The 57,671-nt window shown below is 45.0% G+C and carries 36 protein-coding genes and 2 tRNA genes (1 of these 38 running past the window's edge); 10 read left to right on the top strand and 28 right to left on the bottom strand.

The window, feature by feature from the left end:
• Positions 1-359, top strand: partial view of a dipeptidase gene (locus D464_RS0105090; RefSeq protein WP_018910439.1) — the final stretch only. Its footprint begins 1,279 nt before the window's first position; only the last 359 of its 1,638 coding nucleotides appear in the window; the start codon falls outside the window, past its left edge; it ends in the stop codon at positions 357-359.
• A gap of 788 nt (positions 360-1,147) precedes the next feature.
• On the opposite strand, the gene D464_RS0105085 is transcribed toward D464_RS0105090, so the two are convergent.
• The 4 genes from D464_RS0105085 to D464_RS0105065 all read right to left on the bottom strand — a co-directional run bounded on the left by D464_RS0105085 (position 1,148) and on the right by D464_RS0105065 (position 9,664).
• Positions 1,148-3,520, bottom strand: a complete 2,373-nt coding sequence (locus D464_RS0105085) for a bifunctional dihydroorotate dehydrogenase B NAD binding subunit/NADPH-dependent glutamate synthase (RefSeq protein ID WP_018910438.1) — start codon at positions 3,518-3,520, stop codon at positions 1,148-1,150.
• Positions 3,521-3,652: 132 nt separating this feature from the next.
• On the bottom strand, positions 3,653-4,942 hold the full coding sequence (gene serS / locus D464_RS0105080; protein ID WP_004384262.1) for a serine--tRNA ligase: 1,290 nt from the start codon (positions 4,940-4,942) through the stop codon (positions 3,653-3,655).
• A 708-nt stretch (positions 4,943-5,650) separates the two neighbouring features.
• Complete coding sequence (locus tag D464_RS0105070) at positions 5,651-7,786, bottom strand: DUF3857 domain-containing protein (protein WP_024985886.1); 2,136 nt, start codon at positions 7,784-7,786, stop codon at positions 5,651-5,653.
• A 51-nt stretch (positions 7,787-7,837) separates the two neighbouring features.
• A complete protein-coding gene (locus D464_RS0105065) occupies positions 7,838-9,664 on the bottom strand; it encodes a transglutaminase domain-containing protein (protein WP_026284642.1) in 1,827 nt (608 codons plus the stop codon).
• Between the two features lie 1,051 nt (positions 9,665-10,715).
• Here D464_RS0105065 and D464_RS0105060 point away from each other — a divergent pair.
• The 7 genes from D464_RS0105060 (at position 10,716) to D464_RS0105030 (ending at position 14,317) form a co-directional block, all read left to right on the top strand.
• On the top strand, positions 10,716-11,210 hold the full coding sequence (locus D464_RS0105060; protein WP_018910435.1) for an outer membrane beta-barrel protein: 495 nt from the start codon (positions 10,716-10,718) through the stop codon (positions 11,208-11,210).
• 28 nt (positions 11,211-11,238) lie between these two features.
• Positions 11,239-11,847, top strand: coding sequence for a recombination mediator RecR (gene recR, locus D464_RS0105055; protein WP_018910434.1), 609 nt, complete (start codon positions 11,239-11,241; stop codon positions 11,845-11,847).
• Between the two features lie 32 nt (positions 11,848-11,879).
• Complete coding sequence (locus D464_RS0105050) at positions 11,880-12,332, top strand: hypothetical protein (protein ID WP_018910433.1); 453 nt, start codon at positions 11,880-11,882, stop codon at positions 12,330-12,332.
• Positions 12,333-13,532, top strand: a complete 1,200-nt coding sequence (locus D464_RS0105045; protein ID WP_018910432.1) for a glycosyltransferase family 2 protein — start codon at positions 12,333-12,335, stop codon at positions 13,530-13,532. It begins immediately after the preceding gene.
• A gap of 4 nt (positions 13,533-13,536) precedes the next feature.
• Positions 13,537-14,064: a GNAT family N-acetyltransferase gene (locus tag D464_RS0105040; RefSeq protein ID WP_024985888.1), complete on the top strand. Its 528-nt coding sequence runs from the start codon at positions 13,537-13,539 to the stop codon at positions 14,062-14,064.
• Positions 14,065-14,143: 79 nt separating this feature from the next.
• A tRNA-Asp gene (locus D464_RS0105035) sits at positions 14,144-14,217 on the top strand.
• Positions 14,218-14,243: 26 nt separating this feature from the next.
• Positions 14,244-14,317 (top strand) — tRNA-Asp (locus D464_RS0105030).
• 592 nt (positions 14,318-14,909) lie between these two features.
• Here D464_RS0105030 and D464_RS0105025 read toward each other — a convergent pair.
• From D464_RS0105025 to D464_RS0104980, 10 genes are read right to left on the bottom strand one after another with little or no spacing between them, the layout of a single operon-like run.
• A complete protein-coding gene (locus D464_RS0105025) occupies positions 14,910-16,286 on the bottom strand; it encodes a leucine-rich repeat domain-containing protein (RefSeq protein WP_018910430.1) in 1,377 nt (458 codons plus the stop codon).
• 31 nt (positions 16,287-16,317) lie between these two features.
• The gene (locus D464_RS0105020; RefSeq protein WP_018910429.1) at positions 16,318-17,232 is read right to left on the bottom strand and encodes a hypothetical protein; all 915 of its coding nucleotides are present in this window, start codon (positions 17,230-17,232) and stop codon (positions 16,318-16,320) included.
• A gap of 6 nt (positions 17,233-17,238) precedes the next feature.
• A complete protein-coding gene (locus D464_RS0105015) occupies positions 17,239-18,399 on the bottom strand; it encodes a fibronectin type III domain-containing protein (RefSeq protein ID WP_018910428.1) in 1,161 nt (386 codons plus the stop codon).
• Between the two features lie 11 nt (positions 18,400-18,410).
• Positions 18,411-19,610 carry a DUF4856 domain-containing protein gene (locus D464_RS0105010; protein ID WP_018910427.1) on the bottom strand — a complete coding sequence of 400 codons (1,200 nt, stop codon included), beginning with the start codon at positions 19,608-19,610 and terminating at the stop codon, positions 18,411-18,413.
• Between the two features lie 8 nt (positions 19,611-19,618).
• Entirely contained in the window at positions 19,619-20,245 is a 627-nt protein-coding gene (locus D464_RS0105005) for a hypothetical protein (protein WP_018910426.1), read from the bottom strand.
• A 46-nt stretch (positions 20,246-20,291) separates the two neighbouring features.
• Positions 20,292-21,323: a DUF4302 domain-containing protein gene (locus D464_RS0105000; protein ID WP_018910425.1), complete on the bottom strand. Its 1,032-nt coding sequence runs from the start codon at positions 21,321-21,323 to the stop codon at positions 20,292-20,294.
• Entirely contained in the window at positions 21,320-22,303 is a 984-nt protein-coding gene (locus D464_RS0104995) for a putative zinc-binding metallopeptidase (RefSeq protein ID WP_018910424.1), read from the bottom strand. The genes D464_RS0105000 and D464_RS0104995 overlap by 4 nt, the downstream gene beginning before the upstream one ends.
• Positions 22,304-22,320: 17 nt before the next feature.
• A complete protein-coding gene (locus D464_RS0104990; RefSeq protein WP_026284641.1) occupies positions 22,321-23,847 on the bottom strand; it encodes a RagB/SusD family nutrient uptake outer membrane protein in 1,527 nt (508 codons plus the stop codon).
• Between the two features lie 10 nt (positions 23,848-23,857).
• Entirely contained in the window at positions 23,858-27,244 is a 3,387-nt protein-coding gene (locus D464_RS0104985) for a SusC/RagA family TonB-linked outer membrane protein (protein WP_026284640.1), read from the bottom strand.
• A gap of 42 nt (positions 27,245-27,286) precedes the next feature.
• Positions 27,287-29,524 carry a TonB-dependent receptor family protein gene (locus D464_RS0104980; RefSeq protein WP_018910421.1) on the bottom strand — a complete coding sequence of 746 codons (2,238 nt, stop codon included), beginning with the start codon at positions 29,522-29,524 and terminating at the stop codon, positions 27,287-27,289.
• A 1,017-nt stretch (positions 29,525-30,541) separates the two neighbouring features.
• On the opposite strand from D464_RS0104980, the gene D464_RS0104975 reads away from it, so the two are divergent.
• Positions 30,542-31,249 (top strand): glycoside hydrolase family 25 protein, encoded by a 708-nt coding sequence (locus D464_RS0104975; protein WP_018910420.1) that lies wholly within the window; start codon positions 30,542-30,544, stop codon positions 31,247-31,249.
• Between the two features lie 62 nt (positions 31,250-31,311).
• Positions 31,312-32,655 carry a zinc ribbon domain-containing protein gene (locus tag D464_RS0104970; protein WP_018910419.1) on the top strand — a complete coding sequence of 448 codons (1,344 nt, stop codon included), beginning with the start codon at positions 31,312-31,314 and terminating at the stop codon, positions 32,653-32,655.
• A gap of 872 nt (positions 32,656-33,527) precedes the next feature.
• Here D464_RS0104970 and D464_RS0104965 read toward each other — a convergent pair.
• The 14 genes from D464_RS0104965 to D464_RS0104900 all read right to left on the bottom strand — a co-directional run.
• A complete protein-coding gene (locus D464_RS0104965; RefSeq protein WP_018910418.1) occupies positions 33,528-34,910 on the bottom strand; it encodes a hypothetical protein in 1,383 nt (460 codons plus the stop codon).
• A gap of 163 nt (positions 34,911-35,073) precedes the next feature.
• Complete coding sequence (locus D464_RS0104960; RefSeq protein ID WP_018910417.1) at positions 35,074-36,198, bottom strand: BACON domain-containing protein; 1,125 nt, start codon at positions 36,196-36,198, stop codon at positions 35,074-35,076.
• 101 nt (positions 36,199-36,299) lie between these two features.
• On the bottom strand, positions 36,300-37,820 hold the full coding sequence (locus D464_RS0104955) for a DUF4302 domain-containing protein (protein ID WP_018910416.1): 1,521 nt from the start codon (positions 37,818-37,820) through the stop codon (positions 36,300-36,302).
• A gap of 14 nt (positions 37,821-37,834) precedes the next feature.
• A complete protein-coding gene (locus D464_RS0104950) occupies positions 37,835-38,740 on the bottom strand; it encodes a zinc-binding metallopeptidase (protein ID WP_004381616.1) in 906 nt (301 codons plus the stop codon).
• Between the two features lie 30 nt (positions 38,741-38,770).
• Positions 38,771-40,459, bottom strand: a complete 1,689-nt coding sequence (locus D464_RS0104945; RefSeq protein ID WP_018910414.1) for a RagB/SusD family nutrient uptake outer membrane protein — start codon at positions 40,457-40,459, stop codon at positions 38,771-38,773.
• Positions 40,460-40,507: 48 nt separating this feature from the next.
• Entirely contained in the window at positions 40,508-43,816 is a 3,309-nt protein-coding gene (locus D464_RS0104940) for a SusC/RagA family TonB-linked outer membrane protein (protein WP_018910413.1), read from the bottom strand.
• A 1,187-nt stretch (positions 43,817-45,003) separates the two neighbouring features.
• Positions 45,004-46,095, bottom strand: coding sequence for a DUF4249 domain-containing protein (locus tag D464_RS0104935; RefSeq protein ID WP_018910412.1), 1,092 nt, complete (start codon positions 46,093-46,095; stop codon positions 45,004-45,006).
• Between the two features lie 11 nt (positions 46,096-46,106).
• Positions 46,107-48,614: a TonB-dependent receptor gene (locus D464_RS0104930; RefSeq protein ID WP_018910411.1), complete on the bottom strand. Its 2,508-nt coding sequence runs from the start codon at positions 48,612-48,614 to the stop codon at positions 46,107-46,109.
• Between the two features lie 92 nt (positions 48,615-48,706).
• Positions 48,707-49,270, bottom strand: a complete 564-nt coding sequence (locus D464_RS0104925) for a TFIIB-type zinc ribbon-containing protein (RefSeq protein WP_018910410.1) — start codon at positions 49,268-49,270, stop codon at positions 48,707-48,709.
• Positions 49,271-49,776: 506 nt separating this feature from the next.
• Entirely contained in the window at positions 49,777-50,922 is a 1,146-nt protein-coding gene (locus D464_RS0104920) for a DUF1735 and LamG domain-containing protein (RefSeq protein ID WP_018910409.1), read from the bottom strand.
• 47 nt (positions 50,923-50,969) lie between these two features.
• Positions 50,970-52,100 (bottom strand): glycoside hydrolase family 18, encoded by a 1,131-nt coding sequence (locus tag D464_RS0104915; protein ID WP_024985984.1) that lies wholly within the window; start codon positions 52,098-52,100, stop codon positions 50,970-50,972.
• A gap of 17 nt (positions 52,101-52,117) precedes the next feature.
• Positions 52,118-53,743: a RagB/SusD family nutrient uptake outer membrane protein gene (locus D464_RS0104910; RefSeq protein WP_018910407.1), complete on the bottom strand. Its 1,626-nt coding sequence runs from the start codon at positions 53,741-53,743 to the stop codon at positions 52,118-52,120.
• Positions 53,744-53,783: 40 nt separating this feature from the next.
• Positions 53,784-56,885: a SusC/RagA family TonB-linked outer membrane protein gene (locus D464_RS0104905; RefSeq protein ID WP_018910406.1), complete on the bottom strand. Its 3,102-nt coding sequence runs from the start codon at positions 56,883-56,885 to the stop codon at positions 53,784-53,786.
• Between the two features lie 528 nt (positions 56,886-57,413).
• Positions 57,414-57,671, bottom strand: a 258-nt coding sequence (locus D464_RS0104900) for a transposase (protein ID WP_018910405.1), incomplete at its 5' end; no start/stop codon positions are given.

Raw genomic sequence — 57,671 nt, 5'->3', positions numbered from 1 at the left:
AGCTCTTCCCATCGCTGAAAGCGGTGCGCGATTCGCTTGAGAACGCTTATTTCGCAGCCCAACCAGAGGTGGAAGCAAAGGCTCTTAGCCTGTACAAGACGGATAAGTCGGCTGCAGTGAAGTATCTTAACGACTACTCCATACAGAAGAGTAACGAAATGCTTGCCCGTTGGAAGCAGCTCGCCATCTACCTGATTGTGAAGTACAACGATATGGCTGTGAAGCCAGAAAAGGATGGTAAGTTCCTCAAAACACCAACTGGTCTTGGTGAGCGTGTGGCTCGTCCAGGTTATAGTGACTATATGAAGCATGAGATCGTCAAGCAGACTGGCGATAAATATGCTGTACCAACAAAGTAAGGAAAGGCCTCTCCCCCAGCCCCTCTCCGAATGGAGAGGGGAGTGGATAGTACCATCTGCCAACAAAGAGGGCGTTTCTTCGATGTGAAGAGACGCCCTTTTCATGGCAAGGAGACGCCCTCTTCAAAGCGAAGAGGGCGTTCCTTTAATTAATGATAATGCCAACCTGTAGGGACAGACGCCCTCGTCTGGAAACCCCTCCCAGCCTCCCCCAAGGGGAGGAGCGCCTAATGATAACCTATTTGAATAGTTCTTTCCATCCAAAGGGATGCCACAAAGTAGGGATAGACGCCCTCGTCTGTCCGCATAAGGGAGGCTTCTTGTAATGTAACGTGGAATGTTGGAGCGGACAGACGAAGGCGTCTGTCCCTACTTTGTGGTACTCTATTCCACAGAACAAATAACTTGTTTACTTGTCAACCAGTCCACTCGTCCACTCTACCTAATCATAATTTTGAATTTTGAACTTTGAATTTTGAATTGTACGTGGGCATCCGCTTCTGTGGATTCCCATGTTCCTTTAGGAACTCTGTGTCGCCTTGCGGCTTCGTGCCATCCGTGTATTCTGTGTTAAAAATGCTCCGGCAAAGAATCGTTTAACCATTTCTTCCTTGTGAAGAATTTAATCACAGATGTCACAGATATAGTAGATACGTGCTGTACACAGAGTACCTAAAGGTACAAGAGAATATACAAACCATCTTTGCTAACAACTTGTTAACTCGTCAACTATCAACTCGTCAACTCGAACTAATCATAATTTTGAATTGTGAATTATGAATTTTGAATTACAACGAGAGGCTCTTATCCATGCTTGCAGCAGCCCTTCTGCCATCGCCCATAGCGAGGATAACGGTCGCACCACCACGTACAATGTCACCACCGGCATATATCTCTGGGCGCGAACTCTGCATCTGGTCGCTGACAACTATCGTGTTCTTACGACCTAACTCAAGCCCTTCGATAGACTTCGGAACCAATGGATTCGGTGAAACTCCTACTGCCACAATCACTTGATCGCACTCCACTGTCACCGTCTCGCCCGTTACCTCTGGACGTCGACGCCCACTGGCATCAGGCTCACCAAGCCTCATCACATCCAATACCGCAGCACAGACGCGACCCTTCTCATCGGCTTTGTACGATTGAGGATTATGTAACGTGAGGAAATGGACACCCTCTTCTTTGGCGTGTTTCACCTCCTCCAGTCGTGCAGGCATCTCTGCTTCTGAACGTCTGTATACCAATGTCACATCTGCCCCAAGACGCTTAGCTGTACGGCAGGAGTCCATCGCTGTGTTGCCTCCTCCTATAACGAGAACCTTCTTACCTATTATGATCGGCGTGTCCGTTTCGGGGTTAGCTGCATCCATGAGGTTTACTCTCGTGAGGTATTCGTTACTGGAGAGTATGTTGATAGAGTTCTCTCCTTCAATGCCCATAAAGTTCGGTAAGCCAGCTCCGGAACCGACAAAGATGCCTTTAAAACCATGTTCTTTCAACTCGTCAATACTGATGGTCTTGCCCACAATCGTGTCTGTTTGGAAGTGGACACCCATACGTCGGAGGTTCTCAATCTCTACATCTACTATCCTGTTAGGGAGGCGGAACTCGGGGATACCATACTTGAGTACGCCACCGATCTCATGCAATGCTTCGAACACATAAACCTCATATCCACGCTTTACCATATCGCCTGCAAAGCTCAAACCAGATGGTCCTGAACCCACAACAGCTACCTTGATACCATTCAAGGGGGCTACTTTTGGCAAGGTCATCTGCCCACTCTCACGCTCATAGTCGGCTGCGAAACGCTCGAGATAACCAATAGCTACAGCGGGCGAATTCATCTTTAGATGGATACAACGGCTCTCGCACTGCTTTTCCTGTGGGCATACACGACCGCAAACAGCGGGCAATGCCGATGTTTCCTTTAGTATACTGGCTGCCTGAAGGAAGTCTCCATGCTCTATATGTTTGATGAAGTCGGGGATATGAATACCCACTGGGCACCCTTCCACACACGTTGGTTTCGGGCAATCGAGGCATCGCTTCGCCTCTTGTATAGCCATTTCGGGTGTCAAACCGATATTCACTTCCTCCAAACGGGTCGTTGCACGATAGGCAGGATCAAGTTCCGGCATCTGCACACGAGGGATGGCTGTACGCTCCTTAGGCTTCAACTCCTTGCGAAGAGCCTTGCGCCAAACCTCTTCGGGTTCGTTTGCTTCATCGGTGGAAACGTTGTTTTTGTCGATAGAAGATGATTTTGCACTATCCGCAGAAGCCTCATCTCCTACATTATTAATAGACGAGCTAGAATGGTCGGAACCCTTCTTATCAGCTGGATTAGGCACTGCCATGTCCTTAGCCTCAATCTCCTTGAAGGTGCCCATACGCTTAAACATCTCGTCCCAATCGACTAAGTCGCCGTCAAACTCTGGTCCGTCAATACAGACAAACTTGGTCTTTCCACCAATAGTCAATCGACAAGCACCACACATACCAGTGCCATCTACCATGATAGTATTCAGTGATACATCGTTCGGAATGCCGTATTTCTTTGCCAAGAGTGAGGTGAATTTCATCATAATAGGAGGTCCAATCGCCAACACCTTATCGACATGCTCACGTTGAATCACCTGCTCGACTCCCACCGTGACAACGCCCTTCTCACCATAAGAACCATCATCCGTCATGATGATCACCTCGTCTGAGTACTGTCGAACATCGTCCACCATGATAACAAGTTCCTTGCTTCTTCCAGCCAAAACAGATATTACCTTGTTGCCAGCTTGCTTAAGAGCTGTGAGGATGGGGAGTATCGCTGCAATGCCAATACCACCTCCCGCACATACGACTGTACCATATTTCTCAATGCGAGAAGGGGTGCCCAAAGGACCGACAATATCGACTATCTCATCTCCAACCTTTAGTTGGCAAAGCTTCGTCGAAGAGCGTCCCACCTCTTGAATAACCATTGTCAACGTGCCCTTCTGGGTGTCAGCTTTGGCTATGGTGTATGGTACTCTCTCACTGTGATGATCAACACGTACGATGATAAAGTTGCCCGGTCGACAACTACGAGCTATGAGTGGTGCCTCTACTTCAATACAAAACACCTTCTCAGAAAACTGCTTCTTACTTATAATCTTGTTCATAGTCTAAAGGGCTCATCCACGTCCCCTCTCCGCTTGGAGAGGGGGGATTAGGATCCACGAGGGATGAGTTTTGTTAAAAGGTTGATTGTTAGGTTATGTCTTGTTCGTTGTTCCGTATTAGTGGGCTAAGGCTTAGTCCATCTTATCGTCGAGCATTTCAAAGCCGCAATAAGGTACGAGCACCTTCGGAACACGTATCCCCTCTGGGGTTTGATTGTTCTCTATGATTGCCGCAACAATGCGTGGCAAGGCAAGTGCCGAACCATTCAGTGTGTGGCACAACTCTATCTTCTTATCCTCTGCATGACGGTAACGACAATGCAAACGGTTCGCTTGGTAACTCTCGAAGTTAGATACACTTGACACCTCCAACCAGCGTTCTTGCGCTGCACTCCATACCTCGAAATCATAGCAGATAGCCGATGTGAAGCTCATATCGCCACCGCAGAGACGAAGGATGTGATAGGGTAATTCGAGCTTTTTCAATAGACCTTCTACATGGTTCAACATCTCATCCAATGACTCATAAGAGTGTTCTGGCTTATCGATGCGCACGATCTCCACCTTATCAAACTGGTGTAGACGATTCAGTCCACGCACGTCTTTTCCATAGCTACCAGCCTCTCGACGGAAGCAAGCAGAGTAAGCGCAACGCTTAATTGGGAGCTCTTTCTCGTCAAGAATCTCATCACGGAATATGTTGGTAACAGGCACCTCTGCCGTTGGAATCAAGTATAAATCATCGAGGTTAGCATGGTACATCTGACCCTCTTTATCAGGCAACTGACCAGTGCCAAGACCGGAGTCTTGATTAACAACCAATGGTGGTTGCACCTCAAGATAGCCGCTTTTTCGTGCTTCATCAAGGAAGAATGCCTCAAGAGCACGTTGGAATCTTGCCATCTTACCGATGTACAATGGGAAGCCAGCACCCGTTATCTTCACACCTAAGTCGAAGTCAACTAAATTGAACTTCTTCAATAGATCCCAGTGGCATTGGGCGTCAGCTGGGAGGTTAGGCTTCGTTCCGCCCTCCTTAACAACAACGTTGTCGTTAGCGTCCTTACCCTCTGGAACATCGTCGTTAGGGATGTTTGGAATGGTTAAGAGCACCTCGGTCATCTCCTTCTGGGCATTCTCCATGATCTCCTGGAGTGCTTTGTCGGCCGATTTAAGCTCTGCCACCTCTTCTTTTATATTGTTAGCTTCATCCTTCTTACCGTCCTTCATCAGTTGACCAATCTGCTTTGAGAGTTGGTTCTGATGCTGTTTATTGGTGTCAAGTTTCTGCTGAGTCTCACGACGCAAGCGGTCATATTCCAATACTTTCTCTACTGCCTCACGTGCACCAGAGAAGTGTTTCTTCTCCAATCCTTTGATGACACGCTCTGTCTCTTCGCTTATAAGCTTTAATGTAAGCATATATCTATATCCTTTTTGATTGTTATTTATCTGAGAGCAAAGTTACAAAAATCTTCTATAAGTCAATCATGTTTACCATACTTATTTGTTGTTTAAACCTCTCCTAACATCCCCCATAACCCCTCCCAGCCTCCCCAAAGGGGAGAGAAGGAGCCTCACCCCCAACCCCTCTCCGAATGGAGAGGGGAGTAAATACTACTATTAGCAAACAAAGAGGGCGTTTCTTCGATGTGAAGAGACGCTCTTTTCATTGCAAGGGAACGCCCTCTTCAAATGGAGAAGGGCGCTCCTTTAATTAATGATAATACCAACCTGTAGGGACAGACGCCCTCGTCTGTCCGCCAAATCACAGCAAATAAAAAGCCTCCCTAAGCCTCTCCAAGGAGGGGATGTTGCCTAACGGGATGCCATATAAGGGTAAATGAGCGGACAGACGAGGGCGTCTGTCCCTACTTTGTGGCATTCATTTGGATAGAGAGAACCATACAAATTAGCTTCCGTGAGGCACTCCTCTCCTTGGGGGAGGCTGGGAGGGGTTTCCAGACGAGGGCGTCTGTCCCTACTTTATAGCATTCATTTGGATAGAGAGAACCATACAAATTAGCCTCCGTGAGGCACTCCTCCCCTTGGGGGAGGCTGGGTGGGGTTTCCATCCGAAGGTGTCTGTCCCTACTGTGTGGCACGTTCTTCTTTTTAGTCTTGCTGCTTCTACCCTTTCTTCAGCACCACTTGCACACTATTGAAGTCGTAGGCTTTATCAAGAACGGATAGTATGCTCGACCACTGGGAAGCAGATACTCGATACTGCTTATACACCTTTTCGAAAGTGATTAATAGTTTACCATCCTCGACAGAAGCCTTGGAAGTAAAGGAAATAGCACTATTATCTACATGAGAATTGAGCTTTTGCAAACTCTCGGGAGACACGCTGTAACCATTAGGGATGGCTAAGCGCACCGTAACAGAGTAGGTTCTGGGGTAAGAATAGATGATATCTACATTGCGCTGACGCTCTGCTCCCTCTATATGAACTTGTTGCCCGACAAGCTGACCGACGGAGATTACAAGGTTGCGACCGGCTTTCTTCACCAGACCGTCCATCTGGTAATCAATAAGGTAAGTAAAGGGTTGATCCTTCTCACCGCATGACAGCACCTTAGTTTCATTCACTTTCACTGCTGCGTGGTCGTGATATGCCTTGATCTCTTCGCTGAAGTTCTCCGCAATCGACTTCTTATCTTGCTCTGCGCGTTCGCTTGCTCGCTGGTCAGCAACGTTTAGTCCCTTGTCAAAAAGCTGTGCGAACTTTGTCACACCATAGTCGGCTCCCCATGACTGAGCCATCTGCTCGGCTGAAGTATAGTCCATGATGTTCCCCTCCTTATCGCATCCCGTGGTGGCATCTTGGCGTTTGATGTTGAGCAGGATACCATCGACTGTGGCATCAATATCCACCTTTTCCGTGTTATCCTTCGCTTGGCTGCCTGGCACAGTCACGTTTCTAAAGGGTCCATTTTGGAACTTCTTCTTCGCATTAGTAGCCACTGCGTCCCGGTTCTGATAGATAGAAGGGATGGTGTTAGCCGTTGTGCCGTATCGAGTACTTACTGGGAAGTAACACTGACCATTATCTAACATGATTCCATACGTTGCGTTCCAGATGTTCGCTAATTGCCCAATAGGCTCGGTCATGCGGTCAGTTACCAACACACGAGAGTATGGAACTTTGAGCTTATCGAGTATGTATGAGAACGCAGAAGCAAAGTTGTTATAATTGAAATAAGGCCTACCATGTACCAAGGTTCTCAACATGATGTAGTTGTAAACATAGTTAGCTCTTTCCGTCGGATCGCTTATCTTCTTCGCATCATCAATCACTTTGTTGAACGCCTTATAGAAGCTCCACTTGCTGGTAGACGCATTCCAGAGTGTCCAAGCATCCTCTTGAATAGCCTTCGCATCGGGGTTTGCCTGCAAGCCTTTGGTCTTCATGCTCTTTGGAATGTACTCCAACGCCACGTTCGCATTGATGAATAGCATTGTATAAGGGGTCTGCGCCAATGGATTATAGGCGTAGTCTGGCATCGTCTTATCGATGTTCTTCACACGAGCATCGAGGATAATAGCATCCTTGTCAGTGCTTTGCTTGAAATCAGGAGCACCATTCATCGTGCGGTACTGAGTACACAGGTCCTTATCAATAGAGCAATGAATTTGATAGTCAAGGATGGGATATTGACTGCCAAAGAAGAATGCCATCGGGTCGATGTTCTCCTCTCTTAGCTTGTCAAAGTCATAGTAGAAGTAGTCGAGCATATCGCCTACTTGGAGGTTCGGAACGGCAAGTTTGGCATGTTTCTCTTCTCCTTTCCTTCCCTCGTTATCGTCTTGGTAGTCCTTTTCCTCTACCTCCTTAATGGTTCCGTTAGGCTTGATAACACGCACACCGAGCACTGTTCGGCGGTCATTACGCCATAGTCCGTTGTTGAGGGAGTAGTCGTATGTGCGGAACTCAAACGTGGAGAACTTATCCAGAGCAGCCTTATCATTGATCTTAACAAGGCTTCGGACGAGGTGAGTACCCGTGCATTGCTTCACCTTACCAAGGCTGAGAGGGTTGAAGTGGTTGGTGTAATCGACTCCAACCTCCTCATATCTTGCCAAGACAACAGCCGACTCTTTATTATACTTTGTCGGTACTGTGCGGTTGTTGAATTGTGGTAGATCCTTGTTCCAGACCTCCTTCTTTACTTCACGTGCAAACTGTTTGTAATCCTCCTCATCGAATGCCATCATCGGAAGAGTTATGATGGTGAGGAAAAGCAATGCGATGATTTTCTTCATAAGATATATTTTGAATATTGTTAATAGCTATTAGGTGGAATGGTCAAGGGACTATTTTCGCTTCAAGACAACTTGCTCGTTGCAGGCATCCGTCCACTTCCTTAGGGCGTCATTCCATTGTGGTATGTTCTTTAAAGGTATTCTTCTGTGGTTAATTTGCATCTTCTGATGGAAGGTAACGACGTTCCCTTTCTGTGTAAAACGGCAAGTAAGCGTACCCTCGGGAGTGTTGAAAGTGGCTGAAGCGGGCAGGTAATCAACACGATAACCAGCCGGAATTGTCAATACCGACTGCCTAACAACGTTGCAGCGAACAGGCAGATAATAGTCGTGTGTGCGTTGGGTGGTATCAATGCGGGCATCGAAAAGATTGTTATGAGGGTTCATCTCAATGTAAACCTCACCATCCGCTTGCTGTACAGCAGGCTTGTTAACGACCTTACCCGTAAACTTCCCCCACTCGTGGCGGGCGTCATCATCGATCCACTTAACGTCCGATACGGTCATATTATGCGCATCCGAGTTAAGGTTGTTAGCAAGGAGATCATCGGTGCGCTTGCTTCCTACACCATCAGAAACCGACATGAACCACTCCTTCATATCGCCTCGTGTCATATAGGTAGCCGTTCCCACGAGCGCATCCCCTTGTAGTTGATAATTGTAAGAGAGGCTATCAATCGATTCATCAGGCTTCCTGACAGGCACAATCTCAAGTCTTGGACGGTCGCCGTTGGCTATCATAGCCTGCGAACCTTGTATTCCTTGCGGTGTATAAGTGTATGGGATATGCTTGCAAGTGGCGTCAATAAAGTAAGTCTTACCCTTATATAAGAGCGTACAAATCACGTGATCGGCACTCGCGAGAGTAGGTACATCACTCATCTTAAACGGTATCTCCTCCGTACCAATGTCCGTCCAACGTGCATCGAAGCCCTGTGCTTTGAGCAAGGTAGTGAGCAGTAACGCCATTCCCTTACAATCGCCATAACGCTTGCGGAGCACCTCGGCAGGTGTATCGGGGCGATGCCCGGCTATCCCGGCTTCGTAGGCTATGTATCTAATATTGTCCTGTACCCATCGATAAGTGTTGCTGATACGGTCTTCGGGAGTCTTACTTGTCTTGTTAATCTCGGCTAAGAGCGACTGAAGATTCGGTATATTGCAATCAACATCAGCCATTTTCATCGACCAGCTGTACAATGCGTTGACATCAGCAAAGGGTCCGAGAATCAACAAATAAGGATAGACACTCGACGAAGGGGGCATTTGCGCATCCTCTTTCATGCGATTGCAATTCGTCAAAGTATAGCGATAAACGTCATTCGTGGCGGTCGACTCGTGCGCAACCTGTATGTTATACCCCTCAAAATTCATCTCTTTAAGCCTATAACCAGCCAACTTCTTCGGAATAGTGATGGTCAGTGTCTTGTGCTGAATGAAGTATTCTTCGAGCAAGTAAACGCGTGTGAAGTACTTAATATCCTTGAAGGTGCGCTCGAAGGAGGCACTGCTTGTTTTGCCTTTCTTACTTATCTCACCTTGAAGGGTGCATGCCTTCGTATCATCATAGAACACATTTTCAGGCGTAACATTCGTATATTGCTTCTGACCATGCCCCGAGATGTTATCCAAAGAGATAAATTCTCCATAAAAGACGGTGGTTTGCGGCAGTACTTTCGCTACCGAATTAGACAGATAAGTAATCTTTTCTGTGTTCTTAACAATGGGCTTGTCGCCATCAAAAGTCAATGTGTATTGTTCGTCACATTGCGAGATAAGAATCTTATCATCCCATTGTTGCGCCTGAACCTGCACCGTACAGAATATTAATAAAAGGGCTGTAACCAGCGAGCGAAGTGTTTTTAAGTAGCTTATCATCTGTTGTTTTTATAGATAAATATCGTTATATTCTCCTTTGGGTAATGGTTTTATAATATGGTAAGAATACCATTTGCAAAGATAGATAAATATTTCGAATGACAGACAAAAGCCTTATGTTTTTTTAATAACTTTGTTAAATGATGTAGTGATTACCACTTCCTTTTACCCCTTGTGCCCCGTCTTAAAACCTAATCAATGATTCTTTACGATGATAGACATCACACCTTATATAATAGATGATGCTTTCTTAGACAGAGGGAAGATAATGTACAGATATTGAATGTACGCATCTTTATCGCAGAATACATAATAAATAGATATTGAGTCTGTGCATCTTTATCACAGAAAACATAATGAACAGATATTGAGTCTACGCATCTTTATCACAGAAGATATAATGAACAGGGTTGAAATATACATATTTCTTTCGTTTAAACACACCACACAAGTAGGGACAGACGCCCCCGTCTGGAAACCCCTCCCAGCCTCCCCAAAGGGGAGAGAAGAAGCCTCACCCCCAGCCCCTCTCCGAATGGAGAGGGGAGTAGATAGTATTATTTGCATACGAAAGGGAGGTTGCTCGGGGTGTAACGAGACACTGCCTCGTTAGTTGAGGCAGCAGGACTAAAAACAAAGAAACGCCTTCTTCAATTTGAAGAGGGCGTTCCTTCGCATTGAAGGGGGCGTCTCTTCACATCGAAGAGAGGCTTTCTTTGTATTAAAGAAACGCCCTCTTCATTTGCTCCCCCGCTATTCCAGTTAACGAGGTACTGCCTCGTTATACCCGACCGATGCCCCCTTTAACCAGCTTCCGTTAGGCACTCCTCCCCTTGGGGGAGGCTGGGAGGGGTTATTCCATTCGGAGAGGGGACGGGGGTGAGGCTGGTTGTGGGACGTGTGCAAGGCTCCTCCTTTATGCAAATAAAGCACAAAGATACAGCAAAGATTTCTTTAATCCAAATATTATCCTTACCTTTGTCTTGATTTGCAAACGTATAGGTTACGTGCAATCAATCAATCATTAATATTCATTTTAACTTGTATCAATATGATAAGAAAGTGTTTGCTGCTTGCTGCGGCAATGATTGTTAGCCTCTGCGCATCGGCTCAATTCCAAGAAGGAAAGGGCTATGTGGGTACGTCACTGACTGGTCTTGACTTGCACTATAATGGTAGTGACGGTTTAAACATGGGTGTTCAAGCTAAGGCGGGATACTTCCCTTGGGACAACGTGATGGTTTTGGCTTCCGTTGACGCTGTACATAATGGCTCTAAGACAGTGGCTGATCACATCAGTGTGGGTGCTGGTGGACGCTATTACATCACGCAGAATGGACTGTACCTCGGTGCTGGTGTGAAGTTTCTACACGCCAATCACCGATATAACGACATAATGCCGGGCATGGAAGTGGGGTATGCCTTCTTCCTCAATCGATCGGTAACCATCGAGCCAGCTGTCTATTACGATCAGTCGTTCAAAAGCTCTGATTACTCTACAGTAGGGCTTAAGGTGGGCATTGGTGTCTATCTCTTCGATGATTAAGGCACAACGATAACAACACAAAACACGCATGCAACAATATTCATCACAGCTCTTGGAACGTGCTGTTGAGGGTTTTTCGCAATTACCGGGAGTAGGACGTAAGACTGCCTTACGCCTTGTTTTGCACTTACTTCGCCAACCCGTGGAAGAGGTGGAAGGCTTTACTGATGCCGTGACACACGTTTGCCACGACATAAAATACTGTAAGGTCTGCCACAATATATCGGATACTGACATCTGTTCTATCTGTTCTGACCCCCGAAGAGACGGCTCCGTCGTATGCGTAGTGGAGAATATTCAAGACGTAATGGCCATTGAGAACACACAACAATATCATGGTCTTTACCACGTTCTAGGCGGTATCATCTCTCCAATGGATGGTATCGGACCTCACGATCTGTCGATTGATTCATTGGTGGAACGCGTAGATACGGGTGAAGTAAAGGAGGTGATCCTTGCCTTGGCAAGCACGATGGAGGGCGACACAACCAACTTCTATATCTCACGGAAGCTCAAGGACAAGGATGTGAAGCTGTCGATTATAGCCCGCGGAATATCTGTTGGCGATGAGCTGGAGTACACCGATGAGGTCACTCTGGGGCGAAGTATTCTCAACCGAACGCCCTTTGATTCTTAACAGCAGGCTTTGTTGAGCCTTACTAATTAGCAATGACTGAAACAAGAAAAACTCTTTTGACGGAGTTAATAGCATCATGTGCGTTGGCATTCACCATTATCATTGTCTATGAATGCCAATGGCTCTTACCCGGGATGTGGGTAGGTGCAGAGAACCACGTACTTGTTATGCTGCAATTCATTATGCAGTTAACTACCTTAGCAGCCATCCCCTTGGCTCTATTCTTATTCAAGATTGGATCGATAAGGGACGCTTTAAGCACAGACGAAAGCCATGTGAACAGGGCTTTACTGATGTGGGGAACGGTGCGCATGATGCTCCTCTGTGTGCCAATGGTAGCCAACGTTTTCTTGTATTATGCTACTGGTGAGGTTGTTAGTTACTTCTATCTCGCTGTGATCTTAGCCCTTAGTCTCTTCTTCATCTATCCCAGTAAGAAGCGATGCGAGCATGAATGTCACTTGGATAACCCAACGGATGAATAGATGAAGATTAGTGTTATCATCGTAAACTACAATGTTAAGTACTATCTCGAACAATGTCTTCTGAGCGTACAAAGGGCTTTGGAGGGTATTGAAGGCGAAGTGCTCGTTGTGGATAATCACTCTTCTGATGGCTCGATAGACTATCTCAAGCCTCGATTCCCAGCCGTTCACTTTATTACAAGTGGGCATAATCAAGGTTTCGCAAAGGCGAATAACATTGCTATCAAGCAATGCAAGGGCGAGTATGTACTATTGCTTAACCCCGACACGATCGTGGGGGAAGAGGCGATCCGATCGTCACTTGCCTTCATGGAAGGGCATGAGAAGGCGGGAGGATTGGGCGTGATGATGCTGACAGACACAGGAGTTAGGGCGTTGGAGAGCCGTCGTGGACTGCCAACTCCACGTGTCGCCTTCTATAAAATGGTGGGTCTTTGCAAGCACTTCCCCACTCACAAGAGCTTTGCACACTATTATATGGGTGACTTGTCATGGGATGTTCCGGGACAGATAGAGGTGATTAGTGGGGCATACTGCTTCCTTCGGCACTCGGCGTTGCGCCAGATTGGATTGCTGGATGAGGACTTCTTCATGTATGGAGAGGATGTTGACCTTAGTTACCGACTCTTACAAGCAGGCTACGAGAACTGGTATTTGCCCGTACAGATACTCCATTACAAGGGAGAAAGCACTCAGAAGTCGAGCTTCCGATATGTACATGTGTTCTACAATGCCATGTTGATCTTCTTTCAGAAGCATTACGATGGGGCAAGTCGATTGCTGACTATACCCATCAAAATGGCTATTTATGCCCGAGCACTGCTTTCGCTTGTGGGGACAACACACCATGCTATTGGTAAGATGTTGGGCTTCCGAAGTCGAAAAAAGTACCGTTCGCCACATTATATATTTGTTGGTGGAGAGGAGATGACGGCTCGTTGCCAACAAATAGCAGCCGACAACGGACTGACGGCAGAGTCGCATGTGGTGGAGAAAGCCCGCCTCTCGAATATTCATAACGCTTTATTAGCCGATTGGGAGGGGCAGAAAGAAACGCTCTACATCGTGTATGACTGTTCACTCTTTGCTTTCCATGATATCTTAGAAGCCTTTGAAGCACGCCCAGTGACGCTCATTCACATGGGATTCTATCATCATTCTATTGACAAAATCATCACTTCTAAAGAAATAATTGGTTGATAAGATGGTAACAAACTCAGCACCCGTTGTCACCTTGCGAGCCATGGAACCAGAGGATCTGGACGACCTTTATCGCATTGAGAACGACCGCCGATTGTGGAACATTGGCTCTACGAATGTTCCTTACAGCCGTTACGCGCTGCATAACTACATAGCGGATGCGAAGAACGACATCTATATTGATGGGCAGATTCGCATGATGATTGAGAACGAGGAAGGCACAGTGGTGGGGGTTATCGACCTCGTTAACTTCGATGCAAAACACCAACGTGCAGAACTCGGAATCATCATCATGGAGCAACACAGGCGTCGGGGCTATGCGAAATCGGCTATTCGTGCATTGGAGGAGTACGCTCGTAACACCTTACATCTCAAACAGATATACGCAGTTGTGGGTGTTGACAACCGCATCTCACGCCATTGTCTGATGGCATTAGGCTTTAGCTCGGGTGTAATACTTCAACAATGGCTCTGTTGCAAAGGCTCTTATCAAGATGCAGCAGTAATGCAACTTTTTATCGAAAAAGCGTAAGTAAAATTTGTAGGATTAGTTTTTTATTGCTATCTTTGCACTCGCAAAACGGAAATGGGGCACTCTTTAGCAATGCTATGGTGCGTTAGTTCAGTTGGTTAGAATGCCTGCCTGTCACGCAGGAGGTCACGAGTTCGAGTCTCGTACGCACCGCTGAAGCTTCATTTCACGTATTGCATGGTGCGTTAGTTCAGTTGGTTAGAATGCCTGCCTGTCACGCAGGAGGTCACGAGTTCGAGTCTCGTACGCACCGCTGAAAGCCTTAGCTTCATCGCTAAGGCTTTTTTGTTGTAGACTGAAAAACACATTCTTCGCACAGAGTAAACCCGTTTTTGAGACAGAGTAACATAGGAACAAGGGCAGAAAGCACCTCACGAAAGCCAGTTAAGAGGGGCTTTTCTTTAATTCAAAATTCAAAGTTCATAATTCAAAATTATGATTAGTTCGAGTTGACGAGTGGATAGTTGACAAGTAAACAAGTTATTTGTTCTGTGGAATAGAGCATCAGAATGTAGGGACAGACGCCCTCGTTTGTCCGCTCCAACATTCCACGTTACATTACAAGAAGCCTCCCTTATGCGGACAGACGAGGGCGTCTGTCCCTACTGTGTGACATTATTTTTAATTAACGGAACGCCCCTTTCAAAACGAAGAGGGCGTTCCGTTGGTACAAGAAGGGCGTTTCCTTGCAATGAAAAGGGCGTCTCTTCGATGTGAAGAAACGCCCTCTTTGTTTGTAAATAATACTATCTACTCCCCTCTCCATTCGGAGAGGGGCTGGGGGTGAGGCTGTAGATGGTTGGAAGTGAGGCTCGTTGTTGTGGGTTATGAGACTTTGTTTCCTCCTACTTCTCCACCCTCTTAATGACTTTACCATTCGATAGCTTGAGGATGTTAATACCCTTTGCTGGTGCAGAGAGGTGGTTGCCATTCAGGTCATAACGTGCTGATTCAGAGACGTTGTAGAGCTGATTTGTAGTTTTGATATCCGATGTCGTAATATCAAGGACTTCGTATCGACTGCCCAAGACAACGCTGTTCTTCACCAGAGTTTCCTTGAATTTCGTTATCACCTCAGCAGGTACATAGATGGAGAGTTGCGTGCGGATAGGTGTAAAAACCGACTTCCCGAATAAAGGAATACCTGTACCTGCGAAATGAACCACGGCTAACTTCTTTGCACCATAGAATGCTTTCTCATCGATCCCAGAGACAGCTCCCTTGAAGTTGACGCTTACTAAGTCTATACAACCTGTAAAGGCTTGCTTCTCAATAGATAACCCTGAGGCAAGAGATGTTATATGAGTTAGACCAGAGTAAGCAAATGCGCTCTCTCTAATGTTGGTAAGTCCTTCAGGCAAGACAATGCTCTTTAGGTTCTTAGCATAGGCGAAGGCGTTTGCTTCTATATCGGCTATCTCTGCAGGAAACTGTACTGTTGTTGAGGTGCTACCAGTAGGGTAAGCTATGAGAGAAGTCAGTTCTTTATTATAAAGCACACCATCAACAGCAGCATAATCTTCGCTTTCCTCTGATACAGAGAATGCAGTCACAGCTGTCTTATAAAAGGCATTCTCTCCTATATCTGTCAATGTCTGGGGAAACTCGGAAAGCGTAGTAAGGGCAGAACAGCCCTCAAAAACATGCGCACCAATCTCTCCCAAAGCAGACGGGAAGGTCATAGCTGTGAGCTTTTCACACTGTGCGAAAGCATAATCCCCAATGCTTGTTACCTTCTCAGGGATGGCACATTCCACCAGAGCAGTACAACCCGTCAGAGCGAATTTGTCTATTTTCTTTATCGAAGCAGGGAGTTGGATCTTAGTGAGTTGATTGAGCCTATAGAACATATAAGGGGGTATGGCATCTTTTTCGGTAGGCTTATAAAACTTGGTTGACAGCCCTTGCTTTATCGCACAATAGTTCTCACCTTCTTCAACAATACGCACATCCGAGAGGTCAAGAGAGGTGAGTTTCCCCTCCGTCCGGTCGTCCTCCTTGAGTCCTTTACCAGCCATTTGGCGGAGGAGCAGAATGTCGGTTCCGTTGATTTCTCCCGTCACCTTCAATTCTGTTATCTTATACTTCTTAGCCTCTGGGATGTGTGTTGCGAGTTTCCCAGCCTCTGTTTTCACTGTTAATGACTCCTGAGCATGAGCCGTGAAACACGCACATGCCAGTGCAATTACGGTTAATACTTTCTTTGATGTAAAGACTTTCATTTGTTACTGATTGTTTTTTTATTAATAAATATCATCTTTTTTCATAAGGGATAACGAACTTGTAGCCACGTCCTCGTAGTACAACATCCTTCTCCCGAACCTCTTCCACATATAATTGTTGTGCTCCCTCTTTTAGTCCACTGCTACTGAATTCATCGGGATAAAGCATAGAGAGCGAGACGGGAATACGTGTTCCGACAACTGGGTTGACGATGGCTGGCGTAATCTTAACGACCTTCTTCGACGAATAAGGGCGTGCCCCATTGCAGAGCCAAACGCCTACTCCCGGTCGGCGAATCGCCATTACCGTGTTCATCTGCGCATAAAGGCTGTGCGAAGTAGTGCCATAAACGCCCACACGAGAGGCAGTACCCTCACAACGTACCGTCACTTTCAATGTTTTCTCTTGCTTGTCTTGCGAGATAACACGTATCTTTGCCTCCCCTTCATAGTGTGCTTGAATCTCCAAGATATTGGTTTTTGCATTCCATTTAACGCTCATCACCTTGTCAGGATCATCCACTTTCAAGTCGACAATATCACCTCCTCCGTTCAAACTAACGAACTTGCTTTCGTCACGAGGGAAGAGTCTGATCTCCGACTGACTAATACTGATTTCCGGAGCAACCACATGGATGTCAATGCGCTGACGCTTATCTCCAGAGATGATAGTCGCATAGGTCGTACCTTCCCAGATACCATTTACACGCAAAGTGTCCTTACTGATGTTCACACCGGCTACCTTTGAATCGGCAACATAAGCGATATATTTCCCTGTGCCACCCGTTAGGAGGAACATACGTGTGGATAGTTTCGTGAGCGCAACCTCGTTCGGTGTCTCCCCATTAAGCTGTATGTCCTTTGCTTCAGGACTATTGTCTTTGTCGCAAGCAACAAGGAGAATGCTGCAAGCAAAGAGTAAGATAAGATATAACTTTTGTCTCATAATGTCTTAATCTACCATCAGTTTATATTCAATTTCCCACTTTCTTTCAGGCGTCTCCACTATCTCTATCTGCAGAAGATGCTGCCCTTTTGAGGGGAAAACAATCTTTCCTTCGACTGGTGTAACCGGTGTGCCGTCCACTTGATAAGTGATAGCTGCATTCGGATTAGCCAAGTCATGATAATAAAGAGGTAGGCTTCGAGGACAGGTTCCAGCCTCACTCACCTTATATAAATAAGGTATGCGTCCTTCCTCTTCAACGCCCATGTTCATGCGTTGCGTTTGTTCGGTGATAGGGTCTGTGGGCTTCGATTGCTCCGAACCTTTGACAGTCTTCACGCTAAACTGATAAGAGCTGCCCGGCTCGAGAGCCTCAACAACAAAAGAGGTTGACGTTGTCGTGGCAATTACCTGTCCATTCTTCAACACCTGATAACGCACATCAGCATCAGCAACAGGCTTCCATGAAAGTTCAACCTCACGTTGTTGCGGGCGGACAACGAGGTTAGAAGGAGCCTCCAAGGTAGGTGTCACCGTTCCTTTCTTCGTCATTTTAAAGGATACATCATCGATGAGAACGAATCCACCAGACTCTGCCGACTCATAGTCATTCTCGATATACAAGCCCACACCAGCACGATTTACACCTGCCGGCGCTTTGACTGTTATGGTCATCATCTGCCATTGATTCGTAAACTTCCGAACCTTTTCTTTCTCGCGCGTATCCTTTTTTATTGATGTTAAGTCACGATACCAGTCCACCGTAACGGTGATGTTTGGACGTTTCAAAGAGCCTTTGTACCAATAAGTAAGTTGATATTCAGCACCCGGTTCTACCACAATGTGATAAGGATTAAACTCCTTGTCGCGTGAGAAAAAAGAGCCTCCATTGGGATAGAGTTTTATGGCATAGGTGCCGTTATGGGCATCCTTTGTCCTTGAGTAAGCCAATGAGGAATTGAAGTACCAATAGCGTGGTTTGAGGTAAGGATCATAATAGTTAGGGTCTTGTTCCTCGCCTTCTTCCTCATCATCACTTGGTTGCTTCGTCTCAGGAGGATAGTCTTCAAATCCTCCATTGAGTATCAGTTCTTGTCCCACTTGTCCCTTTGCTGTATAAGAGAAGGACAATAGGCAGAACAGAAAGAGATAGATTTTATTTGTCATAGAATGCGTATTTATTGATTAAATTGATTGATGTCTGCCAGCGTCAAGCCATAGTGTTTGCCTATTGCCGAAGCAATATTGCGCAGCGAGCCCTCGGTGCTTTCGGGTGCTAAGAGGCGTTGCGTGTCCCATAGTCCGCCATCGGCTGTGAGCTGATTGATATATTGTTTCACCTCGTTATAACTAAGGTGGGGCTTGCCAGAAGACTGCACCGTGAACTGCAAACCATATATTGCTCCACAGCCACGAGACAAGAAAACGAGGGCATTCTGGGCATCTTCATCAAGATTGACACGTGTTATCTCGCCCACAAGGAAGGTCATGGCTTGTACGGCGGCGACCTTTGATAACTCACTCCTAATCAGTTGTAACTGTTCGTGTACATCGTCATAACGATATTCTGTGAGTGCCAATCGACCTCGTGCAAAGGCGTTGTAAATCTTAATGCGACTCTCCCGTAGCACGGGCAAACTGCTTGTTTGGATCACAGGTAACCAATATTGATAATAGCCATAAGCCAAGTCCCAATGGTGTTCAAGCTCTGTGTAATTACGACCGGGCAGTAGTTTTGTTTGCTCATGGTCGTGTCGTAGACGGCTGTCTGTATATAAACTGTCATTGAGGTGTACGTTCAGTACCTTGTCAAGATACACTCCTCCCCATACGATACCATTAAACAGCTCTGCCACAACAAGCCCTTTCTCATTGACAAAAGCGATGTTGACATCACCGATATTCGTACCCACATAGCCTGCTTCTCCTCGTGCTGCACGATGATTACGAGCCGTTCCCGGACTCGGTTGTGACAGTCCGCTTAACTTACCCGTAGTGGTGAAGATGTCGTTAATATCAGCCAGTATGCGTTTGCGGTCAGCCTTGTGTAAGGACGAAGCAGCCACTTCCTCCATTGGTTTTAAGCCAAATTCGCCATTCTGAAAATAGTCTTGTACCTTCGCCATGTTGGCTGGATACATGATAGCCGCTATCTTTAAATAGCTGTTATAGATATAGTCCATGGGGTCACGCAACAAACTACACTCCAAGTAATCAACGCTACTTGCACCATTGCGTTTAAACTGATAGACAGGGTCGGGGATAGTTGGTTCACGATAAGCCGACTCTACCGTCTCTCCTTCCCATTGGTTACAAGCGAGGCAGCAGAGCGGTAATAAGAATAGTAAGATATAATTGATTGGATTCTTCTTCATCATTTTCTCTATTATGGAAGGATAATATAACCACAGAAAGGAGACTTTATCTTGTCGATTCCCTCTTCGTTTTGATGCTGGTTGACAGTGAGTGACTTCACGATAGTAAGTCCATCTTCTGATACAGCAGAGATGGTTGCCTTGATGGAAGAACCACGTGGACCGACACCATTCACACAGATATACATAGGATAACCAGAGTGTGCAGTGAAGGTGAGCTTATACTCCTTTCCATTGGTCAGGAAGGTTGTTGCAGTTTCATCTCGACGATTGCTTGCTATGACATGCAGTTGTTTATCGGGCGAAATGTACCTTATGGTGTATCGAGAAGAGATGTCGTTATCTTCCACGAGTTGTCCCAAAAGGTTCACCTCAGTATAGGAACACGTGAGCGTAACAGTGTAGTCTCTTACGTTATCGGTGATGTCTACACCGGGATACACATAATCAGTAACAGGTGCATCGGGGTTCCCGAGCTGTATAACCTGATCTTCGTAAGAGAGCTTCGGCTTATCTATTCCTTTGAAAGGAAATAGTTTCTCGTAGTCCTCCTCGGCATATTCTTCACTACTCCTTGTGCAACCCGTAGTAAGGAGCAGCACACCTATTAATATATAATGAATCAGTTTCTTCACCATAGTTGATTGTCTTATTGAATGTATTTACCTATCTTCTATTGTTGAATTATTCGGTGGGTGCATCCCAGATTTCGGCTTCCAAGCCTGTAAACTCACCTTCGGGATGGAGGTGCTTACTGACCAGTCGGGTGGTACGCAATAGTGGATCGTACACCGAAACAAGCTCTGCAACAAAGCGATCACCCTGTCGCTGGAAGTCGAAAAACATCGTTTTACTGTCATAACGAAGCCCAGCTCGGAAGGTAATACCCTGTTCCGTGCCTGCATAACCAGAGCCTAATCCAGTCATCTCTTTGGCTGGATAACCCGGAATAGGGTTCTTCTTCTGCGTGAAAAGGAAGAGATAATAACGCTTCGCAACAATCTCCTTCAATAGAGCTTGATTAGTCTCTACATTGCGTTTGATGTATATGTCACTTTGAAAGAACGTGCGCCCACCACGATGGATACGCAGTTGTGGGTTCGTCATACGCTCAAAGAACGCCCGATTCTCATACGCTTTTTGCACGAAGGAGGTTGTTTCCTCTGGTGCTTTCAACTTTGAGAAGACGATGTACTCACGTGCAGGTTGAAGGTAGGATGCCGTGCGGAAAGCTAAATCTCCATCCTCATTTCGCCCCATGAAAAGGAAGTCTGACGACCCTTCAAAGCGGTCGTTCACTAATTGGTGGATATAGTTATAAGTGGAGAAAGTTAGTTGGGTGAAACTGTTCCTACCAATGATATACTCGCTTATCATTGGTTGTGTAGCTGTCTGCTCGGTGTAGTCAGCACGCATTACGACCGTGTTGTCGTCCTTAAACAGCATTGTGAAACAGTCGCCTCCATAGCCATATCGCCCTCTGAAAGCCTGTTGTGAAATCAGTTCTGAAGGGTTGGAAAAGAGCAAGGAGTCGGTCTTTGGAAAATAAAGGACACGCCATCCGTAGGGTGCCTCGACGAGTTCTCGTTTCAAGTTAGCAATACTCTCACTATTGCGTTGCGCTGGACTCTTATCGAAAATATCATCATTACTGGTGCAGGCAACCAAGAGGAGCACCATTGCTAATAGATAGTATTTCATCTTATTGTTATTCATCTCTGGTGTTGTTTGACGTAAGCATTGATTCTTCTGATGCTTATTACTTGCATTTGCTTTAGGTTTATATGCCACGACTTGAGTACATATTCGGATACAAACGACTGTTTCTCAGTAAACTCCTTATAGGCTTGCTTCGCCTCTTCTGCATATCGGGCGTTTACCTCAGGATCGATGTCTGTGTCGGGAGTTTGGGCTGTGATTGATGCGTCATAAACCTCCTTAGGCGTACTGGTAAGCGTGGCACTGATGATTTCGGCAAAGTCATCTTCAGGCGAGAGGAAGCCTAACATCGTATAAAAACCACGTTTATTGGCATAGGAATCGAGCCCAAAACGTTCCTTGCCAGTGCGTGCATAGCTTAAAGGAGCAGCCAGAGACTCAGTTGAACCAGTGTATCGTTGTTTACTGATCATCGAGAATTTGTCACGGTCATAGGCTATGTGTAGCATTAAGCACTTGGCTAATTGATGGTGAACACTGCGCATAAGGACAAAGACCTTATCCTCATCTGCTGGGTTGAAATCGTCTACGTGATAGATACACATCTCTTTCGCAGTGAGTTGCGGATTGTTAAGTCGCTCCACACCATGCGTATCTGGATTCCCTCCTCCATATAGATATAACTTGATAGGGAGCCTCCCGAGCAATAGTTCTTCTCCGCCCGTCTCCTTGAGCCGATAGGTCTCCAAGCCCATTACTCGTACTGCTTCAAGCACCTTACGAACGTTCTCCAGCTTTGGAGGATAAATGTAAGAGCCAGCTGAACCAGCGTTCTTTTCCCATCGGTAGACCACCTCTATCCCATAAGGGATTGTGATATTCTCGAGGATCCACTTATCCAGTTCGGTGGTTGCTATCTGCTTTCTCCCTTCGTCAATGACGCTTGTCTCATTTAGTTTCTCACTACTGCAAGCAGCGAGAATTATGGTTGCGAACAGGAGAAGAATTGCTTTTATCTTTATCATTTTTGTAATCATTTACTTGTTCATCATACTTATCTTGGCAATTGCTGACGTTCACGGGGATTAGGAGTAAGCCCTCGTTGGATAGCTTCTGTTGGTATCTGAAGAACTTTTCGAGGGTCATCTTTCTCCAAGGGGAAGTAATAGGAGCTCTTCGACGAACGCTTCACTGCAATGTGAAAGCGGCGGATGTCGAACCAACGTAAGCCCTCTTGGAAGAACTCCTTTTGGCGGAAGTCGAGTATTAGTTGTACCATTGCAAGCTGCTTCAAGGTCATCCCGTAGAAGGGAGAATATAGGTTATATCGATTGCTGTTAGTCGATGTGTACACTGCTCGTTCGACGGATGGCATGAAGCCAAACTTGCCTTGCATGTATTGCAGGTAATCATCGATAGCATGGTCATAGTTCCTTAGCATAGCATAAGCCTCCATCCTGTTGAGGAGCACTTCATCGACAGTGAAGAGCGCATTGGTCACATAGATGCCACGCGGCTTAGTGCCTGTTTGCTCTGAATTAGCCAACTCATCAAACTTAGCCATATATCGTCCTGTGGTCGTAGGAGCTGGTGAGGAAGTGAAGAGATAAGTACCAATGAAATTCATCTTAGCGTAATCTCCGCCTCCTTCTATGCCCCTTTGCGCAAAGATCTTATCAATGGTGTTGAATGTAGAACCATATTTTTCATTCACCACTGAACGTGCCCATCGCGACTCGGTAGTTGTTAGCAAGAGGTTAGCTGGTTCATCCACAGCCATGTACCTATGGTATAGGTTTTGTGGAGAAAACTCCATTTCATCAGCGTAATGACGCCATGATCGAAGCTGACTCTTCGGTTCACTCCCTAAGACATAATCGGCATACTCGATCACAGACTGCCATTCCCCTTTCATGAGATAGAACCGAGTTGCGAAAGCGTAAGCGGCTTTCTTATTGAAATGGAACTTAGGATGTGTATAATAGTTATCCGATACTAAGGAGATACCTAAGCGTAAGTCTTTCTCTATCTTATCGTACACCTCATTTACAGTCCCACGTTCATAATTGACCAAGGCGTGCTTCTCTGGCTTGGTGATATAGGGTATTCCAAGGTTATCCGAAGCTCCTCCATAAGGCTCCGCCCATATATTCACCAACATAAAATGTAGATAGGCTCTCAACAAGAAAGCCTCTCCGTACAACGCTTTCACACGCTCCGTTTTAGGGTAACGACTTAATAGTTCCAATGCTTTGTTAGCCTGCGCAATACCTTTGTAGCATGCATTCCAATAGTTGAGAGGCGTGTCTAAATCCTCTTGATCATAGTCTTCCCAGAAGAACATTGCCTCATTCAATCGTGTATGAACCCCATTCGTGCGTTCCTCCACATTATCTGTTCGAGGTTCAAGAAAGGGTATATAGCTTGCTTCCGGATAGGCTCCCGTAAGTAGTTCAGCTACTTTCTTCTCAGAATCAATATCGACATCCAAGTCCGAATCGGGGCTCTTATCGAGGAAGTCGTTACAGCCGACAAGCAGACAGCTAACGGCTAAAAGCAGTAATGATATGTATTTCTTCATCTTCATTCAGTTAGAAACCAATATTCAATGTTAGGGTATATTGCTTAGGAGTTGGTAGTGACACACCACCCGACTTATAGTACTCTGGATCCTGTCCCTTTAGTTTCTTGTCTGAATAAAGGAGGAAGGGATTGGTCACATTAAGGCGTAGATCCATTGTTTGGAGCCTCATCTTCTTTAGGAAGTCACTGGGTACATGATAGGCTAAAGAGATGTTCTTCATACGCACGAAACTACCATCTGCAATCATCATCTGCGAGTAGTTATAAGTATTATACGCCCTTTCGATGTTCTCCTTACCCACTTTTTCAATCAACTCTTGCGATGGAAGCACCGGAACATCCGTCTTTCTCTCATCTCCGGGATTGAGCCATCGATTGTAGTAAGACTTCGAGAAGACGTTTAAGTCACCAAACTCGGGGTCGAAAGTGGGGTTCAGCCGGATCTTATTACCTGCTTGCATGGTCAGAAAGAACGATAGTTCCCAGTCTTTATACCTAATAGTATTGGACAAACCACCGATTACCTGTGGTTCAATAGGTCCATAATATAAGAGGTAAGATTTGGCATACTGCGTATCAAGGAAGTCTGCCCCAGCATTCTTCGCATACTCTCCTTGATTAGAGGGATAAAGTCCGAAGTCAAAAGTAGGCAGTCCGTTCTGATCCAATCCTTGGAAGTTAAAGGCGAAGAGAGAGCCTCGTGGGTAACCAACTATGTTCCCTCTGCCTCGCCCAGCGACCATATCAAAGGCATTAGGAGTGTTCAGTAAGCGTGTAATCTTTTGATTCATAGCACTCAAGGTGAGGCTTGTCGACCATTGAAAGTCCTTACTGATAATGTTCTTCGTATGCACTCCGAGTTCCACACCCTGTGTACGCATATCACCAAAGTTAGCGTACTTGTAATATTCACCGCCTACTCCCGATGTTCGGACGAGATCGATGAGATCGAATGTATTTCGTTGATATACATCCAGTGTTGTACTTATTCGGTTGTTGAATAAACCTAGTTCCATACCAATGTTCAACTCGTACATCTTCTCCCATGTGAGGTCTCTGTTCTCTAAGTGGAAGATGTTTAGTTTGTTCTCTCTATCGCCGAACTGGAATCGATTCACTATCCCACTTCGATAGACAGCATTAGCATTGATGGCCTCTTCATTCATCTTCGCGGTCAAGCCGTAACTTGCTCTTAGAGCCAAACGAGAGATAGTTTGATTGTTTTTCAACCATTCCTCTTGGTCTAAGTTCCACTTTCCTCCGATGTTCCAAGTGGGTAACCACAAGGCACGAGCACCCTTTCCCGATGTGTTCGAACCCTCGGTATTAACCACAACATTGAATATGTACTTGCCAGCATACCCATAAGTACCATTGAAAGAGAAGGTTATTCCGCGGTCATTCCGCTTATGGTAACTGAAGTAACTACTCCCTTCATCAATGAGCTTATTGAATATCAAGGGGTTAGTATATACCTGATTGCCTCGGTCGTATTGGATGCCGTAACCCTCGAAAGGATTGGTAGTGCGAATAGCCGAACGCAACTCTGTGAAGGCAAAAGCCTTTAGGTCATGTTGTCCCAACCGCTTATCAAAGTCGATGGCTATGCGTCCCAAGAAACTCTTTAAGGATGCTTCTGTCTTGTTGAGAATGCCTCCGTGGGTCAGACCTACCCTCGGTTGCAGCTGCGGATTGTCCTTATCATGCACCAAATAGATATTCTCCTTGGCAACAAAAGGATTCTCGTTCGCACGAAAGGCCTGTATAATGTTCGATCCTTCAAGCACCTCATGCGTCGTATTGGTATGAGCATGTCTGAGTGCAACTAAGCCTTTCAAAGCCAGCTCAGGGTTGATTCGGTAGGTTGCTTCGGATTGTATCTTGAAGTCCAAGACATCGATATCCATCTTGTTATTAGCATACTCATTCAAGATGTTGAAAGGTGCCCAGTTGTTGCGATAATACGACAGATTACCCTCATCATCATAAGGACTTAAAGTCCTACTCGTACCTAATGCGTAAGAAAAAGGATTGATATCGAAGTCGCGTTCAAACACTCCTAAGGCGTTATTCTTGCGTTGCGGCATCGTTCCCGGTGCTTTTTGCGAACGGATATTGCCCTGTGCTGTGAGCGTGGCAGTCAGTTTGTCGTTAATGTAAAAGGTGTTTTTTACATTTGCCGTAAAGCGACTTACCTTATCAGCTATCGTCCATCCAGCATCATGATAGAAACCTAATGAAGCGTAAGTAGCTGTGTTCTTGCCACCACCCGACAGTGTTATCATGTGATTAGTGGTAGGATTCATCGTGAAAAGGAGCTTAAACCAGTCAGTATTGGCATACTCCCTCTTGCGCAGGAAGTCCATCTTTGCATCAGGCGTATTGGGCAGATAGTAAGTACCCGTTGCTGGATTGACGGTGCTAACAGCCTTATATAGCTGGTAATAAATGCCACTTCGCCGTCCATATAACGATTTGGTCACACCGAAATAGCCCTTATCATTCATCTCTTGATAGAGCGACATGGTCTCTTGTGAGTTCAGTAAGTCGAAGTCGGAGTACCTCGGTCTGAGTCGAATGGAGTTCTCTGTGGAATAAGTTACACGTAGAGGAGACTCTCTTCTACCCGCTTTAGTGGTAATGACGATTACTCCATTCAAGGCACGAGCACCATAGACTGATGTAGCAGAAGCGTCTTTCAACACTTGAATATCCTGTATGTCGGCAGGATTCAAACCTGATATTGCCGAGGAGATGAGCGTCACAGCATCACCAGATGCGAGTTGATCGAGGCTGAGATGCACCAAGTCTTCATACACCGCACCATCTATGACATACAGAGGTTGCACGTTTCCGATGATTGAAGCACCACCACGAATATTAATACGAGGGGCTGATCCGAAGGTTCCCGATATGCTCTGAATAGACAAACCAGGCACTCGACCTTCCAACATACGCGATACGTCGGCAACACCTTCCAGCTTAATATCATCCATCTTAACCGATGTTGCCGCTCCTGTATATACTCTATTACGGATGTTCTGATAGCCTGTAACAACGACTTCATCAATCTGTCGCGCATCAGCCTTTAGTGTGATGGTAAGGTTCTGACCGCTCACTTTTACCTTCCGAGGTGTCATTCCGATGTAACTCACCTGTAAGGTCTGTCCTTGAGAAGCCTTTATAGTGAAGTGACCATCCATGTCGCTCACTGCTTTCTGCTTAGTTTCTACAACCTGCACAAAGGCTCCGATGAGTGTTTCGCCCTGTTCGTTCTTGACCGTTCCACTGATGGTTCCTGTTGTCTGTGCCGTCAGTGTGAGCGTCATAAACAGCAAGATGAGGGTCAATAGAGCTTTTCGTTTGTTGATAAATCTATTTATCTCTTTTATCATGATTGTTCTTTTTGCTTGTAACTATTGGTGGTTTATACACTATCAGAGCTTAAATTGCAATCCTCCATACACTCCCAAAGGGTGACCGGCACGCAATCCTGAAGGATGACGGGACACGAGGTAGCGTTTATTCGTTAGGTTGATAGCATTCAAAGTGAGGGTGAGTCGCTTATTGATACGCCCTTTCAATGAGGCATCTAATATAAGGTGATGTGGAATCTTTTCCCTTTCTGCAATGCGACCTTGCCCTGCCGTTGTGCGCATGTCACCATTGTATCGTGCTCCAAAGTTGGCTTCCAACCATTTATACTCAAGTCCGATCTGTAGGTTCACAGCGTGCTTATATATATAAGGTATCTCATCTCCATAGACAACATGTCCCCATGCCGAACTGACGAAATCGTTTTTCATCTTCGTATTGGTATAGGTGTAAGATAGTTGTAAGGGCAGACGGAGAGCGAGATGTTGCGGGATGGGCTGATAATGGAACATGAACTCTAATCCATTGACCAGTGCCTTACCCACGTTGAATTGCTCCAGTGTACCTTGCCCACCCTGTGCTGCGAGGTCACTCCCAAGCATATTGGAGTAGTTGTTATTGAACACAATAGCCTCAACTTTCATCTTTGTGGTAGTGTATCGCAAGCCTGCTTCAACGTTAACACTGCTCTCTGCCTTCTGACCTAAAGTGGCACTGGGGGGAGCGAAACCCTTATGAAGACCGCCGAAAGCCGATAGTGTAGGCAGGAGTTTAACGTTTACTCCAATACCAGGCAATAGTGCTCTTGCATGGTTAGAAGTCTCTATGCGCACCATTCCTGTTCGACGAGGATCGGCCTTAGTATAGTCTCTCTGCAACAGATCAACGTCTTCGTAACGCATGCCGGCAGTAAGGGTGACGATCCCTTTCGACCATTTCGCCAACCAATAACCAGCCCAAGCATGTGCCGTAGTAATGCGGTTGGCGTTGCTTCCGGGGAGCCCCTTCAAGAAGAGCTGCATGCGTCCTCCTTGCATGGAATAGCCGTCGTCTTGCTGAAAACGGTCTTCACTGTCAGCATGATAACGCAATCCAAGCTCGGCAGTGAGGTATCCGTCCCATAGCATTGTGCGGTATTCTCCCTTCGACTGAATGCCTCGTGAGTGATAAACACGATGGTTGGCACGCAGCATTAAAGCCTCCCCTACGTAATCGGTCTGCCCTGTCACAATATCAAAGTAGGCTTTATTTGTCTCGGGGTCAGCCAATACTGCATCAATCGAACGGCGTTCAGCTTTAGTATTCCCCACCCTTACTTCGTTGAGTTTATACCAGTTACGAAAGAAGTAATTATAGTATAGATTGGTGGTTATTTTGAGTTTCCTTGGCGACTCGATGACGTAAGTTGCCACCCATTGGGTATGTCTCGTCTTGAGGTTATCCTTCTGTGCTCCTGCATAGCGATAGTACGGGCGGAGAGCAAAATCCTGTTCGGACAATCCGAGATAGGTCTCATCTGAGGTCTCATTGGCAAACCCGAACTTCAGTTCAAACAGATGATTGAGCCCTTCCTCATTATTGGTCTGGGCGGCAAACTTGGCTATGATGTCATTGCGTTTGAATCCTGTTCGCTCGTTCGGAACGTCCTTTCTGAATCCATCCGATTGGTAACGTAGATACTCAATGATGAATCCAGTGTACTTGAAGCGATTACCTACACTGAAGTAAGACTTCAATGTGTTATAGCTACCATAGGATGCGTTCGCTTTCAAACTGAACTTGGAAGGAATGGGGGTAGACACCATATTAATAGCACCACCTGTCGTGAAAGGACCGTACTGCACCTGACTACTACCCTTCAACACCTCTATGGCGTACATACGACCCGCATTCGGAAAGTAATAAGCGGCTGGAGCTGCATAGGGAGCAGGGGCTGCCAGCACACCATCCTCCATCAAGGTGATGCGCTCACTGCGCTCGGCTTTGGTGCCTCGAAGACTGATGTTCGGTCGAAGACCATATCCGTCTTCCTCGTAAACATTCACTCCCGGCACACTCTTGAGCATACGGTTAATATCGGTGTAACCGAATTTCACAATCTCAGTGGGAGATATATAATAAGCCGAACCAGTGCGGTTACGGGCTTCAAACTTGCTCCCCAGCATTTGATTGGAGCGTACAATCACTTCGGTCATACGGTGAACCGAGTCAGTTAAAGCACTCTTTTTCTCTGTTTGTAGGCTGTCTTGTGTCTGGGCACACACGCTCATTGGTGTCAGAACAAACAGTAGAGGCAACATGTATTTTGTATTATAAAGCATAATTCAGGTAATCAAACTTATAGCAACCTTGCATTGGGTTGAGAATCCGAAGATTCTTCTTTTATAGCAGCTAATCGTTTAGCATGCCACTGCATGTAGATAAGTTGTTTACGAATTGTTTGTAAATTTTGTGCAAAGGTAGCATGTTGACACGCTTACCACAATACCTATTTCTAAGTATTTTAGATATTTCTCAGGTTGATAAGATTACTAATTAATAAGTAAACAAATGTTCTTTTCAGGTTAATGAGTTAACGAGTTGACAAATAAATAAGTGGTTTGTTTGATGGGAGACATTGTCCCGAATAGATCCTCCAGCCTCCCCCAAGGGGAAAGATGAAGCCTCACTCCCGCCCCAACTACAGCCTCACCCCCGCCCCCTCTCCGAATGGAGAGGGGAGTAGATAGTATTATTTACAAACAAAGGGGGCGTTTCTTCGATGTGAAGAGACGCCCTTTTCATTGCAAGGAAACGCCCTCGTCGATTGAAAGGGGGCGTTTCTTTAATTAAAGATAATGTCAACCTGTAGGGACAGACGCCCTCGTCTGTCCGCCAGAGCACGCCAGATTCGTAACCAACTTCCCCGCTTTATGCGGACAGACGAGGGCGTCTGTCCCTACTTTGTGGTGCTCTATTCCACAGAACAAATAACTTGTTTACTTGTCAACCAGTCCACTCGTCCACTCTACCTAATCATAATTTTGAATTTTGAACTTTGAATTTTGAATTGCACAAGGGCGTCAGCTTCTGTGGATTCCCATGTTCCTTTAGGAACTCTGTGTCGCCTTGCGGCTTCGTGCCATCCGTGTATTCCGTGTTAAAAATGTGTTCCATCGACTTCTGTTCATCATGTACTTCCTGTCTAAAACGATGTTGCTAATCCTCTGTCTGTTATGTACTTTTTGTCTAAAAAACAACGTTAAATTACGTTTCTAAGCCCTTAAATCTATTACGACACAGGCTCTATGTCAACATAAAACACTATCTTTGCATCTATGAAAATGAAATATTTACTATCAATTATAGTCTGTTTATGTTCTTTCACGGGCTTACGAGCACAATACACCATACAATGTGAGGATACATGTAGCCATATTCATGGACTTGACATGAGCCATTATCAAGGTGACGTGTGGTGGGAGACGGTGGCAGCAAACAGCAATCACAAACTCAATTACGTATATCTGAAAGCCACCGAAGGCAGCGGTAGAATCGATCAACGATACTTGGATAATATTGAGGCAGCGCAACGTTACGGTATGAATGTGGGCTCTTACCACTTCTATCGACCATCGGTTTCACAGATAGAGCAGCTTCGCAATTTCCGAACTCAGTGTCGCCCGCAGGATCAAGACCTAATTCCTATGGTTGACATAGAGACTACTGGCGGTCTAAGTACGCAGGCTTTGCGTGACAGCTTACAGACGTTCTTGGTGCTAATGACTAAGGAGTATGGGGTGAGACCATTGGTTTACACCTATACAAACTTCTATAATCGGTACCTCGTGGGGGCGTTGGATGGATACAAGCTATTCATTGCGCAATACAATAACAAGGAGCCTGAACTGTCCGACGGACATGATATTCTTGCCTGGCAGTACACTGGTAAGGGTCGAATCAATGGTGTGAACGGGTACGTTGACAAGAGCCGTTTGCTCGGAAAACATAGTATGCGCGAACTTAGATACCGCCGACGAAGATAGCAGAAGCGCGTTGGGAGGAGAAGAAGAAATTATTTGCAATAATTGAATAATACGTTAGATCCATGATAATTAAATGTCCTGAATGTGGTCATCAGGTGAGTGATAAAGCTCCAGTGTGCCCCAGCTGTGGTGTAGAAATAGCTGGGCATATCATCAAGTGCAGCCATTGTGGGGAGCTATACCTTATAGAAGAGCCTTCATGTCCTAATTGTCATCACACTGAAACGAACGTTCCTAAAGCGGAGACAACGGCTGAACAGGATGCAAAGGAGAATCCACAAGGAGCGAAAGAGGTTTCTGCTGTAGAGCAGATTACCGAAGAGGAGGCTCCCGAGGAGGTTGAGGATGAGATCGTGGGAAAGCCTATTGACGAGCCCATTCATGCTGGTTTGCCAGGGGAAGAGCCGACGGCAACGAACGATGAGGAGGATGATAACGTTGTAGATGCTGACTTTATCGTGGAGAATGATAAAGAGGCAGCGGTGATAGATGCAGCTGAAAGACTGGAAAAAGAGGCTTCGGACGATGAGGAGGAACAGCAGGAGAAGAAGCATAACCACGCTTCACTGGCTGTGTCGCTACTGATTGCTGTTATTACAGCAGCCGTCTTGTTATTCCTTTATAACCAAGGAGTTAAGGACAATATGGCGAACGATGAACAGGAAGAATACACCCAGGTCATGGCAAGCGGTGAGCCTACTGTTATGCAGAATTACCTTAAGCAATACCCAGATGCACCTAAGGCGCACCGCGACAGTGTGGCTTTACAGATCAAGGCATTGCAACATGCGGACAATGACTGGGCTAAGGTTCTGTCAAGCAACACGAAGGAAGCAATGCAGGAGTATCTCTCTAAACATCCAGACTCTCCTCATAAGCAGCAGTTACTCACGAAGATTGACGAGATAGACTGGGCTATGACGGTGAAAAAGAACGATGAGGATGCCTACGCCGGTTACCTTGCTATGCACAAGGATGGGGCACATGCCACAGAAGCCGATGCCATGTTGAAGAAGTTGATGAAGCATACTGTGGCTGATGCGGATAAGTCTAATGCTGTTAATGCAGTTCGCCAGCTGTTGCAAGGGATAAATAGTAAGAGCAACGAGAAGATCTCTGGGGCTGTAGCCAGCCAACTGAACTTCCTCGGAGCGGGTGGTGCTACGGCAAAGGACATACAGTCTTATATGCACAATAAGCTCTATCAGGCTGATGTGAAGACGGTGAATTGGCGGCTCGGGTCGCCTGCTGAAGTGACAAAAGACAGCAATGACGATGATGCCCCACTGAAGATTAAAGTGCCTGCAACGCTTAGCATTGAGCGTCAAGGCGGTACTTCCAATCGTAAATACATGATTTCAGCGGTGGTGAAGGGCGGTAGGATTACGCAAATCAACTGGAATTAACACTTCGCCCAGCCTCCCAAAAGCCTCCCCAAGCCCCTCCGAAGGAGGGGATGTTGCCTAACGGGAGCAAGTTAGGAGAGACTTCTCTTTAATTCAAAATTCAAAGTTCATAATTCAAAATTGTGATTAGGTAGAGTTGACGAGTTGAGAGTTGACAAGTTAACAAGTTGTTTGTTCTGTGGAATAGAGCACCACAATGTAGGGACAGACGCCCTCGTCTGTCCGCTCATTTACCCTTATATGGCATCCTGTTAGGCAACATTCCCTCCTTGGAGAGGCTTAGGGAGGCTTTTTATTTGCTGTGATTTGGCGGACAGACGAGGGCGTCTGTCCCTACAGGTTGGCATGTTCTTTAAATAAAGGAACGCCTTCTTTCAATTGAAAAGGGCGTTTCCTTGTAATGAAAAGGGCGTCTCTTCACATCGAAGAAACGCCCTCTTTGTATTAAGGATGTCTTTTCCTAACCGACTCCCGTTAGACACTCCCCTCCTTGGGAGGGGTGGGGAGAAGTTTTAACATTCGGAGAGGGGGCTGGGGGTGAGGCTTCTTTCCCCTCTTTTCAGATGGGAATAGAGGGGGCTTTTACCGCTTCGTTACATCCGACCAATCGCCCTTTCGTATGCAAAACAATCGTATCGTCGCCTATTCCACACCTTTCAATCTTATACAAATGCAGGTAGATAATACTGCATTATACTATTGACAAAAACAAAAAGCCTTGCTAACATCACTGTCCGCAAGGCTCACTTAATACCATTAAGATTTACTATCTCAACTATCAAAATACTACTTTGTGTGCAGCCTCATCATTGATAGGAATCAGAACTCACCTCTGATCATCCCTATCCTACCAACTCCACTACACCAGTCTGTTATTCAATTACATTGATTGGCTTCGATCCGACAAGTCGTTTTACGGCTGTTGCTTCACTCCCAGCATCCACATATATCGTCTTTAAAGAGGTGTTCCCATCTATAATGAGATACTCATAATCCTCGTCAAAGTCGCCATTGTTCTTTAGATTTAGCTCTGTCATTGCAGGCATATTCTCGGCTTCTATGTTGCGAACAATAGGATTAGAAGATAAGTCGAGTTTCTTAATTGGATTGTTAGACACGCTTATCTGGAAGAGCATTGGCAAGTGCGATGTATCAAGCTGCTTAAGTTGATTGTCATAAACAAAGAGGAACATCAACTTAGGAAGGTTCAGTGTAAGCGACTCAAGAGCATTATCATAGAGGTTAAGACGCTGCAACAATGGTAGATTCTCAAGTGTAATCTCTTTCAAAACATTGCTATTTGCATGCAACTGTTGTAGTGCTGGAAGGTTACGGATGGTCATCTTCCTAATGTTATTCTTAGTGACTTGAATCTGCTCAAGGGCTGGCAAGTCTATTGCCGTGAGTTCCGTAAGGGCTGCCCCATTAGCCAAAAGAAGCTTCAACTTCTTTAGTTGACTAATATCAAGGCTACTTATGCCTGTCCGCTGAATGTAGAGTTGCTCCAAATTTACATTCTTGGAAAGATCAAGAGCCGTCAATTGTGTATCATAAAGACGCAGGTCTTTAAGATTATTCATCGATGAGACATCCAGCTTTGTGATATTATCTCCACATAAATTCAGTACTTCTAAGTTAGCTAACTTCTCAATGGCAGTAGTGCTGGTAATGCCTTGATTCTTCAGATTCAGTGTTTTTAAATTAGAGAACTGTTCCAATCCTACAAGACTCTTGATAAGTTTCTCTGGTGTAGCATCACTCTTATTATCAAAGTGGAAATCAATATCTGTCACTGCCTTTGCCTCTTCCGGCGTTATTTCTCCATCACCATCTTTATCAATAGAAGGCTGTAAGGCAAGGAGTTGACGTTTTAAGTTAGAATCCTCAAAAGTAATGGGTTGCTTATTAGGATTCTGCTTAACAGTAACAGGGCACTTCAGTTCGAGACGCTGACCATTAGTTTTTACGACAGCTATAACATTTGCCTTACCTACACCAATAGCTTGGACATCTGTCTTATCATGCATTCGATTGACAGGGGAAGTAATATTTTCAGCATCAGTCATCCACAAGACATCTGCATCTTGGGGGACACCTGTAATTGTAACCGTTGCTTTTTCACCAACTGTAAGTGTGAGTTCACTTGGATTCAGTTGCAATTTTAACGGCTGAACAGTATCTTCCTTATCACTACATGCAGCGAGTAAGAAGGTAAGCAATGTAGCAAAAACTACACATGTTAGACTCTTTTTCATAATAAGTTGACGTATTAGTATTAATAATGTAGGATGAGATACAAGGGGTTAAGACCTATACCTCATAACAAGAAAGGATTTTTTACGAAGAGAAGTTAGTGCTAACCACACTTCTCAAAAACTTGTATTCAGGTATAGTTCTTAACTCCTTAATAGGCTAATCCTATTTAGCTTTTGCGCTCGTAGATGCTGGCATGACCTCACGTAAGAATGGATCTTTCATCGACAAAAGGCTTCCGACAAATGTATCGGCACTGAAAGTTGCACCCGTAGCAGCGGCAAAGAGGAACGAATCAAGGCGGTAGCCATTTGCTTCATTACCATCAAGATTACAATTCATCTCACCTGTTTTTGCAGCAAAGAAGCTACCAGAGAAGATTCCGCTATCATCACTTACGATTGACTTTCCACCTCCCTTTGTGCTATACATCAATAGGAACACATTCGCAGTCATACTTGTTCCATCGCCTTTAATATCTCCTGTAAAGGTACCAACATTGTTCGCAGACTTTAAAGAGAGCTTTAGGTTTGCCTCTTCAAACGTCACAGGAATCTTCCAATCGAAACCTGCACTAGTGCTGCTAATATGCAGGAATAGCTTACCAGACTCTTGCACAAAGTTTGCAGGGAACTCTATACCACGTTGCTGACCATTAGCTTCGAAAGTACCTACCAATAGATATGACTTGTCAATGACGTCTGCTAACGTGCCTTGGGTCACTACGATGGAATTACTAACATTGCCACTACTGTAATTAACTTTAGCTGTACGAACACGCCCAGTGGTGTTTTGCGTATATTTCACCGTGAATTTGTCATCATCATAACTTGCAGTAAGCCAATCAGCAGTCGTAGATATATTGAGAGTATTTGAATGTTCGAGACTGTATTGCTTCTCCCCTGCTTGGTCACCAACCACAATGGAAGGATCAGTCTGCAATGAGAAGACTAACCCAGTCTGCTGAACTGTGAGCTGCGTAGAATCCTTACCACTCTTAATAGTAAGTCTGGTAGAACGCCCATTAGCATTTTCATTAGGCTGTGCAACCACTTTCACGGTCTTTCCTTCAACCGTTGCAACCGCCCATGAACTATTCAGTGTAGCTGTAATAGCCCCTGGAGCTGATACTTCTACGCTCCCCTCACCACCTTTAGCACCGAAGAGAACATTTGCTTTCAGCACCTGCACTTGAGATTCCATTACATAGGGATTCTCTGTATCATCGCTGCAACCAACCATAACAAACGTGGTGATAAGCAGCATAAGCATAGAATATAGATTCTTCATCGTCTGTTTGTCATTATAAAGTCGGGGTAACCTCACTGCGAAGTGTAATACTTTGCACCCACAGCAAGGCTACTCCGAGAATGTTAAATGTGTACTATTACTTAGTTCTTAACTATCTTCAACTTCTTAAACGATTCATAGCTGCCAAGGTAATTAGCACTACTCCTACCCTCACCTTTGAATGTGCTCATCCAAAGAGCCTCTACAGAACCACCCGAGGAAGATTTTCCTGTGAGAGAACCTGAGGTTTCGTAAGTGTTAGAAGCATTCTTAGCATAACTCAATGGGAAGCTACAAGTGAACTTACCAGTGTAACCTGACCATTCATTACCTGCATAGAAGAAGATGTTGTAGAAGTACCATGTATCACCACTAGACATCAAAGCCTTTCCAATAAGCTGTCCGCTTTCCATGTTTAGGGTAAGTTTCTCAGCATCCCAAGTCAACTCTATGGTAACAGGTACACCATTGGTCGTCCACTTCATGAGTATCTTTCCATCTGTCTCACGGCTTATTGTCGCTGGAGTAGTTTGTGCGACATCATAGAAGTCATTGAAGTATAGGGTGTAATTACCCGCTACGTCTTTATCAAAGTCAGCCTGTGTAACAGTGATGGTAGACTCTCCATCAGAGGTTTTCACCTTGATGACAGCCTTTTGGATGTGCCCAGAAGTATTGGCAGGAGCCGTTACCTTGATACCAGTAGAGGTCTGCGTAACCGTCAGCCATTCGGAACCTTCAGAGGTAGAAACCGACTGGATGTCATCGCCAACATAGAGTTCTTTCTCGAAGGCATCGTCGTTCTTGATCAGTTTAGAGATGAATCCGTGTAGCACGATATTGGCATCTTCCTTTGCAGTAAGCGTGTTTGCCTCTGCATCAAAGGTCATTTCGGTTACTTTCACACCATTAATATCCAATGGATTATAGAACCGGATGCCCTTATCAGTAAGTGTGTAAGCTACCTTACTGGCTACGACTTCACCACCAACGGACAAGTTTAATCTGTGACCAGAGAACTTTATCACGACCTTTTTATCACCGACTTTGCCCTTTCCTTCGGTCATCTTTAAGGTAGATTTAATCTTTTTAACGCTCGTAAGATACTCCGTCATGCTCTTATCGGTCAACTTACGGAAGTACATCACATTCTGGTTACGCTTTCCGTGTACCACTACTAAGTCGCTGGCAATGCTATCAATGACAAATTCAAAGTCTCCACCGAAAGCCGTAGTATGATCAGAAGAAGGTGTAGCAAGGAGGTGCATCAACTTATTATATGAGTCGAACGTGAGTACAGGACCGTTATCTGATGTGGTCTTATATAAAGATGTGATTACATCAGAGGGATTTTTAGCCAACTCACTACCTACAGTAACCTTTTCAGTATCAAACTTCATCGTGAAAGCAAAGCCTCCATACTTCTGGGTCTTATCGGGATATACGTCCATCACCCAGCCTTTCTCGGAGCTTGCCAGCACCTCTCTCGCTTTATCAAGATATTTCTGCATGCGTGCAGATGACGAATCAGGGAACACATCCTCCTGGTCTTTCAGGCACGACTGAAGCATCAGTACCGGAAGAAGGAGCAATAAATATGCTAATAACTTATTGATCTTCATAATCTTCAAAACTATTAATGATTAACGGTAAGGTCGGTCAGATTCACTCTGCCAGCCACTATATCATCCTCACGTTGGAGCACTGTATCACGCAACTTATCAAGGTCTATCTTCCATTGGGTCTTCATGTACGACCGAACAATGTCCAGTTTCTGTTGGATGAGCTTAGCTCCGTCGGTTCCAGCCTCCGTCATCCACGCATCCCATTGGGTCTTTGGATTGGTGATATAGATAGATAACATCTCTGCGAAGTCCTCCACATGTGAATGCTGCGCATAGGCTGAGATGAATCCATGCTTTAGGTAATAAGGCTTTCCTCCATACGGAGCTTGACTCCAAGCATCGGACACGTATCCATCACCCGTAATGAGTTTGAAGTTTGCAGGATAGTCCTTTGTCTGATTCATGATGTGCGTAAACTCATGATGAATCGTCTTCAAGTAATACGTGTTGAGCTCTTCTCGACTCGTCAAGAACTCATCTAAATGGTTAGTACCCGCCAAAAAGATTTTCTTTCCACCCTCAGCAGTACCTAAGATCATCGTTCCATTGCTCTTATACTCGAAGTCTCCAACAGCATAGAACATCTTTGGAAAGTAAGCACGAGTGAAGTTCACGCCTGCCACCTGATCGTATGCCTCCAAGCAAGAATACTTCACGATATGTGCCAATTTGACTGCATCTTCCACCTTTGCAGGTATGTTGAAATAGTTCATATCAGTCTCGTTATCTTTGTAACGATAGAGGAACTCAATGTTATAAGGTGCTACGAAATTGGCATCCAACCACTTGTCAAACTCGCTATTGCCAGTTTCATCAGGCTGAATAACACTGGTGCTGTCCAGCTTATCCTCACTACAAGCAGTGAAGGTCATGCCTGCCATTGCCAGCAATAAGCTATATATAAAGTATTTATTCATAACTATGTCTTATTTAAATAACCAACATTATTACTTCTTCGGAGCCCTGATGAGCTGCTTCGAGAGGTCTATATCCGTTGTTACATTACCAGAGAATTTATCCCAAGGACCAGCTGGTGCGACCATTGTTGAGCTCTCTCCATTACGTGGGTTAGGCTGAACTCCAGCGTTACGCTGCGGTAGAGGAATCTGAACGGCACGACGTGGATCGTCTTTCTTCAGCACATCTAATACCTTACTTGGCTGACCGCTGGCATCCATTTCACGGCGTGGAATCTCAATACCATAGCGTTTGATGTCCCACCAACGCTTACCTTCTTGTACGGTCTCAATGCGTCGGAAGCCTAATACACATTGTAACATCGTCTCCTGTACAGAGCCTTCTGCATCAATATCAAAGGCTGGGTGGAGGTGTTTCTTTACTGTTGACTGCAAGTGATCAGCATCATCATAACAGTAATTGACGCCGTTATAGAAGTTTTGAATCAGTGTTGGAGTCAACTGAACAGTAGTATTTACGATGTTGTGCATCCATGCGTTGAGGTCTTCGCAAGCCTTGTCATACTGTTTCTTCATTATGAGTGCCTCTGCTCTACTAAGCAAGACTTCATCCGTAGTAAACAATGGCAAGGTCAGACGGCGGTATCCTGTCTGTGCCACTGGGTCGATGTATTGGAACTTGTAAGCCATCTTATTAAAGAGACAAATATCGAAGTTCGCACCCGCCATATTAACTGGTCGCTTGTAATAACCGCCTGATCCCCATACATTGTTAGCCAAGATGTCCTCGTTGGCACCGAGGAATCGACCATGAGAATAGCGCTTGTAAACAACGTATGCGCCGAGGTAGATACCTGAAGAAGAGTAGAAGTCAGAGAACATAAGGTTACATCCTAAGTCCGCACTGATATAATGATCGATCAATGCATAATTATCATCTGCCATACTTCCGAGTACTGACCAGTCACGCAGCGGACCATTTTGACCACCCAAACAGAGGTCGGCATACTTGATAGCCTCATCCCATTTCTCATAGAAGAGATAGAACCGAGTGGCAAAAGCATAAGCCGCTTTCACGTTGAAGTGATACTTAGGCACCTTATAGTTATCGCCTACTAATGGCAAAGCCTCCTGTAAGTCCTTATCAATCTGTTCGTAGACAGCAGCCACAGAAGCACGTTGATACTTAGCAGCAATCTTCTCCACCTTTGTCGACAAAGGTACTCCTGGATCTTTTGCGCTCGTCTTTGTGTTGTAAGCAAGACCAAACTCATTGACCAAGATAAAGTGTGCATAAGCTCTACATAGCAATGCCTCCGCCTTCAGCTGTTGTGCCTTTTCATCCGTAAACTTATACTCTTTGAGTGATTCGAGCACCTGATTAGCATTCGCAATACACAAGTAACATGACGACCAAAGACGTGTCGGTGCCTCATTCGCAGACTCGGTAACATCCTTCCAGAAGTATATCTGGTCACCCAAACGAGCTCCGTTAGGATTCTCTGCACCATAGTAATCGGCATTATCCGACATCAGTTCGTTCACAAGAGCGTATTCGTTAGAAGGATAGGAACTTGTCAGAAGGTCTGACATCTTATCCTCCGTGTCAAGAACAGTACGATTATCTGGCATTGTATCAAGGTAGTCATCGCAAGAAGAAAGCGTAGTTACAGATACTGCAGTAGCCAGAACCGATAGGAAAATATATTTCTTTTTCATATTATAAATATCTATCTATTATGAGAATACAGTTTCTTATTGTCTCTCTTAAAGTCCTAATCTCAGCGTCAAAGTAAACTGCTTTGGTGTAGGAACAGCCACACCACCAGTATTGAAGAACTCCGGATCCTGTCCGTTGAGCTTCTTATCGGCATAAATCAAGAAGAGATTGGTTGCCTGAAGTTTCATTGCAAGTGTGTTAACACCCAATATCTTCACGATAGACTTAGGGAAGTCGTAACCCAAAGAGATCTCTTTCATACGAATGAAGTCGCCCTTTGCCACACGAACATCCGAATAGTTATATGCGCTGTAAGCATACTTTAGATTAGAATCATTGAAGTTCTGACGGCGAGAAGCTATAACAGGAACGTTCGTTGTCTTCTCATTTCCGGGTACAACCCATCGGTTACGGAACTCCTTAGTCATGGATGTCAAGTCGTCATACTCATTGCTGAAGATATCGTCCAAACGGATGACATTGCCGAAAGAGTAAGTCACGAAGATATTCAGCGAGAAGTTCTTGTAACGGAAGGAGTTACCCAATGAACCCGTAATAGTAGGGTCGATAGGTCCTTCATACTTGAGGAACTTCGTCTTCTCTTTGTCGCGTTCCTGGAAGTAGATGCCTGTTGTGGTAATATTACCATTCTGATCGAGGAACGTTGGGAGTCCTTCTTTATTCAAACCACGGAACGGGATAGAGAACATTGAGCGTACTGGATAACCCACGAGTGGGAAACCTGTACCCTGCACAAGGTCTAAGATACGTGCTGGAGAGTAAAGGTCAGTAATCTTATTCTTGGCATGTGAGAAGATAAGGTCACTGTTCCAAGAGAAGTTCTTACGCTTGATATTCTGTGTAGAAAGCGTGAATTCCAAACCATGTGAGCGCATAGAAGCAACGTTCGCACGCATGAACTCACCATACAACTGGCTATTGAAGTAACCAATGAGGTCATAGTTATTACGCCAGTAAGCATCTATACTGAAGTTAATGCGATTGCTCAAGAAACCTAAGTCAGCACCGATGTTGAACTCATGCTTCTTCTCATAAGTAAGATCGGGGTTACCCATTGTCATGCTCATACCCGTTTCTGACAAGCTTGCAAACGGACGCCAAGGCGTTGAACTACGATAGATTGGGAGCGCATTGGTTACATTTGGACGGTCACCCGTTAGTGAGTAACTCAAGCGCAAAGTAGCATGTGTGAGTGCATCCTTAAATGTATTGGCAAACCAACTCTCCTCATGTGCATTCCAAGCGGTTGATATGTTCCATGTAGGAAGCCAACGGGCAGAACGTGCCTTACCTAAGTAGTTGGTTCCTTCATAGCGTACCGTACCCGTCACCTGATAGCGATGTGCAAAAGAGTAAGTGGCAGTTCCGAAGAAAGCAGCACTACGATAATGGGTGTTATTCATCCAAAAGTAATCCGACTTCTCCTCCTGTCCTTTCTTGAAGACTTGGTATGCGTAGAGTGGAATCTCACCTTTCGTGTATTGCAGACCCCAGCCACGGAACCATGTAGAATGGCGGTTGGTATAGTTTGTTTCCATACCACCATAGACGTTAACGATGTGCTTCTCTGCAAATACATCATTATAAGAAACAGAAAGACGGGTGTCCCAACCGAACGAGCTATTGTCTGTTCTCTCATAGATACCGCCATAAGGAAGAACCGTAATAGGCAAGTCGTAGATGTGATCAGGGTCTTTATACAAGAATGGGTTAGTCTTGCGAATGGTTGACGTACCCATCTCACGATAAGCAAGCGCTTGATTTGAATTATCAAGAATATTATGCTCCTGCGATGTAGCAGCCGACTTCACTGCAGCCAAGAAAGTGAACTTCAACTTGCTCGTAGGCTTATAATCAATGCTACCAGAGATACGGAAGTCATTCACTGCCAAGTCCATATAGTTATTCTCAAGCTCACTGAAGATATTAAACGGTGCATAACTACGTGTATAGAAAGTATGCGGATCCAATGCACGGGATGTATTCAACGCATAAGAATAAGGGTTGATGTCGAAGTCACGCTTTACTGCTCCAGTTACTGGATCAGTATCTGAACTCAACGTTCCCGGAGCCTTCTGCTTACGATAAGAGGCGTTGCCAATGAGATTGACAGAGAGCTTCTTACTTATATTATGTGTAAAGTTGAGGTTTGCGGTGTAACGTTGAACCCTACTGTCAAGCGTCCATCCTGGGTCGAACATTGCTGACAAAGAACCATAGTATTGGCTCTTATCCGTACCACCAGACACACTTACAGAGTGATTGTGCATGATGGCATTAGAGAAGAGTTCGTCAAACCAGTTCGTATTGCGGTACTCTGCATCACGAAGATACGCCAGTTTAGCTTCTGGGGTATTAGGAAGTCCGAACTGCCCCTTATCTGGGTCGTATTGAGTTATCAGTTGATACATCTTTCCGTAGATACCGCTATTGGCTGCATTAGCCGTCTCTGCATAGTTAAGATAGCCCTTTTGCTGCAATTCCTGATAGATCGCCATCTGGTCCTGAGAGTTCATTATGTTGAAATTGCGGTAACTTGGCTTCAGTCGCAAGGTGTATTCTCCAGTGTAATTGATGTGTGCTTGACCTGCACGACCCTTCTTTGTCGTTACAACAATCACACCCGCCATAGCGCGCGCACCATAGATTGAGGTTGCAGAACCGTCCTTCAGGATCTGAAAACTCTCTATATCGTCAGAGTTTAAGCCCGCAATAGCTGAAGAGATAAGGGTGTTAGCATCACCTGAAGAGAGTTCATCAGCCGATACATCGACCACATCTTCCATGATGACACCGTCTACAACCCATAGAGGCTTTGATGATCCGAAGATAGAAGTAGCACCACGCACGCGAATCTTAGGTGCTGTACCAAAGGTTCCCGACACGTTTTGAACGCTCACACCGGCTGCTCGTCCTTCCAAAGAACGGCTCACATCCGCCATACCGTCTATCTTTGCTTTCGATGCATCAATCTTTGTTGCCGCACCAGAGAACAATCTCTTGTCCTGTTGGGTCATACCAGTTACGACCACTTCATTTAGAGTGTGATTGTCGTTAGAAAGCACAACCTTCATCCCAGCCTTCGGACTCAAGGTTTGTGTAACCATACCAATGTAACTCACAACAAGTTTCTTTCCTGCAGGAACATCAAGTGAGAACTTACCGTCAATGTCGGTAACTGTACCCATCGTCGTGCCCTGTACCATGACAGAAGCACCTATGATGGGATCACCATCGTCCTGAGAAACAACAGTACCCGTAATCTTCGTTTGTCCGAAAGCTGTACCAATTGACAGCAAGAGAGCAAACAAGAACAGTGCTAATCTTTTCTCCATAGATCTCGTTTTTGATTTAACTTGAATTGAAATAGTGATATTATACCATTTAATACACCGCTCAGCAATAATGCTTCGCATAGTTATTTTAAGTATAGAATTAGGTCTCTTTTTTTGTGACTTTTGCCACTTTTTAATGTTATTAGTAACTAATTATCATATTTTGAAGCCTATCATACATTGTTAACAGGCTCGATGACAAATTTAGGGAATATTTAGAATAAAAGCAAGTAATTGATATAAAAAATTGCATTTAGCCCTCAATTTTATTGTATCTAATGTTATTTATAATCTAAAAATACGTATCTTATGCAACTAAAAAGCACCTTTCTGTTTAAAAAATGTAAATAAAACACGCATTAAAGAGGCTCTTGTGTAATTCAAAATGCATAATTCATAATTCAAAATTATGATTAGGTAGAGTGGACGAGTTGATAGTTGACAAGTAAACGAGTTATTAGTTCTGTTGGAAACAATGGAGAACCTGTAGGGACAGACGCCCTCGTCTGTCCGCTTATTTACCCTTACACGGCATCCCGTTAGGCAACATCCCCTCCTTCGGAGGGGCTTGGGGAGGCTTTTTATGGCTGTGTTCTGGCGGACAGACGAGGGCGTCTGTCCCTACTCTGTGGCATCCCTGTGGATAGAAAGAACCATTCAAATAGGTTACCGTTAGGCGCTCCTCCCCTTGGGGGAGGCTGGGAGGGGTTTCCAGACGGGGGCGTCTGTCCCTACTTTGTGGCATCCCTTTGGATAGAAAGAACCATTCAAATAGGTTACCGTTAGGCGCTCCTCCCTTTGGGGGAGACTGGGTGGGGTTTCCAGACGGGGGCGCCTATCCTTACAGGTTGGTATGTTCTTTAAATAAAGGAACGCCCTTCTCAATTTGAAGAGGGCGTTCCGTCGCATCGAAGAGAGGCTTCCTTCACATCAAGGAAACGCCCTCTTTGTTTGCAAACAATGCTATCTACTCCCCTCTCCAGTCGGAGAGGGGCTGGGGGTGAGGCTTCTTCTCTCCCTTGGGGGAGGCTGGGAGGGGTTTCCAGACGGGGGCATCTGTCCCTACTTTGAAGTACCTGCCTTGTACACAAACAGCAGTTTTACTTCTTTACTTCTTTATCTTTTTACTTTTACAAAAGGCTCATTTACTTGTTGACTTGTCAACTCGTCAACTTGAACCAACCCTTTCACTCTGTTTTAGCAATGCTTGACTTGGCTACATTAAACCCTGCACAGATTCCCATACCATTATAGATATTGCTGTAGGTGGAGCGTATCTGCGACAGTCCGGCTTGTGCCAATGAATTGTTCGACACGTCATTCAGTGCTTGAAGGAAGCGGTAATAGGCAGGTGTGATGTGATAGAACTCTAATTCAAAACCCTCTTCTATGCCGTACTTTGCCTTTAGCTCTGCTGCTGCCAACGTACTCAAGGGAATACTACGATAGTTTGGTGCAACGTTCAAGTGCAATGTGTAGGTCTGACCATTTATCGTTGCGTCATCGAAGATATAGAAGTCTTGATAGAAATCACTGCTGAAATCGAAGTCATCATCTATATCGGTAATAGGGTTCAAAAGTCTCTCGCTTGATGTGGCAATGGGCAGATACTCCGCCGAATGGGCTATATTTACAGCCACACTGTCCCAATGCTCTGTGTCACGATAGCGCATGTAATCATCATACGAGGCAAAACTTTGCACGTAATGCATTGTGTTATCGGCATTTCGATGATAACAATGTACGATACAGGCATTGATCACCTTTGCCTTTATTCGCACCGCATAATAATCGTGTGAGGGTGCTGGATCGGTGAACGTGGCCATCACCTGCTGGTAAGTTCGCAGTTCGGATGATGATAAATCCTTTACTTTTACCTTCCTTACTGATAGGTTATTAGCAGTGATAACAGGGGGTATCTCCGTTGAAGCATCAACTGATGTCAACCCCTCCGCTTCTACATGCAGGTTCACTTTATCACCTGTTTTCTGATGCGCCACGACCCTATATCGTCCGTCACCGAGTGTTGTTACTGGAAGAGCCTGCCCATTCAAATGATAGTCAATGTGTGCATTATCGATCATAGGGTTCGATTTTCTATCATTCAACTGCTTCAAGGGAATACTGCGAGAAACGGTGATGTAGGTAGTATCAGATGCAGAAGGCATACAATAAACCACCATCTTTGCAGATGCTTCTGGCAGGTTATCAATATTGAAATCATCCTTACATCCCATTATAAATAAGGTGAGAGACAAGAGGAGAAATAGCTTTTTCATATTGTAGATGATTAGAATTTAATTGTGTAACTGAACGATGGAATCACTGGAATAAAGGCGTTATTCTTTACTCGCACATGGTGGTCTCCAGTGATTTTAACCCTTACCCAGAGTGAATTAAGATGGCAATAAGCATTATAGAGGCTTATGTTCCATATACGCTCATGACCTTTCTTTGTGGTGTGATGGAGGTCAAATCCGAGATCTAAACGATGGTAGGCAGGGAGAACAACATTGTTAGGTCGTTCGTAAGCGAAGCTCAGATTACTATCATCCGAACCATCGAAGTGCTGCCTTTGTCCCCCTTCTTGACCTGGAACAACAGGCAATCCAATGTATTGTGTTGGTATGGTCATACGGTTACCCGTATGGAATGACCATGCAGCGAAAGCCGAGATCTTACGACAAAGTTGCCATCGTGCAGAGAGCGAGAGCCTATGGCGGTTGTCAAACTTATCATAGAACCAAGTGTTGAAGAAGTCATCAAACTTCTTCTCAGCCCATGATAACGTGTAAGAACCATGTAGGGTGAGGTTGGAGCGATGGTAGTCAGCATCCAATTCAACGCCGTATGAACGTCCTTCCCCATCCATTACCATATAGTCCCAATTGGTTGCTGGCGGTTCTAAACCGGCCCAGCTCGCATATTGCAAGATGTGAGTTGAATGTTTGTAATAACCTTCCAGCGACAGTGTCCAGTGTTTGTTGGGTTGCATATATGTCCCTGCAGCCACCTGCCAAGAGCGCATTGGGTGCAGACGAGCAGTCGTTGGCACCCAGTAATCAGTAGGGAGATCAAGGAAAGAATTGGCTATCTTGTGTACAAACTGGCTCATCATCGTGTAACTGACCTTAATAGATAGCTTCTCAAAGGGCTGATATTTCATGGCAAGACGGGGACTCAAGGTGGTGAAAGTCTTCCCACTAATATGGAAGATGTCGGCATTTACACCGCCATTCACGCTCCACTTATCGTTCACAGTCACCTCATCTTCAGCGTAGAGAGTCACCTGATGGGCTACATTTCGGTTATTGCTATGTCCCGAAATGGTGTCATTTGCATTAGTCCCATCACTTGCATAGCTATCAAAATGCGTGTAAGTCTGTGGTCGGAACATGTGATGTGTGTAGTCTTGACCGAACAGTATGTGATGATGTGGACTTGGTCTGAAGTCGAAAGCAGCCCTATAACCAATGTCATCAATGGTTGACCGGTAGCCATGTGATAGGAATGTCACCTCATCGTCCTGTCCTTTTCGCGTGATAACCGACTTATCCGACGTGTTAACAGTTGAACGGTTATGCGTGTAAACAGCCGTTAGATTGGCAAAAAGCATTGGTGAGAACTGATAGTTCCAATCGATTGCTGCATTGAAATTACCCCAATGGAAGCGGTTCTTATAGACGTCATAATCGGTGGAAGTATTGTTATTATAGATGTAACGTGACTCATCTTTCGAACGGAGTCGGTCCTCGCCTGAATAGATACTCAGCGACAATCGTGATCGGGAAGAGAATACATTGGTTAGTTTGAGATTAAGGTCATGGAAGAAATAAGATACATCCATCTTGTCTTCATCATGGTTATTTCGATTATAGATAGCGAAGAATGGACGCGTTAACAGGTCTAACCAACTGCGGCGAAGACCGATGTTATAAGAAGTCTTACCCTTTCGGATAGGTCCTTCAAAGTGCAGACTGCCATCTAAAAGACCGATTCGGTAGCTACCATGAGAGCGATAGAAGTCACCATCGGCAGTACGTACATCGATCACACTTGATAGTCTTCCACCATAACGAGCAGGGAATCCACTCTTATAAAAGTCGACGTTCTTCACCGCATCAGCATTGAAGGAAGAGAAGAGACCGAGGCTGTGATTGGTGTGATAAAGCGGAGTTCCATCTATAAGAAACAAGTTCTCATCGCTGTTCCCACCGTGTACATAGAGTCCACTGGAGAGTTCCATACCCTCTGCCACGCCGCTTGTTCGTTGCAAAGTCTTGATGACATCGGGGCTACTCATCAGCGAAAACTCGGTCTTGATATCGCTTTGTGAAAGCGACAACTTACCTGTTTGCGTCTTTAATAATGGTGAATTGAGGTCGGTGGTGATAGTCACTTCGTCCAATTGGGTGTCCCCTTGCAACACGAAATCGTGGTTTCTATTGTTTGTGAGAACCACCTTCTCCACGAGTGTTTTATAACCCACATAACTGCATCGGAGTTCGTGTTGCCCCTCAACTAAGGTCAACGAGAAATGTCCATAAGCATTGGTCATCGTCCCTTGACGCGTTATGAGGTCGTAAACAGTTGCATTGATGAGTGGCTCACCATTGCTATCTTTCACATAACCACTTAGTGTGAAGCGTTGCTGTTGGTTATCCTCTACGTTGTTATTACATGTTTCTTTCTTTACAAAAGAGAGTTCTGGAAAAATGTTTGAAGGAGTCTTTGCTGTTCCTGCGAGTGTATTCATGGCACAAAGCAGGATGAGTGTAGATAATTGTTGTCCGTTCATTAGGTTTTATTTTATGCTGCAAAAATAATGAAAAAGGATGACATATACGAGAAGGGAACGCTATCCCTTCATTCAAAAGGGGCATACCCCAACTATAAATAGGTGTTTCTAAACTCGATATATGCCTTGAACAAACTGGCATTGGCATCGGCTACAACCTTTACAATCTCCGCAGAGATAAAGAGGAAAAGGAAGACTGATATGATGAACAAAAGGCTGAATCCAAAGAATATCCATAGGTCGCCATCCTCATACTTCTCCTGAAATTGGCGCAGACGAGAGCTTGATTTCGACATAAACTCGCTTGCGTTATCGGTTGCATTACGCAATGTTTCGCCAGCATGTAACGATGCCTGAAGGGCTTTGTGAGACGCTTCAGCTAGCTTCTCACGCATCTCTGCCAGCTTTTCTTTTGAAGGATTATTAATGAGGTTGGTCTCCACTGTGGGCAACTTAGCCGCTTTCTTCACTTCGATGGGAGTAGCATCTGCCAAGGGAAGTACTGAACGGGCACGGGTGCGGAAAGCTGTCGGTGCATCGAAGCGACAGGTTAATACATTACCACAATATGGACAACGATACTTCATTGTCCCATACTTCTCCGTCTCAGCCACAAAGTTGCGACCACATTCATTACATTTAACTGTGTACCTCATTACGCCGACAAAATTATAAAAAATACTTGAATCACGAATGAGAATATCGATATTTTAAAGTGGTGAAAGTTCTTTCTTTGTGGGATAGGTACATACTTCTGTGTTATTGACGATGGTTGCTCGGTGCGTAACGAGGCGGTACTTCACCCGTCCCCTCTCCGAATGGAATAACCCCACCCAGCCTCCCCCAAGGGGAGAGAAGAAGCCTCACCCCCAACCCCTCTCCGAATGGAGAGGGGAGTAAATACTACTATTAGCAAACAAAGAGGGCGTTTCTTCGATGTGAAGAGACGCCCTCTTCATTGCAAGGAAACGCCCTCTTCGATTGAAAGAAGGCGTTCCTTTCATTTTAAAATACTATTACCTCTGTATCTGTCAGGTATTGGCGTACATGTAAATGGTACTATTCACGCCCCTCTCCATTCGGAGAGGGGACGGGGGAGAGGCTGTAGAGGGGCTGGGGGTGAGGCTGTTGAGGAGTTGTAAGTGAGGCTCCTTTTTCCCTCTTATTGCAAGTCTTTCAGCATAATTGGATGGTCAAGATTCTCAATAGTCACATTGTTCGTAGAACATTCAATGCCCTTAGCAGCATCGGTAATCTTCGAACTCGTTGATTTCTCCGAACCATTCATCTTGAAGTAAAGCTCCAATCCTTCCGACTTCGGATCGACGCTTAGCATGTTCTGCTTAATCTGATTCTCTGTTCGAGCAACACTCCATACACGCACCTCACTCATGTATCCATAGAACGGGCGAGTACCCCATGGGAAGTTAGGAATCTTACCAATGTTAAAGCCAACATCGCTGTTTGGACTGAAGCCGGGTATGCTCCAAGCTGATTCTGCCCACTTCGTGCCATTGAGATACATGACTGTCTTGCCCGTAGCCTGGTCGTAAGTCAAGGCGATGTGATACCACTTATTGGTCTGCAAAGCCTCTGGAGCTTCGTAATGCTGCTGTCCTGCAATCTGCAAAATATCCTTTGCAATACCGCCGCCAACATCTCCAATGCGTAGAATCATTATACCTTCAGTACCCATGATTGTATTGTTATTACCAAAGTAATAAGGGTTAATTAAGGCCTCGTAGGTAAATGACTTGAAGTACGTTCCAGTAGGGAATTTAACCGAGATAAAGCTGTCGTAGAATAGAGCAACCTTACTAATTCTGATTGGTTTAGCTAATAAGATGTACTCAATGTCTTCGCCTTCTATGATGGAAGTAGAGCTTGAATGAACCTTAACAGGGAGCATATAGTTCTTGCCCTCTTCGAGTTGATCAAGGTTATTAAGGCTCAACACCACCTTATCGGCATAGATTTGTCCTACCTCAATGGTCGATGATGTCTTGCTTAATGTGGCGTTTTCTGCCTTGTAAGCAATATAATCAGTACCATACTTGTGATTGTAAGTAGTGACGAGTGAAGGGTCTGCCAATGAGTAAGAAACAGCCGTTGAGGATGATTGCTTATTGGAAATTCGTGCCGTGATGTCAACATCCAGACTCGTACCAGAATCCGGCATGGACACGTGTTGCACGTTATTTTCAAAGTAAACCTTCGCTTTCAAGAGGTCGTTCTCACTATCTTGACAAGCGGCAATAGACAATGCTACAAGGCTTAAGGATAGATATTTTATAATTGAAAACTTCATATTCTCTGTGTTATTTGAAATTTAATAATATGCGACGATAGCCTCTTTTAGTTGTCAGACTTGTACGGAGTGCCATTCTTCTTCCAGTCTTCAAAGACCTTCTGATTGATCTGTATCGCTTGACGCATCCATTTGTAATTAGGCGTGTTATCGTAGTCATTATCGAAGCGATAGGCTCCGAAGCCACCCTTGTAACCCTTAGTTGGCATACTGGCAGCTTGTCTCAAGAGTACACCACCCGTCTTGAAGGATGACTCAAAGTTGTCAGTTGTGATGATAGACTTCGGATCGATACCATATTGATCATAGTAGGTTGAACGTCCATAAGCCTGATCGATCCAATAGTCAACATAGCCTTCCAAGGCTTGAGTTAAGCTCCAAATATGCCCATCGATACAGATGAGTCGGTGTCCTTTATGGTCTGGATCACTCTTCGGACCGATGTATTTATTCATCTCCTTAACCAAGTAGATGAGGTCCTCGTTACGGCTTAGTGTACCGTCCATATCGAACACTCCACTGCCAATCTCCCAATCGATGTCATATCCGTCCCAGTCGTTTGCAACTAAGGAGTCGCACAATGCCTTTGCAAAACGGCTCAGTGCCTGCTTATGACTATCGCTGTCAACATTACCATCAAAACCCCAGAACTTCCAACGAGCCTGTTTCTTGGCTTCGTTCAAACGATTGGCATCATTCGCCCAACCCTCTTTCTCGGCTTGTTTCTCTACTGCCGTATAGACAGAATCAGGGGTACGTCCCTTGCCAATGTAGGATAATAGGGTTACTTCCAGCAGCTTTGTGCCCTTAACCTTCTGCACAAACTCCTTGTCAGCCTTTTGTTCTGGGGTAATCTTGAAGCGGTTAGGAGCACCGCTCCACATGGACACGATGTCCATACTGTCAGGCATTGAGGTGAGGTAGCCACGGCGATAAGTACCTGCAGGAGACCAGTTGGAATACCAGCCAAAAGCTACTGGTCGACCATAATTAACCGCTTGCTGCTTGTAAGCACGTAGGTCGGCATAATACTTCTCACTCTGCTTGTTGTTCATTGTGTTATAACCACCAATGTGGTCAAACGGCTCATTTTCAACATCAGTCATATTACTGCAAGCACAGAAGATAAAGCCTGCGCAAAGGGTTAGTAATAGACTTGCATATCTTAAGTTCTTCATTATCTTTCGCTTTATTATTAATGATTCTTATTGTCCCACCATAGTCTTGTGCCGGCTTTATCTTGCCCACCACGAAGCATCTGGCGTGCTTTCTCCAGGTTTTCAATGTCCTCCTTTGAGGTTGCCTTATTAGTTGGGAAACGCATACGGCGTATGCCCGTCTGTGTGTCAACCTCACCATTACTGTGGTTAGAGATGGCTGTATGGAGTTTAGGATAGCCCGTTCTGCGATACTCTGACCATGCTTCTTGACCATTAGGATAGAGTGCGATCCACTTTTGAATCATAATCTTCTCGAGCTTCTCCTCGTCTGTTCCAGTCCACTCTGTCGTTGCATTCGTAACAGCTGGTGCATCAACATTCACGTTAGGATTGCTCATGTGCAATGAATAAGTTAGTGGGGTGAGTCCAGAACTGATATAGGTGTCAACCTCAGAAGATGGTATGCCGTTCTCTTCGAAAGATGTTTCTATACCTTTCTTATATAGGTCTTCAGCCGTTTGACCTACTGGGAAGCCGTGGAGGGCAGCCTCTGCTAAGAGGAAGTAAACCTCTGATGCACGCATCCAATACGTAGGAGTTGCTGTCGTGATAGCTGGTCGGGAGGCACCTTTGAAGGTGTTGTTTGAACTCACATCGTGACCTGTCGGCACCGCAAGATAGTTTCCCATAGCGTCAACAGAGACTGCCTGAGGGAGGGTGCTTGTCGTGAAGTACTTCTCCAAACGTGGGTCTTGGTAACCGCCCAAGTAGGCTAACATGGATGAACCCATTCGACATTCATTATACTGATTGATCAATACATCGAGGTTATTCTGGAACACTAATCCAGCTCCTCTGTCCATCTTTGCCTCGTCAGCCTTAGCCCTCATCACGCCATAAGGATGGTTGATAGCTTGCATAGCATACTTCTTAGAGAGGTCTTGGTCGGCGTAGTAAACACGCATAGCAAGGCGCAACATCAATGAATTAGCATATACGACCCACTTATGGACATCGCCTCCATAAACGGCATCAGCCTTTGGTAACAAGAGAGTTGTACCATTATCAGCGTATCGCGTGAGCACATCTATTGCCGCTGTCAGCTCTTCGAACATAGCTTTATAAACATCCTCTTGACTATCGTAAGGCACAGTGATGAGTCCTTTTCCAGCCTCTTTGTAAGGGATGGGACCGAACATGTCCGTTGCTTTATGCCATGCAGATATCTTCAAGATCTGCGCTAATGCGAATGCTTCAGGGAACTTCGTCTCGGTCTTCCCCTTGAGATCCTGCCATAGAGGAACTACTGTTGAATAAGCCTCTGTATAGGATGATGCAACCCAACCATCACGTAGGAAGTAATTGAGGTTATTAGGTCCTCCCCAGTTATTGTTCTGTCCGAAGTAACCGCTCCAGCAGTCTGCTGCGAGGTTGTACGCCGTCTGATAACGATTGACGACATCGGTTCCGTCGGCTTGAGTTCCTACTGGGACAACACACTTCTCCATGGCTGTTATAGGACCACCAATTACTATTCCGTCCATCAGTCCCTCCTCTGGGAGCAGTTCAAACTGATTGGTATTGATCTTCTCAAAGTCGCATGATGCGAACAAAGAAAGCATCAATACACCTGCTATATATTTATATACTTTTGCTTTCATACTATGTTAGAATTAGAATTAAACATGCCTATCAACACGCTTAGAACTTAAATTTTAGGCTGAACCCATAGCTCTTCAAACTTGGTTGCATGAAGTAGTCATTACCTTGACCATACGTTCCTGTTGAGGAAGTAAGCTCAGGATCAAATGGAGCTTTGCAGTAGATCATCCAAGGATTGGTAGCTACGAACGATAGTGTAAGGTCTCTAACAACATTGTTAAACCAGCGTGGATTGAACTTATAACTCAATGTCAACTCCTGCAATCGGACGTTAGTAGCACTATAGCAGTAGTATCCCGCAAGGTCTGTCTCACCGGTTGCAACAAGCGTATAATACTTCTTTGCATCATAGAGACCTTGGTTAGGTAGCATTACACCACCAGCATCTCGGGCATCAGCTGAAGCCTTCGACACACCGAAACGATCTAACAATGCCTGTGTTGAAGAGGTCACAACGCCACCGAAACGAGCATTGATAAGGAAAGAAAGACCGAAGTTCTTGTACGTGAAAGTGTTGTTCCAGCCCATCGTGAAGTCTGGAGTTGTCTTGCCAAGGTATATTGGGTCGACTGTTTCGAGGTTGATTCCGCCTGACGGACTTACGTTAACAAAGCCCTGATTGTCCTTTGCTAACACCTTACGGGCATAGATGTCATTGATGGAACCACCCACCTTTAGTAATACACGACCCTTATCCTTCGATACCTCGGGGATATTGATTGGCTTCGGACTTAACGGATGATGATAGTTCTTAACCATCTCTTTTATCTCATTAACGTTCTTTGAGTAAACAAGAGAAGAGTTCCATTGAAGACCTCCGAAGTTATCTGTGTAGCCCAGAGACATTTCAATTCCTCGGTTCTCAACATTGCCCGCTTGCAAGTAAACTGCTTTATATCCAGAACTCTCCGGGAGCTCTCCGATGAATGTTTGGTTATATGTGTTTGACTTGTACCAAGTGAAGTCGAACGATAGTTTCTGCCAGAAACGTACAGTCAAACCAAGCTCGTATGACTTCGTACGCTCAGCCTTGTAATCGGTGAAGGGATAGATGTCTGTGGATTTAAGACTTCCACCAACAAGAGGCGTGGTGATGGTTCCCGGGGTCATACCAGAGCGTGATACAGGGGATCCGACTTCGGTATATGAGCCTCGAACCTTCAGATAAGAGATACATGAAGGGAGCTTAACCATTTCGGAGATAATACCAGATAAGCCCACTGAAGGATAGAAGAATGACTCCTCAGAAGAGTTCACAAGACGTGAATTCCAGTCGTTTCTACCTGTCAAAGTGAGGTAGAGCATACTCTTCCAACCCAATTCGGCACTAGCAAAAGCAGCTACGTTTCTAACGTTCGACTCGCCACCTTTCTCACGAACCTTACTATCCGATGGGTCGATGTTATTGAGTGAGAATTTGTTAGGAACTAATACTAAGTTACCTCCATAACCACGTGTTAGCGATCCATAGTCCGAATAACTGTAACCCACGTTGGCTGCTATACTGAAGTCACCAAAGTGCTTGTTGATATTAGCTATTGCATCAATGTAAGTCTGATGATCCTTATAATCGTAATAGTCATACGCTCCGTTGGCTTTTGCGAAGTAATCGTAAGAAGACGCATAAATCTTTCTTTCACTTGTCATAAAGGTCTGATCCAAACGCACACGGGCTGCTACACTCAGCCAATCACAGATGTTATAGGTCAGACCAGCATTGAACATGAAGCGATCCTTATCGTCTGGTGCCAAGTTACGATAGGCTGTCCAGTAAGGGTTCTGATTGGCAAATCGACTATCAAGGATAGGCCAGTACTGTGTTGGGAAGTTACGTACATTATTGTAACGTTCGAATGTCTTGATTGCTTCAAACGACTCCCCACGTGGGAAGAGATAGGCTGCGACGATTGGATTCCAGTACTCGCCCTGTGACACCATGTTATTATCCTTCTGTTTAATATACGATGCACCGAGGTCTAACTGTACCTTTTTATTAAACATGCGAGTGGTATTTCGTACCGTAAAGTTATATCTGTCATAAGTGTTATTCGGTACTATGCCACGTGAGTTAGTGGCTGCTACTGAAGCGAAGGTTTGGTTTATCTCGTTACCTGCATTTATAGTTAGAGCATTGATGAAGTTCGTTCCTGTACGGAAGAAATCTTTCTTTGGATCATACGAACTGGGCTTATCCAGTTTCTCACCCCAGCTCTCATACGAACCTTGTTTATTGCCATACTTGTTTTGAAACTTAGGCATTAACAAAGGCGAACTGAAGTCGGCAGAAGTAGAGAAGGCTATCTCCACACGCCCTTCCTTACCCTTCTTTGTGGTAATGAGGATCGCTCCGTTAGCAGCGTTACTACCATAGAGTGCGGCAGCAGAAGGACCTGCGAGGACGTTAATACTCTCAATATCTTCAGGGTTGAGGTCGGCTATTCCCTCACTACTAACGCGCCCCTCACCCATGATACCACTATCTGTTCCACCGCTAAAGTTGAACAATGGGATACCATCAATCACGTATAACACATTGTTATCGCCCTCAATTGACTTTGCACCACGCATGATGACACGTGTAGCACCACCAACGCCACTGGCACTCTTAGAGATACTTACACCCGCAATCTTACCATTCAAGGAGTTGACGAAATTGGCATCCTTGTTTCGAGTAAGCTCTTCCGAAGCTAACTTCTGAACGTTGTAGCTCAATGCTTTCTCGGCTCTCTTGATACCCAGAGCGGTTACAACTACCTCGTTCATAGCGTTTGCCTCTTCTTTCAGAGTTACATTGAAAGTTTGCTTCCCGTTGACGGCAATCGTCTGAGAAGTATAACCAACGTAAGAGAAGACGAGCTTTGCTGTAGGCTTCGTGTTCAACATAAAGTTACCATCAATATCGGTAACTGTACCCTCGGTCGTACCTTCGACCATAACTGAGGCACCAATCAATGGCTCGCCCGAAGCGTCTACCACCTTACCAGTCACCTTGTGATTACCACTCTGCTGAACGGCTTGCACTGATGTTTCTTGGCTGATACTCGTACCTGCATTAGCACTCATTGGCATGAAAGCCATCGAGCAGACAAAAGCAACTGAGAAGTACAGATGCTTCTGCGTAGATTCCTTAAAGTTCTTCATCAGGTTTAGGTTTTTAATTATATGAATATTTGATTTTATACTTCTAATGGATTCGTAAGGAGTGAATAACAGATTTATCGTCTACTGCAAACCATCCTTTTTACACCTTATTATGTATAGGAACTTGTTTTATTTTTTAGGTTCTTACGATTTCTTAGGTTTCATGTGTCTCCCAACAATTCACTCCCAATATTATTGGACGAATGTTTTTGTATTGTTCTTCATCCCATCTTACCAATGAGGATACTATACAATTCCACATTAAAGGCACAACTCCTTATCTATTACAGCCTATATGAGACAATCCATTTAAGGCTATTCTCAATGTACCTTAGCGCATGCAAAAGTAACAATTTATTACTGATAATCGAATAAAACGCCCCTAATAATATAGTAATTAAATGATTTTAACTATTAAAGTTGAATATGTATAGACAATTTGAAAGCACCCAATAAATAAGTTTCAAACTATTATTAAGATTAGATGAAGTTCCCCTATCAATCTAAAATAACGTGAGTTCGACGAATTCAGAACAATGCAAGCTGTGTGTCCATGGTTCTTTGTATATTGATGCACGGCTTCTTTGGAAACAGACAATAGGCGGCAATGGCTCCTAATAAGTTGACGATGAAATTGTCAAAGCATCTATGTCTGGAGTGCTCTACTTGTGCAATGTTCTTAAGTTCATCATTCACAGTTTCTATAATGGCTCTTTTTCTGAGTAAAAGTCTGTCTGAAACACTCATTAAACATCCTTTCATGTTACTTTTCAATTTGGTTATAAG

Origin of the sequence: Prevotella veroralis DSM 19559 = JCM 6290 (assembly GCF_000377625.1) — a bacterium.
GTDB lineage: Bacteria > Bacteroidota > Bacteroidia > Bacteroidales > Bacteroidaceae > Prevotella > Prevotella veroralis.
The sequence above is the reverse complement of the archived record's forward strand: the minus strand, read 5'-3'. Positions and strand labels throughout refer to the sequence as shown.

What these genes read in the sequence shown, in the direction of transcription:
- D464_RS0105085 (WP_018910438.1), bottom strand. Translation starts at nt 3,520, where the DNA reads ATGAACAAGATTATAAGTAAGAAGCAGTTTTCTGAGAAGGTGTTTTGT.
- serS (WP_004384262.1), bottom strand. Translation starts at nt 4,942, where the DNA reads ATGCTTACATTAAAGCTTATAAGCGAAGAGACAGAGCGTGTCATCAAA.
- D464_RS0105070 (WP_024985886.1), bottom strand. Translation starts at nt 7,786, where the DNA reads ATGAAGAAAATCATCGCATTGCTTTTCCTCACCATCATAACTCTTCCG.
- D464_RS0105065 (WP_026284642.1), bottom strand. Translation starts at nt 9,664, where the DNA reads ATGATAAGCTACTTAAAAACACTTCGCTCGCTGGTTACAGCCCTTTTA.
- D464_RS0105060 (WP_018910435.1), top strand. Translation starts at nt 10,716, where the DNA reads ATGATAAGAAAGTGTTTGCTGCTTGCTGCGGCAATGATTGTTAGCCTC.
- recR (WP_018910434.1), top strand. Translation starts at nt 11,239, where the DNA reads ATGCAACAATATTCATCACAGCTCTTGGAACGTGCTGTTGAGGGTTTT.
- D464_RS0105050 (WP_018910433.1), top strand. Translation starts at nt 11,880, where the DNA reads ATGACTGAAACAAGAAAAACTCTTTTGACGGAGTTAATAGCATCATGT.
- D464_RS0105045 (WP_018910432.1), top strand. Translation starts at nt 12,333, where the DNA reads ATGAAGATTAGTGTTATCATCGTAAACTACAATGTTAAGTACTATCTC.
- D464_RS0105040 (WP_024985888.1), top strand. Translation starts at nt 13,537, where the DNA reads ATGGTAACAAACTCAGCACCCGTTGTCACCTTGCGAGCCATGGAACCA.
- D464_RS0105025 (WP_018910430.1), bottom strand. Translation starts at nt 16,286, where the DNA reads ATGAAAGTCTTTACATCAAAGAAAGTATTAACCGTAATTGCACTGGCA.
- D464_RS0105020 (WP_018910429.1), bottom strand. Translation starts at nt 17,232, where the DNA reads ATGAGACAAAAGTTATATCTTATCTTACTCTTTGCTTGCAGCATTCTC.
- D464_RS0105015 (WP_018910428.1), bottom strand. Translation starts at nt 18,399, where the DNA reads ATGACAAATAAAATCTATCTCTTTCTGTTCTGCCTATTGTCCTTCTCT.
- D464_RS0105010 (WP_018910427.1), bottom strand. Translation starts at nt 19,610, where the DNA reads ATGATGAAGAAGAATCCAATCAATTATATCTTACTATTCTTATTACCG.
- D464_RS0105005 (WP_018910426.1), bottom strand. Translation starts at nt 20,245, where the DNA reads ATGGTGAAGAAACTGATTCATTATATATTAATAGGTGTGCTGCTCCTT.
- D464_RS0105000 (WP_018910425.1), bottom strand. Translation starts at nt 21,323, where the DNA reads ATGAATAACAATAAGATGAAATACTATCTATTAGCAATGGTGCTCCTC.
- D464_RS0104995 (WP_018910424.1), bottom strand. Translation starts at nt 22,303, where the DNA reads ATGATTACAAAAATGATAAAGATAAAAGCAATTCTTCTCCTGTTCGCA.
- D464_RS0104990 (WP_026284641.1), bottom strand. Translation starts at nt 23,847, where the DNA reads ATGAAGAAATACATATCATTACTGCTTTTAGCCGTTAGCTGTCTGCTT.
- D464_RS0104985 (WP_026284640.1), bottom strand. Translation starts at nt 27,244, where the DNA reads ATGATAAAAGAGATAAATAGATTTATCAACAAACGAAAAGCTCTATTG.
- D464_RS0104980 (WP_018910421.1), bottom strand. Translation starts at nt 29,524, where the DNA reads ATGTTGCCTCTACTGTTTGTTCTGACACCAATGAGCGTGTGTGCCCAG.
- D464_RS0104975 (WP_018910420.1), top strand. Translation starts at nt 30,542, where the DNA reads ATGAAAATGAAATATTTACTATCAATTATAGTCTGTTTATGTTCTTTC.
- D464_RS0104970 (WP_018910419.1), top strand. Translation starts at nt 31,312, where the DNA reads ATGATAATTAAATGTCCTGAATGTGGTCATCAGGTGAGTGATAAAGCT.
- D464_RS0104965 (WP_018910418.1), bottom strand. Translation starts at nt 34,910, where the DNA reads ATGAAAAAGAGTCTAACATGTGTAGTTTTTGCTACATTGCTTACCTTC.
- D464_RS0104960 (WP_018910417.1), bottom strand. Translation starts at nt 36,198, where the DNA reads ATGAAGAATCTATATTCTATGCTTATGCTGCTTATCACCACGTTTGTT.
- D464_RS0104955 (WP_018910416.1), bottom strand. Translation starts at nt 37,820, where the DNA reads ATGAAGATCAATAAGTTATTAGCATATTTATTGCTCCTTCTTCCGGTA.
- D464_RS0104950 (WP_004381616.1), bottom strand. Translation starts at nt 38,740, where the DNA reads ATGAATAAATACTTTATATATAGCTTATTGCTGGCAATGGCAGGCATG.
- D464_RS0104945 (WP_018910414.1), bottom strand. Translation starts at nt 40,459, where the DNA reads ATGAAAAAGAAATATATTTTCCTATCGGTTCTGGCTACTGCAGTATCT.
- D464_RS0104940 (WP_018910413.1), bottom strand. Translation starts at nt 43,816, where the DNA reads ATGGAGAAAAGATTAGCACTGTTCTTGTTTGCTCTCTTGCTGTCAATT.
- D464_RS0104935 (WP_018910412.1), bottom strand. Translation starts at nt 46,095, where the DNA reads ATGAAAAAGCTATTTCTCCTCTTGTCTCTCACCTTATTTATAATGGGA.
- D464_RS0104930 (WP_018910411.1), bottom strand. Translation starts at nt 48,614, where the DNA reads ATGAACGGACAACAATTATCTACACTCATCCTGCTTTGTGCCATGAAT.
- D464_RS0104925 (WP_018910410.1), bottom strand. Translation starts at nt 49,270, where the DNA reads ATGAGGTACACAGTTAAATGTAATGAATGTGGTCGCAACTTTGTGGCT.
- D464_RS0104920 (WP_018910409.1), bottom strand. Translation starts at nt 50,922, where the DNA reads ATGAAGTTTTCAATTATAAAATATCTATCCTTAAGCCTTGTAGCATTG.
- D464_RS0104915 (WP_024985984.1), bottom strand. Translation starts at nt 52,100, where the DNA reads ATGAAGAACTTAAGATATGCAAGTCTATTACTAACCCTTTGCGCAGGC.
- D464_RS0104910 (WP_018910407.1), bottom strand. Translation starts at nt 53,743, where the DNA reads ATGAAAGCAAAAGTATATAAATATATAGCAGGTGTATTGATGCTTTCT.
- D464_RS0104905 (WP_018910406.1), bottom strand. Translation starts at nt 56,885, where the DNA reads ATGAAGAACTTTAAGGAATCTACGCAGAAGCATCTGTACTTCTCAGTT.